Origin of the sequence: Streptomyces sp. AM8-1-1, assembly GCF_032229325.1 — a bacterium.
Lineage (GTDB): Bacteria > Actinomycetota > Actinomycetes > Streptomycetales > Streptomycetaceae > Streptomyces > Streptomyces achmelvichensis.
In genome coordinates this window covers 5188806-5245484 of sequence record NZ_CP135086.1, presented here as the reverse complement: position 1 = coordinate 5245484, position 56679 = coordinate 5188806, and the positions used below count along the sequence as shown (strand labels likewise).

Annotated in this window: 50 protein-coding genes, 3 tRNA genes and 1 pseudogene; 21 read left to right on the top strand and 33 right to left on the bottom strand. The window is 71.8% G+C overall.

Annotation, left to right across the window (positions count from 1 at the left end; translation table 11 throughout):
- Window positions 1-966: 966 nt before the first annotated feature.
- A complete protein-coding gene (locus tag RPQ07_RS23650; protein ID WP_313946178.1) occupies window positions 967-1566 on the bottom strand; it encodes a histidine phosphatase family protein in 600 nt (199 codons plus the stop codon).
- 186 nt (window positions 1567-1752) lie between these two features.
- Here RPQ07_RS23650 and RPQ07_RS23645 point away from each other — a divergent pair, with 186 nt between their 5' ends.
- From RPQ07_RS23645 to RPQ07_RS23615, 7 genes are all read left to right on the top strand, one after another.
- Complete coding sequence (locus RPQ07_RS23645) at window positions 1753-2631, top strand: phosphatase PAP2 family protein (RefSeq protein ID WP_313946177.1); 879 nt, start codon at window positions 1753-1755, stop codon at window positions 2629-2631.
- Window positions 2561-3682, top strand: a complete 1122-nt coding sequence (locus tag RPQ07_RS23640; protein ID WP_313946176.1) for a hypothetical protein — start codon at window positions 2561-2563, stop codon at window positions 3680-3682. Before RPQ07_RS23645 ends, RPQ07_RS23640 begins: the two co-directional genes overlap by 71 nt.
- Entirely contained in the window at window positions 3673-5268 is a 1596-nt protein-coding gene (locus RPQ07_RS23635; protein WP_313946175.1) for a hypothetical protein, read from the top strand. The genes RPQ07_RS23640 and RPQ07_RS23635 overlap by 10 nt, the downstream gene beginning before the upstream one ends.
- Window positions 5265-6596 carry an AAA domain-containing protein gene (locus RPQ07_RS23630; protein WP_313946174.1) on the top strand — a complete coding sequence of 444 codons (1332 nt, stop codon included), beginning with the start codon at window positions 5265-5267 and terminating at the stop codon, window positions 6594-6596. The genes RPQ07_RS23635 and RPQ07_RS23630 overlap by 4 nt, the downstream gene beginning before the upstream one ends.
- A gap of 153 nt (window positions 6597-6749) precedes the next feature.
- A complete protein-coding gene (locus tag RPQ07_RS23625) occupies window positions 6750-7091 on the top strand; it encodes a hypothetical protein (protein ID WP_313946173.1) in 342 nt (113 codons plus the stop codon).
- A 137-nt stretch (window positions 7092-7228) separates the two neighbouring features.
- Window positions 7229-7888 (top strand): bifunctional DNA primase/polymerase, encoded by a 660-nt coding sequence (locus tag RPQ07_RS23620; protein ID WP_313946172.1) that lies wholly within the window; start codon window positions 7229-7231, stop codon window positions 7886-7888.
- A tRNA-Lys gene (locus tag RPQ07_RS23615) sits at window positions 7879-7952 on the top strand. Before RPQ07_RS23620 ends, RPQ07_RS23615 begins: the two co-directional genes overlap by 10 nt.
- 61 nt (window positions 7953-8013) lie before the next feature.
- On the opposite strand, the gene RPQ07_RS23610 is transcribed toward RPQ07_RS23615, so the two are convergent.
- Entirely contained in the window at window positions 8014-9300 is a 1287-nt protein-coding gene (locus RPQ07_RS23610; RefSeq protein ID WP_313946171.1) for a M6 family metalloprotease domain-containing protein, read from the bottom strand.
- 356 nt (window positions 9301-9656) lie between these two features.
- Between RPQ07_RS23610 and RPQ07_RS23605 the strand changes: the two genes are divergently transcribed.
- A complete protein-coding gene (locus tag RPQ07_RS23605) occupies window positions 9657-11471 on the top strand; it encodes a putative bifunctional diguanylate cyclase/phosphodiesterase (RefSeq protein ID WP_313946170.1) in 1815 nt (604 codons plus the stop codon).
- 96 nt (window positions 11472-11567) lie between these two features.
- On the opposite strand, the gene RPQ07_RS23600 is transcribed toward RPQ07_RS23605, so the two are convergent.
- The 4 genes from RPQ07_RS23600 to RPQ07_RS23585 all read right to left on the bottom strand — a co-directional run bounded on the left by RPQ07_RS23600 (window position 11568) and on the right by RPQ07_RS23585 (window position 16490).
- Window positions 11568-13274: a glycosyl hydrolase family 18 protein gene (locus tag RPQ07_RS23600; RefSeq protein WP_313946169.1), complete on the bottom strand. Its 1707-nt coding sequence runs from the start codon at window positions 13272-13274 to the stop codon at window positions 11568-11570.
- Window positions 13275-13479: 205 nt separating this feature from the next.
- Window positions 13480-14571: an LLM class flavin-dependent oxidoreductase gene (locus tag RPQ07_RS23595; protein WP_313946168.1), complete on the bottom strand. Its 1092-nt coding sequence runs from the start codon at window positions 14569-14571 to the stop codon at window positions 13480-13482.
- A 369-nt stretch (window positions 14572-14940) separates the two neighbouring features.
- Window positions 14941-15672, bottom strand: coding sequence for a decarboxylase (locus tag RPQ07_RS23590; protein ID WP_313946167.1), 732 nt, complete (start codon window positions 15670-15672; stop codon window positions 14941-14943).
- On the bottom strand, window positions 15669-16490 hold the full coding sequence (locus tag RPQ07_RS23585) for a decarboxylase (RefSeq protein ID WP_313946166.1): 822 nt from the start codon (window positions 16488-16490) through the stop codon (window positions 15669-15671). Before RPQ07_RS23585 ends, RPQ07_RS23590 begins: the two co-directional genes overlap by 4 nt.
- A 98-nt stretch (window positions 16491-16588) precedes the next feature.
- Between RPQ07_RS23585 and RPQ07_RS23580 the strand changes: the two genes are divergently transcribed.
- Together RPQ07_RS23580 and RPQ07_RS23575 are read left to right on the top strand one after the other, a co-directional pair.
- Complete coding sequence (locus RPQ07_RS23580; RefSeq protein ID WP_313946165.1) at window positions 16589-17539, top strand: D-2-hydroxyacid dehydrogenase; 951 nt, start codon at window positions 16589-16591, stop codon at window positions 17537-17539.
- Window positions 17532-18938, top strand: coding sequence for an amidase (locus RPQ07_RS23575; RefSeq protein WP_313946164.1), 1407 nt, complete (start codon window positions 17532-17534; stop codon window positions 18936-18938). Before RPQ07_RS23580 ends, RPQ07_RS23575 begins: the two co-directional genes overlap by 8 nt.
- A 24-nt stretch (window positions 18939-18962) precedes the next feature.
- Here RPQ07_RS23575 and RPQ07_RS23570 read toward each other — a convergent pair whose 3' ends face one another.
- Window positions 18963-19484, bottom strand: coding sequence for a DUF3830 family protein (locus RPQ07_RS23570; protein ID WP_313946163.1), 522 nt, complete (start codon window positions 19482-19484; stop codon window positions 18963-18965).
- A gap of 100 nt (window positions 19485-19584) precedes the next feature.
- On the opposite strand from RPQ07_RS23570, the gene ehuB reads away from it, so the two are divergent.
- The 6 genes from ehuB to RPQ07_RS23540 all read left to right on the top strand — a co-directional run bounded on the left by ehuB (window position 19585) and on the right by RPQ07_RS23540 (window position 23858).
- Window positions 19585-20508: an ectoine/hydroxyectoine ABC transporter substrate-binding protein EhuB gene (gene ehuB, locus RPQ07_RS23565; RefSeq protein WP_313946162.1), complete on the top strand. Its 924-nt coding sequence runs from the start codon at window positions 19585-19587 to the stop codon at window positions 20506-20508.
- Window positions 20505-21245, top strand: coding sequence for an ectoine/hydroxyectoine ABC transporter permease subunit EhuC (gene ehuC / locus RPQ07_RS23560; protein WP_313946161.1), 741 nt, complete (start codon window positions 20505-20507; stop codon window positions 21243-21245). Before ehuB ends, ehuC begins: the two co-directional genes overlap by 4 nt.
- On the top strand, window positions 21245-21895 hold the full coding sequence (gene ehuD, locus RPQ07_RS23555; RefSeq protein WP_313946160.1) for an ectoine/hydroxyectoine ABC transporter permease subunit EhuD: 651 nt from the start codon (window positions 21245-21247) through the stop codon (window positions 21893-21895). Before ehuC ends, ehuD begins: the two co-directional genes overlap by 1 nt.
- Window positions 21896-21941: 46 nt before the next feature.
- A complete protein-coding gene (gene ehuA, locus RPQ07_RS23550) occupies window positions 21942-22754 on the top strand; it encodes an ectoine/hydroxyectoine ABC transporter ATP-binding protein EhuA (RefSeq protein ID WP_313948999.1) in 813 nt (270 codons plus the stop codon).
- 171 nt (window positions 22755-22925) lie between these two features.
- The gene (locus tag RPQ07_RS23545) at window positions 22926-23684 is read left to right on the top strand and encodes an IclR family transcriptional regulator (RefSeq protein WP_313946159.1); all 759 of its coding nucleotides are present in this window, start codon (window positions 22926-22928) and stop codon (window positions 23682-23684) included.
- Window positions 23685-23784: 100 nt separating this feature from the next.
- Window positions 23785-23858: transfer RNA gene (locus RPQ07_RS23540), tRNA-Lys, on the top strand.
- 89 nt (window positions 23859-23947) lie between these two features.
- Here RPQ07_RS23540 and RPQ07_RS23535 read toward each other — a convergent pair.
- The 7 genes and pseudogenes from RPQ07_RS23535 to RPQ07_RS23505 all read right to left on the bottom strand — a co-directional run bounded on the left by RPQ07_RS23535 (window position 23948) and on the right by RPQ07_RS23505 (window position 34451).
- Entirely contained in the window at window positions 23948-27100 is a 3153-nt protein-coding gene (locus RPQ07_RS23535) for an amidohydrolase family protein (RefSeq protein WP_313948998.1), read from the bottom strand.
- 148 nt (window positions 27101-27248) lie between these two features.
- On the bottom strand, window positions 27249-27923 hold the full coding sequence (locus RPQ07_RS23530; RefSeq protein WP_313946158.1) for a response regulator transcription factor: 675 nt from the start codon (window positions 27921-27923) through the stop codon (window positions 27249-27251).
- Window positions 27881-29233 carry a sensor histidine kinase gene (locus RPQ07_RS23525; protein ID WP_313946157.1) on the bottom strand — a complete coding sequence of 451 codons (1353 nt, stop codon included), beginning with the start codon at window positions 29231-29233 and terminating at the stop codon, window positions 27881-27883. Before RPQ07_RS23525 ends, RPQ07_RS23530 begins: the two co-directional genes overlap by 43 nt.
- 71 nt (window positions 29234-29304) lie before the next feature.
- Window positions 29305-31140 (bottom strand): AMP-binding protein, encoded by a 1836-nt coding sequence (locus tag RPQ07_RS23520; RefSeq protein WP_413777770.1) that lies wholly within the window; start codon window positions 31138-31140, stop codon window positions 29305-29307.
- Between the two features lie 26 nt (window positions 31141-31166).
- The gene (locus RPQ07_RS23515; RefSeq protein WP_313946156.1) at window positions 31167-31754 is read right to left on the bottom strand and encodes a lytic polysaccharide monooxygenase; all 588 of its coding nucleotides are present in this window, start codon (window positions 31752-31754) and stop codon (window positions 31167-31169) included.
- 130 nt (window positions 31755-31884) lie between these two features.
- Window positions 31885-32997: pseudogene (locus RPQ07_RS23510) on the bottom strand (SPFH domain-containing protein); the annotation flags it as partial.
- A 128-nt stretch (window positions 32998-33125) separates the two neighbouring features.
- Window positions 33126-34451 carry a peptidoglycan-binding protein gene (locus tag RPQ07_RS23505; protein WP_313946155.1) on the bottom strand — a complete coding sequence of 442 codons (1326 nt, stop codon included), beginning with the start codon at window positions 34449-34451 and terminating at the stop codon, window positions 33126-33128.
- A 191-nt stretch (window positions 34452-34642) separates the two neighbouring features.
- Here RPQ07_RS23505 and RPQ07_RS23500 point away from each other — a divergent pair.
- A tRNA-Lys gene (locus tag RPQ07_RS23500) sits at window positions 34643-34716 on the top strand.
- Between the two features lie 54 nt (window positions 34717-34770).
- Here RPQ07_RS23500 and RPQ07_RS23495 read toward each other — a convergent pair.
- From RPQ07_RS23495 to RPQ07_RS23435, 13 genes are all read right to left on the bottom strand, one after another.
- Window positions 34771-35469: a class F sortase gene (locus RPQ07_RS23495; protein ID WP_313946154.1), complete on the bottom strand. Its 699-nt coding sequence runs from the start codon at window positions 35467-35469 to the stop codon at window positions 34771-34773.
- A gap of 1 nt (window position 35470) precedes the next feature.
- A complete protein-coding gene (locus RPQ07_RS23490; protein WP_313946153.1) occupies window positions 35471-36049 on the bottom strand; it encodes a hypothetical protein in 579 nt (192 codons plus the stop codon).
- Between the two features lie 128 nt (window positions 36050-36177).
- Window positions 36178-36957, bottom strand: a complete 780-nt coding sequence (locus RPQ07_RS23485; protein ID WP_313946152.1) for an HAD-IIA family hydrolase — start codon at window positions 36955-36957, stop codon at window positions 36178-36180.
- A gap of 79 nt (window positions 36958-37036) precedes the next feature.
- On the bottom strand, window positions 37037-38575 hold the full coding sequence (locus RPQ07_RS23480) for an alkaline phosphatase family protein (protein WP_313946151.1): 1539 nt from the start codon (window positions 38573-38575) through the stop codon (window positions 37037-37039).
- A 132-nt stretch (window positions 38576-38707) separates the two neighbouring features.
- Entirely contained in the window at window positions 38708-39769 is a 1062-nt protein-coding gene (locus RPQ07_RS23475) for a 2-aminoethylphosphonate ABC transporter substrate-binding protein (protein ID WP_313946150.1), read from the bottom strand.
- A gap of 15 nt (window positions 39770-39784) precedes the next feature.
- On the bottom strand, window positions 39785-40582 hold the full coding sequence (locus RPQ07_RS23470) for an ABC transporter permease (protein WP_313946149.1): 798 nt from the start codon (window positions 40580-40582) through the stop codon (window positions 39785-39787).
- Window positions 40569-41450, bottom strand: a complete 882-nt coding sequence (locus RPQ07_RS23465) for a 2-aminoethylphosphonate ABC transporter permease subunit (protein WP_313946148.1) — start codon at window positions 41448-41450, stop codon at window positions 40569-40571. Before RPQ07_RS23465 ends, RPQ07_RS23470 begins: the two co-directional genes overlap by 14 nt.
- Window positions 41434-42507 (bottom strand): ABC transporter ATP-binding protein, encoded by a 1074-nt coding sequence (locus RPQ07_RS23460; RefSeq protein ID WP_313946147.1) that lies wholly within the window; start codon window positions 42505-42507, stop codon window positions 41434-41436. The genes RPQ07_RS23465 and RPQ07_RS23460 overlap by 17 nt, the downstream gene beginning before the upstream one ends.
- Window positions 42504-43181, bottom strand: coding sequence for a phosphonatase-like hydrolase (locus RPQ07_RS23455; RefSeq protein WP_313946146.1), 678 nt, complete (start codon window positions 43179-43181; stop codon window positions 42504-42506). Before RPQ07_RS23455 ends, RPQ07_RS23460 begins: the two co-directional genes overlap by 4 nt.
- A gap of 6 nt (window positions 43182-43187) precedes the next feature.
- A complete protein-coding gene (locus tag RPQ07_RS23450) occupies window positions 43188-44309 on the bottom strand; it encodes a TIGR03364 family FAD-dependent oxidoreductase (protein ID WP_313946145.1) in 1122 nt (373 codons plus the stop codon).
- A gap of 171 nt (window positions 44310-44480) precedes the next feature.
- Entirely contained in the window at window positions 44481-45245 is a 765-nt protein-coding gene (locus tag RPQ07_RS23445) for a GntR family transcriptional regulator (RefSeq protein ID WP_313946144.1), read from the bottom strand.
- 30 nt (window positions 45246-45275) lie between these two features.
- Window positions 45276-46193 (bottom strand): hypothetical protein, encoded by a 918-nt coding sequence (locus tag RPQ07_RS23440; RefSeq protein WP_313946143.1) that lies wholly within the window; start codon window positions 46191-46193, stop codon window positions 45276-45278.
- 111 nt (window positions 46194-46304) lie between these two features.
- The gene (locus RPQ07_RS23435; protein WP_413777769.1) at window positions 46305-47741 is read right to left on the bottom strand and encodes an ROK family protein; all 1437 of its coding nucleotides are present in this window, start codon (window positions 47739-47741) and stop codon (window positions 46305-46307) included.
- 56 nt (window positions 47742-47797) lie between these two features.
- Between RPQ07_RS23435 and RPQ07_RS23430 the strand changes: the two genes are divergently transcribed.
- A complete protein-coding gene (locus tag RPQ07_RS23430) occupies window positions 47798-48883 on the top strand; it encodes a Gfo/Idh/MocA family oxidoreductase (RefSeq protein WP_313946142.1) in 1086 nt (361 codons plus the stop codon).
- The gene (locus tag RPQ07_RS23425; RefSeq protein ID WP_313946141.1) at window positions 48880-49362 is read left to right on the top strand and encodes a heme-degrading domain-containing protein; all 483 of its coding nucleotides are present in this window, start codon (window positions 48880-48882) and stop codon (window positions 49360-49362) included. The genes RPQ07_RS23430 and RPQ07_RS23425 overlap by 4 nt, the downstream gene beginning before the upstream one ends.
- Window positions 49363-49897: 535 nt before the next feature.
- On the opposite strand, the gene RPQ07_RS23420 is transcribed toward RPQ07_RS23425, so the two are convergent.
- From RPQ07_RS23420 to RPQ07_RS23395, 6 genes are all read right to left on the bottom strand, one after another.
- A complete protein-coding gene (locus RPQ07_RS23420) occupies window positions 49898-50755 on the bottom strand; it encodes a fumarylacetoacetate hydrolase family protein (RefSeq protein WP_313946140.1) in 858 nt (285 codons plus the stop codon).
- A gap of 126 nt (window positions 50756-50881) precedes the next feature.
- Window positions 50882-51619 (bottom strand): YidC/Oxa1 family membrane protein insertase, encoded by a 738-nt coding sequence (locus tag RPQ07_RS23415; protein ID WP_313946139.1) that lies wholly within the window; start codon window positions 51617-51619, stop codon window positions 50882-50884.
- 248 nt (window positions 51620-51867) lie between these two features.
- Window positions 51868-52188, bottom strand: coding sequence for a DUF6412 domain-containing protein (locus tag RPQ07_RS23410; protein ID WP_313948995.1), 321 nt, complete (start codon window positions 52186-52188; stop codon window positions 51868-51870).
- A 60-nt stretch (window positions 52189-52248) separates the two neighbouring features.
- Complete coding sequence (locus RPQ07_RS23405) at window positions 52249-53757, bottom strand: sodium:solute symporter family protein (protein WP_313946138.1); 1509 nt, start codon at window positions 53755-53757, stop codon at window positions 52249-52251.
- Entirely contained in the window at window positions 53754-53912 is a 159-nt protein-coding gene (locus tag RPQ07_RS23400; protein WP_313948994.1) for a DUF3311 domain-containing protein, read from the bottom strand. The genes RPQ07_RS23405 and RPQ07_RS23400 overlap by 4 nt, the downstream gene beginning before the upstream one ends.
- A gap of 53 nt (window positions 53913-53965) precedes the next feature.
- Complete coding sequence (locus RPQ07_RS23395) at window positions 53966-54760, bottom strand: class E sortase (RefSeq protein ID WP_313946137.1); 795 nt, start codon at window positions 54758-54760, stop codon at window positions 53966-53968.
- Window positions 54761-54871: 111 nt separating this feature from the next.
- Here RPQ07_RS23395 and RPQ07_RS23390 point away from each other — a divergent pair, with 111 nt between their 5' ends.
- On the top strand, window positions 54872-55885 hold the full coding sequence (locus RPQ07_RS23390; RefSeq protein ID WP_313946136.1) for an SEC-C domain-containing protein: 1014 nt from the start codon (window positions 54872-54874) through the stop codon (window positions 55883-55885).
- 123 nt (window positions 55886-56008) lie between these two features.
- A complete protein-coding gene (locus tag RPQ07_RS23385; protein ID WP_313946135.1) occupies window positions 56009-56437 on the top strand; it encodes a very short patch repair endonuclease in 429 nt (142 codons plus the stop codon).
- Window positions 56438-56679: the final 242 nt, after the last annotated feature.

Below are 56679 nucleotides of genomic sequence, written 5' to 3'. Positions count from 1 at the left end.
GGACGACCCTGCACGCCCCCTGCCGGGGGTCGACGACGAGGCCGGTGGCAGTGCGGGCGCATGCGAACCAGAGCCGGTTCGGGGCAGCGCGATGGGATGCCGCGCGAAGCTGCCGCAGCCAGGGGGCGTGGGGCGCAGCCCCGCTGAATCCCCCTTCACCCGCACCGAACAGGTGCATTCGGCCCGGGTTCTTGTCCGGCGTCGGGTCCGGGGGCCCTCCGGGCTCGACTCCTCGGGGTCGGCGGCCTACAGGTCCCTTGCGTTGGTCACCCAGGTCTTGCCGCCGATCCCCTGCGGGGACGACCCTGCACGCCCCCTCTCGGCGGGTCGAGGACGCGACCGGTGGCAGCGCGGGCGGAAGCGAACTCCAGCCCGTTCGGGCGGCCGCGGTGGGATGCGGCGCGAAACTTCCCCGCCTGAACCCCACCCACACGTGCGGCGCGAAGCTGCCGCAGCCAAGCGGTCCAGCCCCACAAACCCTCTCCAACCGCACCGGACACTGCGGCGCGAAGCTGCCGCGAGCAAGGGCCGTGGGCGCAGCCCGCATGGCCCTTCCCAGTCCCACCGGACAGGCGCGCAAGCCCCGGCGGCGCGAAGCCGCCGCAGCCAGGGGGCGTGGGGCTGCCCAACAGGCCTCCTCCACCCGCACAGGTCAGCTGCGGCGCGAAGCCGCCGCAGCCAGGGGCGAGGGGCGCAGCCCCACGGAACCCCCTCCCCCGCACCGGACTGGTACGCAAGCCCGGGCGGCGCGAAGCCGCCGCAGGCAGGGGCCGTGGGGGCCGCCCCACAAACCCTCTCCACCCGCACCGGACAGGTGCGGCGCGAAGCTGCCGCGGCTAGGGGGCGTGGGGCGCAGCCCTGCATGAACCATCCCACCCGCACCGGACGGGAGCGCAGGCCCCGCCGGCACGAAGCTGCCGCAGCCAAGGGGCGTGGGGCGCAGCCCCGCAGAACCCCGGCCGCGCGTCACGACTCCAGGTGCGCCGTGTCGTTCCAGTGGTCCAGCGCCGGCGCGCCGTACGCCCAGCCCAGGATCGACAGGGACGCCGGGTCCAGGCGGATGCGGGCCCCGAAGGACGGGTCCAGGTCCAGCCAGCGCGCCGCCAGGACGCGCAGGATGTGGCCGTGGGCGAAGACCAGGACGTCCCGGTCCTCCGACTGCGCCCATTCCACGACCTCGTCCGCCCGCGCACCCACCTGCGCCAGCGTCTCCCCGTCGCGGACACCGTCGCGCCAGATGAACCAGTCCGGCTTGCTGATCGCCCTGATCTCCGGCGGGGTCAGGCCCTCGTACGCCCCGTAGTCCCACTCCATCAGCGCGTCCCACTCCGTCGCCCTGACCCCGAAGCCCGCGAGCGTGCACGTCTCCGACGCCCGGGCCAGCGGGCTCGTGCGGACCTCGACGTCCGGCAGGGAGGACCACGGGGAGCGCTGGAGTCGTTCGCCGAGCAGCTTCGCCCCGCGGCGGCCCTCCTCGATCAGCGGGATGTCCGTCCTGCCGGTGTGCTTACCCAGCCGGGACCATTCGGTCTGACCGTGCCGGGCGAGCAGGATGCGCGGTGCCATGAGGCGCTCTCCCTGAAGTTCACATGCGGTGGATTTCCATCATCACCCACCTGAACCCGGGGCAACCTCCAAGACGATCTCGGCGTCCTCCACTAGGTCGGACCCGCCGACAGAGCGTCGCCCCTTACACCGTACGGTTGAACCGTGGTCGTCGGCCACCGGAACTCACGATGGAGAAACGTTCGGATGCCGTACACCGCGCCGCGACCGAGGCCACGCTGGTGGACCGAACTGCTGCTGCTGCTCGTGGTGTACGTCGCGTACTCGGCCGGCCGGCTCCTCGCCCGCGGTGATGTGACCACCGCCGTGGACCACGGCCTCGCGATACTCCGGGCCGAGAAGGCACTCCTGCTGAACGCCGAGCACCCGCTCAACCGGCTGTTCAGCCAGACGCCCGCGATCGGCATACCCGCCGACTTCATGTACGCGTCCCTGCACTACCTGGTGACCCCCGCCGTCCTGGTGTGGCTCTTCCGCCGCCGGCCGCTGCGTTATCGCGCGGCCCGCACCTGGCTGATGCTCTCCACCCTCCTCGGTCTCGTCGGCTTCACACTGACGCCGACCTGCCCGCCGCGGCTGCTGGACGCGAGTCACGGCTTCGTCGACACCATGGCCCAGTACAGCTCGTACGGCTGGTGGGGCGGCGAGGCCAGTGCTCCGCGCGGCATGGGCGGTATGACCAACCAGTACGCCGCGATGCCGAGTCTGCACGTCGGCTGGGCGCTCTGGTGCGGTGTGATGCTGTGGCGGCACGGCCGTACTCCGCTGATGAAGGCGCTCGGCGTCGCCTATCCCCTGCTCACCACGCTGGTGGTGATGGGAACGGCCAACCACTACTTCCTCGACGCGGTCGCCGGCGCCGCGGTGATGGGTCTCGGCGCGCTCGCGACCCGGCCCGCGCTGCGGCTCGCCGACCGCCTGCGGGCCCGCTACGCGCCCGCCCCCTCCGGCCCGAAGTCCCCGATTGTCGGTGCCGGATGCGAGACTTCCGCGGGTGAGCGAATCCCTGGACAGCGGACCTCGTCCGCAGGCGCCGACGACAGCACTCCGGCAGCGGCTCGCTGAGCTGCGCGGTCCCGCCGCCCAGCCACGTCCGCTCGACGCCCGGGCTCTCGCCGCCCTCGCGGCCAACCCCGGTTGCGAGCGGCGCGCCCTGCTGGACGGCGCCGGGGTGGACAAGGCCGCGCTCGCCACCGCGCTGGGATCGCCGGCGACGTTCGGGCAGTCGCAGTTCGCGTTCATGCGGGGCAATGCCTTCGAGGCGAAGGTGAAGTCCGACGGCGGCGCGGAGCTGCTGCGGCTGATGGGTGTCGACAGCGGCGCGGACGTCCGGGTGCCCGATCTGTCGGCGGCGGGCCCCGAGGGCCGGGCCGCGCGGACGGCGCTGGCCCTGCGCGAGGCGACGGCCGAGGCGGCGTGGACGCTGCTCGACCATCCGATGCTGGCGCTGGAGGTCGCGGGCTCCCCCGCCTATCTGGAGCCGGACGCGGTGGTCGTCGCTCCCGACGGCCGGTGGACCGTCGTCGAGATCAAGTCGTTCCCGATGATCGACGCCTCCGCGGACGCGTCCAAGGTGGGCGCGGCCGCCCGCCAGGCCGCGGTGTACGTGCTGGCGCTGGAGCGGGTCGCCGCGCTGACCGGGGGCGCGCAGGTCGCCCACGACATCCTGCTCGTCTGCCCCAAGGACTTCTCCAACCTCCCCACGGCGTCCGTCGTCGATGTGCGCAAGCAGCTGTCGGTCACCCGCCGGCAGCTCACCCGGCTGACCCGCGTCGAGGACATCGCGGCCGCCCTGCCCGAGGGCACCACCTTCGATCCGCAGTGCACGCCGGAGCAGCTCACGGCCGCAGTCGAATCGGTGGACGCGGCGTACGCACCCGAGTGCCTGGCCGCCTGCGAGCTGGCGTTCCACTGCCGTGAGCGGGCCCGGACGGCCGGGGTGGTCGGCGCCCTGGGCCGTGGACTGCGCGGTGAGCTGGGCGGTCTCACGACGATCGGGGACGTGCTGGCGGCGGCCCGCGGCACCGCGGGCGACGCGGATGATCCGGCCGTCGCGGCCCTGCGCCGGGCCGCCGTGCTGCGGGCCGAGGCGCTGGAGGCCGCCGGATGTCGCTGATCGCCACGCTCGCCCGGCTGGAGGCCGTGGAGTCCGGGCGCGCCCAGCCGCTCGCGACCGTGCGGCACCGGCATCTGTCCGAACGCCCGCTGGTCCTCGTGCCGCTGACCACCGCCGGTGAGGCGGGCGCCCCGCTGGGCGCGCTCGTGGGGACGGACCGGGAGGAACCACGGCTGATGGTGGTGGCCCAGCCGCGCGACCGGGAGCTGCGGTTCGCCTTCCTCGCCGAGCTGGCCGATGCGGTGCTGCCTCATCTGGACACGTACGCCGACGACATCGAGCTGGTCGAGCAGAACCAGACCGATCCGGAGACCGGCAGGCGCACCAAGGTCGAGGCCGAACTGTGCGCGGACGCACCGCAGCTGGTCGTGCCGGGACGGGCCGGGATCGACTTCGTCCGGCTGCTGGGCCGGTCGATGCGCTTCCGCCGTACCGCCGAGCAGGACCCCGACACGCCCTACCCCGCCCCGCCCCGGGTCCCGTTGCTCGGGCGGTGGCTCACCCACTACGGCGAGCGGGCCCGCGTACCGGGCTCGTCCCTGCTGCTGGCGGCGACGGATCTGCTGGGCCGGCACTGGGCGACCGGACAGTCGTCCCTGGAGGACCAGCATCTGGGTGCGCTGCTGGCCTGGATCGACGCGGCCGAGGGGCAGTCGGGCGCCGAGGCGGCACTGCGGGCCGAGCTGGCGCGTGACGACCGGGGCCAGCTGCTGTGCCCGCCTGCCGGGCCGGCCACCGATCCGGCGTTCGACAACCGGCTCCTGGCGCCGGCCGTCGAGCGCTACGACAAGGCCCGGCAGGCGCTCGGGGCCGCGGAGGACGGCGCCGCGGCCGACACCCGGCTGGCCGAACTGACCCTCGCCGAGCGGGAGATCCGGCGTCTGGTGCTCAGCCAGTTGCGGCCCACGTGGGACGCGGTCTGGCGGAGCCTGGAGCTGCTGCGGGAGCTGCCCGAGGGGCGGCGGGCCGCGGACCGCTGGACGCGCGACCGCTGGTCGTTCACCGCGCACCGCGACCGGGTACGGGCCGGTGAGCCGCCGCAGCCGCGCCGCGACGACGCCGTGACCGCCGCCCGGAAGCTCGCCTCACGGGAGACGGCCCAGGCGCAGCTGGACGCACAGGAGGCCCTGGACGACCCGCTGGTGATGGCGGGGCGCAGGCTCGCGGGCGAGGCGTTCCTGGGTGAGGTGACCGACGTGGTGATGGCGTGGTCCGAGTCGAAGCGCCCGAGCCCGCGCCCCCTGGTGACGGTGCGCACGGACGACCGGCCGCATCTGGGTGAGCGGGTGAAGGTCTACCGGTCGCTGGACGGCAAGCCGCAGTCGGCGGAGTTCACCGGGTTCGACGGGCCGCCGTCGGACGGGCTGCTGGTGCTGCGGCTGACCGACCGCATGGGCCGCGCCAAGGAACCGGCCGAGGGGACGGTTCCCCGCACGGGCGACCGCATCGCCTGGACCCTGTTCGAGCACGATCAGCGCGGCGGGCCGAAGCTGCCGGACCCGGAGGAGACGCCGTGGACCCACGGCGGCCCGCCGGGCGCGGCCGCCGAGAGCGCCGACCCCGTGACCTCGGAGGACATCCTGTGAGCGCCCCCTTCGACCCGTCCGCCGAGGCGGCCCGGGCCACCGAGGCGATCCTCGCCGACACGCTGCACGGGACGCACCGCGGTGTCGTCGTGGACTCGCCGCCCGGCGCGGGCAAGTCGACGCTCGTGGTGAACGCCGCCCGCGAACTGGCCGCGGCGGGCCGCCCCCTGATGGTGATCGCCCAGACCAACGCGCAGGTCGACGACCTGGTGCTCCGGCTCGCCGCGAAGGACCCGCAGCTGCCGGTGGGCCGGCTGCACAGCAGTGACCCCGACCCGTACGACAAAGCGCTCGACGAGCTGGACAACGTCCGCACCTCGGCGAAGGCGGGCGACCTCGCGGGCCTGGACATCGTGATCTCGACGGCCGCGAAGTGGGCCCATGTCCAGGGCGTCGAGCCCTGGCCGCACGCCATCGTGGACGAGGCGTACCAGATGCGCTCGGACGCCCTGCTCGCCGTCGCCGGCCTCTTCGACCGCGCGCTGTTCGTGGGGGACCCGGGGCAGCTGGACCCGTTCTCCATCGTCGGCGCGGAGCAGTGGGCGGGTCTGTCCTACGACCCGTCCGCGAGCGCCGTCTCGACGCTGCTGGCGCACAATCCGGAGCTGCCGCAGCACCGGCTGCCGGTGTCCTGGCGGCTGCCGGCGTCGGCCGCGCCGCTGGTGTCGGCGGCGTTCTATCCGTACACGCCGTTCCGCAGCGGTACGGGCCCCGGCGAACGGCGGCTGTCCTTCGGGGTCGCGTCGGACGGTTCGGCCCACGACCGGGTGATCGACGAGGCGGCGGAGTCGGGCTGGGGCCTGCTGGAACTGCCCGCCCGCCACACGCCCCGCACCGACCCGGAGGCCGTACGCGCGGTGGCGCAGGTGGTGCGCAGACTGCTGGACCGCGGCGGCGCGGCGAGCACCGGCTCCTCGGAGCCCTCGCCGGTGACGGCCGAGCGCATCGCGGTCGGCACGGCCCACCGGGACCAGGCCGCGGCCGTGCGGGCGGCGCTGGCGGAACTGGGCGTCGCCGATGTCACCGTGGACACGGCGAACCGGCTCCAGGGACGCGAGTTCGACGTCACGGTGGTGCTGCACCCGCTGTCGGGACGGCCGGACGCGACGGCGTTCCATCTGGAGACGGGCCGGCTGTGCGTGCTGGCGTCCCGCCACCGGCACGCGTGCATCGTCGTGTGCCGTGCGGGCGTGGCCGAGCTGCTGGACGAGCACCCCTCGACGGAGCCGGTGCAGCTGGGGGTGACGGTCAAGTTCCCGGACGGCTGGGACGCGATGATGACGACCTGGGACCACCTCGCCGACCACCGCGTGCCCTGGACCCCCTGACCCACCGACCCCCCGCGCGACACCCGCGACATGACCCGCGCCCGGAGGTGATGACGCGCCCCTTTCGCGCTTCGAGTCGCCCTCTTGCGGCGCGCGGGACAATGGATGGCGGTCCGGATCATCCGGCTGTACCCGTGCAAGGAGGAACACCCCATGGCGGAACCCCAGCGGAGCGAGCGACGGCTGCGACCGGCGCCGCTGCTCTTCGAGCCGTCGGAGGCTGCCGCCGACCCCGAGCACTTCTTCGACCTGGAGTCGATCGAGGACCCGAGGGACCTGCTCTCCCGTGCGACCGAGCTGACGCTCGCCTTCCGCGCGGCGACCGACCGGGCCGTGGAGTTCCAGGCGCTCGCGGCCGCGCAGCTCGCCGATCCGCGCCGGTTCGACCGGCTGACGCCCGCGGACATCGCCGAGCGTGCGGAGTGGACCGAGGACTATGCCAAGAAGATGATCGAGTTCGGCCGGGGGCTTCTGCGGGACGGAAGTCCCCAGTAGAACGCCGCTTCGAATCTGCCGGGCAAACATCACATGTGGCATATGCCGAGGCGCAAGATACTCCTCCCCGGGCCACGCTGTCCTCGTTTTGACCAACTGTCGGGAGCCGTTCGGTCACTCCCGGTAGACATTGCTCCATGAGTGCATGGCTGCGAGAAGACTCCCTGCTGAACCCCGGCTCCGCCGAGACCGAGCGCAGGCGCGACATCTTCGCCCTCCTGCGCGACGACGGACGCGACCACGTCGCGCAGGTCACCGCCTCGGGTGCGGCCTGGCTCGCCTCGTCCGGGACGTACCCGCGCTCCATGCTCGCCCTCTGGCGTACGCGGCCGACCGCCCCCGCCGTACTGCCCTGCGGCACGGCCTTCGACGTGGTGAACGTCCCCGCGCTCTTCGGCCGGCAGATGCTCGACCGGCTCTGGGCGGAGGGGCCCGGCTCCGGCCCGGTGGCCATGCACCGCGGCAGGATGCTCATGTTCACCGTCCCGGGCACCGCGCACCGGCTGCCCGCCCTGCTGGACTGGGAGGAGTGGGGCGACTCGGTGCCTCCGCTGCTGTGCCACGGCACCAGTGACGCGGTGACCGTCCCGCCGCTGGCCCAGACCGAACGGAACGGGCCCGGCCCGCGCTGGGTGGTGGCGCCGGACACCCGTCACCCCTGGCTCCCGGGACCCGAGGTACTGCTGTGGGCATGCGTCCGGGCGGCCCGCGCGGCCTCCTCCCCGAGCGTCCGCATATCGATTTTTCCTCGCGCCGATCAGGGTGCTAAGGTCTACGACGTCAGCAGGCGCCGCTAGCTCAGTTGGTTAGAGCAGCTGACTCTTAATCAGCGGGTCCGGGGTTCGAGTCCCTGGCGGCGCACAGACGGAAAAGGCCCCTCGCGCGAGCGGGGGGCCTTTTCGTATGCCGGTGGGGCCCACCTCTATGCGGTGGTGATCCTGACCGTGAACGCACCCCCGGGCGTACGGTCCGCGACCTCCACCCGGGTCCGCCCTCCCGGCGCCCCCGGCATCGTGAACGTCTCGCCGACCCGCAGCGGTGCGTCCGCCAGCTCCGGGTACACCGACTGGTCCCAGCACGCCTCGCTGCTCGGATGGGTGTCGATGACCTCGACGGGACCCCCGCCCGAGGCCGTGTCCGACTGGACTCGGTAGAGCAGCACCCCCTCGGTGCAGGTCGACGCGTCATTGCCGGTGGCGGCGCGTGCCTCGATGGCGAGCGCCGTGCCCGGACCCGTCCGCACGACCGCGAGCCGGGTGCCGAGACCGCCGCCCGGCGCCGGCGCGGCGCCGATCGGCTCCAGAGTGATCAGCTCCTCCCCGGTGACGCACCGGACGGCCCGCTCGTCGAGCCAGCCGAGCTTCCACTTGTGCCAGCCGAACAGGTCGGGCGCCATGCCGAACTGGCTGCCCATCACGTCCCAGTCACCGACATAGGTGTCCCAGTCGCCCTTGCCGTCCACCGGCCGGTGGTAGAGGTCGGGGAGGTCGAAGACGTGCCCGGTCTCGTGGGCCAGCACGTTGCGGTCCGGCGGATGGCGTTCGAAGACGGTGACGACACGCCGGATGTCGACGCCGTCGGCGCTGAGCGGGTGCTCGAAGTTCACGACCTTGGTGGCGTCGGAGTCGACGCCGGGCGCGTCCGGGTCGGCGACCAGATAGACGATGTCGTAGCGGGAGAAGTCCACGGTCGGGTCGGCGGCGTCGATCGCGTCGCGCATATAGGCGCCGCGCTTCTTGGGCTCCCAGTCACGGCTTATCCCGTAGGCGGTGGAGGCTTTCGGCATCACCACCCAGGCGGGCTGCGGGTCGGCGCGGAGCTTGAACCTGCCGTACGAGGCACGGTCGAAGAAGGTGCTGGTGGCGGGGAAGTGGTCGGTGGCGAGCTCGCCCGGATCGTGGTTCGGCACGGAGTCCGGGAACGACAGGAAGACCATGACCGCGTCGAGCCGGGACGCCGGCCGCGGATAGGCGGCGTTCCAGGTGTCGAGGCCGAGGGAGTGGTGGGCGGAGGTGCGGGGCAGCGCGCAGGGGCCCGCCGAGTTCTTCGCCACCGCGGGTCCGGCGACGAGGGAGGTGGCGGCGAGGGCCATGAGGGAGGTGAGGGCCGCGGCGGTGGCGCGCAGCCGTCCGCGTTCCACTCCCCCGGGTGTTCCCGCGGGTGACTGCTGACCCTCCACGTAGACCTCCGGCTGCGGAATGGGAGACACCTCACCCACCTTGTGCGGGTTTCTTGGTGTACGTCCTGTTCCGGTGCCCCACTCGGGTGACCGACCTGACATCGGGCCGACACCGACCCGAGATCCGGCGACACTCCGATGGCTCACGGAACGTCACATTCGGTCAGGCCGGAATCGGCACCCGTGCAGACCCGCGCAGAAACGATCGGCCGGAGACCACGGACGGGCGGCACCCGAGCGGCGGAGCTGGAACGGCCCAGGGGGCAGCCTCTATGATCGGCACACTTTCCCGGACCCTTCCCCCGACCTTCGCCGACGTAGGACCGGCCCCGGCCGGCCACATCAGTACGACCCTGTACGACACAACTGCACTGCGGGAGTGAGCGGTGAGCGGAACCTCCGAAGGAACAGGGCCGACGGGAGTCGCGGTGCCCGGCTGGGCGCGGCCGAAGATCACGGAGCGTCACCAGGTCGGCCGGTCCGCCGCCGAACTGCGCGACTACCGGGCGGCATTCAACGCCGCACACCTCGCGATGGCGGTCGTCGACCAGGACGGACTCGTCGTGACGGCCAACGCGGCGCTCGCGACGCTCTTCGGCTCGGAGCCCGTGGACCTCCTGGAGCGGACGGCCGCCGACCTGGTGGACCTCGCCTCCGACCGGCGCACCTGGCACGCGTACCGCGAGGTGCTGCGCGGCCGGCGCTCCCGCTTCCGGTGCACCCGCAGGCTCAAGCACCCCGACGGACGCGCGCTGTGGGCGGAGGTCACGGTGGCGCCGGTGCCCGACAGCCGCAATGTGCTGCTGTCCGTGGCGGACATCAGCGACCGGCGCGAACTGCACGCGCGGCTGCGCCATCTCCAGATGCATGACGCGGTGACCCGGCTGCCCAACCGGACGCTGTTCTTCGAACGGCTCGCGTCGGCGCTCGAATCGTCGGCGTACGACCAGGGGTCCACCGGCCGGGTCGGCCTCTGCTATCTCGACCTCGACGGTTTCAAGGCGGTCAACGACACGCTCGGGCACCGGGTCGGCGACCGGCTGCTCGCGGCCGTCGCCCGGCGGCTCACCGAGTGCGCGGACGGCGACGGTTACACCCGCAGCGGCGGCCATCTGGTGGCCCGGCTCGGCGGCGACGAGTTCGCGATCCTGGTCGAGGACTCCACGGGTACGGACCAGGTCGCCGATCTCGCCCGGTCCGTACTGGTCGCGCTGCAGCAGCCGTTCGACCTCGACGGGCAGCGGCTCTCGGTCTCCGCGTCGATCGGGGTGGTGGAGCGTACGGTCGCCGGCACGACCGCGACGGGGCTGATGCAGGCCGCCGACACGACGCTCTACTGGGCGAAGGCGGACGGCAAGGCGCGCTGGACGCTCTTCGATCCCGAGCGCAACGCGCACCGGATGACGCGGCAGGCCCTCTCCTCGACGCTGCGGCCGGCGGTGGAGCGCGGGGAGTTCGCGCTGGAGTACCAACCGCTGGTGGGACTGGCGGACGGGATGACGCGTGGCGTCGAGGCGCTGGTGCGCTGGAATCACCCGCAGTTCGGGACACTTGCGCCGAATCGGTTCATCGGAATCGCGGAGGAGGACGGCTCGATCGTCCAGCTCGGGCGGTGGGTGCTGCGCACCGCGTGCCGCCAGGCGCGCCGGTGGCAGCAGGAGCACCCCGGCGTCCCGCCGCTGTTCGTGAGCGTCAATGTCGCCGTACGGCAGGTCTGGGACTCGGACCTGGTGGCGGACGTGGCGGAGATCCTCGCCGAGACGGGGCTCGCGCCGCACCTTCTCCAGCTCGAACTCACCGAGTCCGCGGTGATGGGTTCGGCCGGCCGGCCCCTCCAGGCGCTCCAGGCGCTCAGCGACATGGGCGTGCAGATCGCCATCGACGACTTCGGCACGGGCTATTCGAACCTGGCGTATCTGAGCCGGTTGCCGGTCTCGGCGCTGAAGCTGGACGGATCGTTCGTCCGGGGCTTCCAGGACGAGGCGCACCCGAACCCGGCGGACGAGACGATCGTCGAGGCCCTCGTCCAGCTCGCGCACCGGCTCGGTCTGACGGTCACGGCGGAGTGCGTGGAGACCTCGGGGCAGGCCTCCCGGCTGCGGAGCATCGGCTGCGACACGGGTCAGGGCTGGCTGTACTCACGGGCCGTGGCGCCGGACCGGATCGGGGCGATGATCGGCATCAGCGCGCTGCCCGGGTGAGGACCGGCGCCGCGGGCGCTTGACGACGGGCGCCGCCCCGGACCGCTGAGCGGGGTCCGGGGCGGCGCCGTGGTGGGGGGCGGGGAGCACCTGCGATCAGCAGGCGCCCTGGTCGCGCCAGACGCCCCACTCACCGGTGGTGCCGGGCTCCTCGTTCTGCGTCCACCACTGGGCCTTCCAGGTGCGGCCCTTGTGGGAGACGAGGCCGCCTTTGTTGTAGACCGCGGAGGCGGACCACGGCGTGGCCGTGCAGCCGGGCGCCGGGTCGGACGGCGACGGGGTCGGGTCGCTCGGCGAGGGTGTCGGGTCGGACGGGGACGGGGTGGGGTCGCTCGGGTCCGGGCTCGGCGAGCTGCCGACGGCCGCCACGATGTCGTTGAGCAGCTTCGCTCCGGGGTCCAGGCCGAGCAGGGAGTACATCATCGCGCCGCCCAGACCGCGGTTGTGGGCGTAGTCGGCGCGGGCCTGGATCGCGCGCTTGTCGAGGCCGGTGAAGAACTCGCCGTCCTTGTAGAAGTACGACGCCTTCGCCTCGTCGTCCCAGAACGTCGTCGCCGCGTTGTCGACGATGCCGCCGAGCTCCTTGTAGTGCGCGATGCCCGCCTGCTGGCTCAGCGGACGCGCGGCGCTCGCACCGGTGGCGCTGCCGCCGAGACCGTTTTTGGCCCCGGCCGGAACACCCTTCCAGCCGCGGTAGTAGAACTCGTATCCCAGCGTCAGCTTGTTCGCCGGGAAGCCGCCCGCGATGCCGTACGCGGCGTTGCCGTCGATCCAGGCGTCCACGGCGTTGTCGATCGAGTACTTCTGGGTGCCCGGCGGGATCGGGTCGGTCGGGTCGGACGCCGGCGAGTACAGCGGCGACTGGTGGTAGGCGGGTCCGTCCGCGTCCCAGGCGCCGTGCATGTCGTAGGTCATGATGTTCGCGTAGTCGAGGTACGCGCCGACCTTGTCCGTCTCGATGTACTTGATCTTGTCCTGGCCGGCCGGCATCGCCGCCGTCAGCAGGTACTTCTTGCCGCCGTGCGCGGTGCCGTACTCGTTGAGCTGCTTGCGGAACTCGGCCAGCAGCAGGGTGAAGTTGGTCTTGTCCTCGGGGCCGTAGTGGTTGCCGAGGTGGCCGCCCGCCGAGCCCGGGTACTCCCAGTCGATGTCGATGCCGTCGAAGATGCCGGCCGCCGTGCCGGCTCCGCCGAAGCCGCCCTCGACCGGGATGTCGCCCTGGATGTACTGCTTGATGCAGGACGCCACGAGCTTCTTGCGGCTCGCGTCCGTCTTCGCCGCGTCGTGGAAGAACTTGGAGTACGTCCAGCCGCCCAGCGAGATGTTGATCTTCAGATGGGGGTTCTTCGCCTTCAGCTTCTTGAACTGGTTGAAGACACCCGCGATCGGCTGGTTCCAGGTGTCGGCGACGCCGTCCACGCTGTCGGCCGCGCCGAAGGTCTTCTGGTAGTCCGCGAAGGCGTCGCCCGCACCGTCACCGGCGTTCGGGTTGTTGTCGTCGCCCGCCGCCTTGTTCGCCTCGAAACAGGTCAGATCCGTGGGGTGGATGTTCCCGAACGAGTAGTTGATGATGTCGAGCTTCCCCGCGATGCCCCTGTCCTGGAGGTGCTTGGGGAAGAAGGCGTTGCCGTACACGCTCCACTGGTCGTAGTACGCGATCTTCACCCCGCCCGTGGATGCGGCGGCGAGCTGGGCGTCGTTGCCGGCCGCGCCGGCCGGGCCGGTGGCGGCGAAACCGGCCATGACGCCTGCGGCGAGCGCCGCGGTCGTCAGGGCCGCGAGCAAGGGTCTGGGGGAGCGCACGGACAGCCTCCGGGGTTGTGCCGACGTGAGTGGGAGAAGAGATAGCGATCCGGCCACCGGCGCGTCAATGGTCCTGACCACATTAGGACTAGACCAATTTTGACGAGAAACCGCTTGTCAGGCTGTTGCAACAGGATGCAAAAACCGCCCGCCACCATCGTGACGAGCGGTTTAAGGGTGCGTTAACCGAGCCCTGCGGCCCTGATCAGGAAGGAACCACCGAGGTCGGCAATTCGTAGGCGTCGGCGATCAGTTCGTACGAACGGAGCCGGATGTCACCGCCGTGGGCATTGGCCGTGAGCATCAACTCGTCGGCCCCCGTGCGCTTCTGGAGGTCGTCCAGACCGGTGCGCACCGCGTCCGGCGTGCCGTGGACGATGTTGGTCAGCCAGCTGTCGACGAACTCCCGCTCCATGGGGCTGAACCGATACGCCTCGGCCTCTTCGGGCGTCGGTACGAGCCCCGGGCGGCCGGTGCGCAGCCGCAGCATCGAGAGCGCCCCGGTCAGCACCTGCCGGCGAGCCTCCTTCTCGTCGTCGGCGGCGAGCGCCGCCACCCCGATGAGCGCGTAGGGGGCGTCCAGCACCGCCGAGGGCCGGAAGGACTCGCGGTAGAGGTCGAGCGCCGGGATGGTGTTCTGCGCCGAGAAGTGGTGGGCGAAGGCGAAGGGCAGTCCCAGCACGCCGGCCAGCCGGGCGCTGAAACCGGAGGAGCCGAGGAGCCAGACGGGCGGACGGCCGGTGGGCCCCTGCACCGGGCCCGGGACCGCGTGAATACGGCTGTAGGGGTGCCCGTCGGGGAAGTCGTCGTCCAGGAACCGTGTCAGTTCGGCGAGTTGCTGCGGGAAGTCGTCGGCGCCCTCGCCCAGCCGCTCGGTGCGCCGCAGTGCGGCGGCGGTCGCGCCGTCCGTACCGGGGGCGCGGCCGAGGCCGAGGTCGACACGGCCCGGGGCGAGCGCCTCCAGCGTGCCGAACTGCTCGGCGATGACGAGAGGCGCGTGATTGGGCAGCATCACGCCGCCGGAGCCGAGGCGGATGTGCTCGGTGTGCGCGGCGAGGTGCGCGAGGATCACGGCGGGCGAGGAGGAGGCGACGCCGGGCATGGAGTGGTGTTCGGCCACCCAGTGGCGTCCGTAGCCGCGACTCTCGGCGAGCCGGGCGATCTGCACACTGGTGCGCAGGGCGTCGCTCGCGGTACGGCCCTCGCCGACCGTGACCAGATCCAGTACGGACAGCGGCACCGGCGCAGTACCCCGTGCCGTGCCTCGTATCGGGTCGCCCTGTATCGCGTCGTCCACCGGTTCAGCCCTCCTGCGCGTGAAAAACGTACAACACAGAAGAACAGGAGGGCCTCTCCGCTTTATTCCGGAGCGGGACGGGGCCGGGGCCCCGGCGCAGGTCCGAGCGCCGTCCCATCACCCCCGGCGGGATCCGGTTCGAGACGTCGGGCCCGGGTCGGCATCCCGGACCGGATCGGTTCCGGTGGGGTGCGGTTCCGGGCTGCACGGTTCAGGTCCGGGAACGCCCGGCCGCTCGGACCGGAGCAGCGCCCGGGCCGCGCGGCGGTCAGGGTCCGGACCCGGCCGCTCGGAGCGGAGCCGGGCCCGGCCCCTCGCACGAGGCCCGGGCCCGGGCCGCTCAAACCGTGCCCCGGCCCGGCCCGCCGCTCAGATCCGGATTTGGTCCCGCTTGGCGAACAGCGTGCCCAGCTTCGGCGCCCACGCCCGGCGCTCGGCCAGCCGCAGGCCCTCCCAGACGGTCACCTGGTTCGCCGTGAGGACCGGCTTGCCGAGCGTCTCCTCCAGCTCGGGCAGATACGCCGCCGTGTGCAGGGCCGTGTCCGGCAGCAGCACGATCTCCGCGTCCGGATGGTCTCCCGCACGCGCCAACTCCAGCACCTCGTCCCGGCCCCAGGTGCCGACCTCGGCCGCCGTGATGATGCCGCTCGCCCGGTCCGCGACCACCTCGGTCCCCGCGGCCTTGAGGAACGCCGTGAAGTGGGCGGTGACATCCTCCGGATAGGTCGCCGCGACCGCCACCCGTTCCGCGCCCAGTGCGCGTACCGCGTGGGCGAAGGCGAACGACGTGCTGGACGCCGGGAGGCCCGCGGCCAGCGCGAGCGCCCGTGTCTGCTCGTGGGCGCCGTCCCACCCGTATACGAAGCTTCCGCTCGTGCACGCCCAGACGACCGACTCGGCGCCCGCGAGGCGGAGTTCCTCCACGCCCGCGGCGAGCCGCTCGGGCGACCCCATGTTCAGCAGGGCGTCCACGCGGTGGGCGTCCTCGCCGATGTCGGTGTGCACGACCGGCAGCCTGATGTCGCTGTCGAGCAGCACCTCGAAGCGCGGGTAGTCGTCCTCGGCGGAGTGCCCGGGGTACAGAAGTCCGACCGTGGTCATGTCCAGCCTTCCTGTTCTTCGGGCTGGGCCGGCTGAGCCTGGGGCTGCGGTGCCTGGGGAGGGAGCGGGATCTCGGGCTGGGCCTCCGGCTGCAGCAGCAGCCCTTGGTAGGGCCCGACCGCGTGCACGCCGATCCGGCGCAGCGCCGCCCACATCGTCACCTGGTTCGCGGAGAGCACCGGCATCCTCAGTTCGGCCTCCAGCTGGGGGATCGCGTCGTACGTCGGCAGATTCGTGCAGCTGATGAAGAGCGCGTCGGCCGCGCCCACCACCGCCTGCCGCGCCATGTCCACCACCGACCGGTACGGCACCTTCCAGATGTGCCGGGTCAGTCCGAGAAAAGCGCGGCCCGTGACGGTTGCCCCGGCTTCCGCCAAGTAGTCCTCCAGCGAACGCGTGACCGATTCCGTATAGGGGGTCACCAGGGCGATACGACGGGCGCCCAGCTCCTCGAGTGCTTCGAGCAGGGCGCCGGACGTGGTCAGCGAGGCGACGTCCCCCGCCGAGGTCATCGCCTCGCACATGGCCCGCTCCCCGGCGACCCCGCCGACGAAGCTGCCGGATGTGCAGGCGTAGGCGATGACTTCGGGCTCGGACGCCCCGAGCGCCTGCACGGCCTTGTGCAGGGTCTCGTGCTCACTGACCAGGCGGGCGAGGTCGAGGGAGACCTCCACAGGGACGTAGGGAGTACGCGTCAGCCGCAGTGAGACGTCGTCGGGGACCCAACGCCACAGCTCGCGATCCAGCGCGAAATCGAACGGAGCGACGATGCCGACACCGCGTTGCGGTTGCGGCCCGCCGAGAAAGGAGACATCCATCGCACGGCCCCCTTTGACGTGTTGTTGACGACGTTAGGTTCGGCTGCGAGCGTGGGTCAATCCGTACATGTCAGACGTTACGAAACGGCTTCCGCTTGATGTCCGAACCCACTCTTCTCGTCCTGCAGGCGGACCCCCCGCCCCGTCTCGGCAAGCTGACCGGGCGGGTCCGCGTCAGTTATGCCGACGAACAGTCGCTCGCCGCCCAACTCCCTCACGCCGACGTACTGTTGGCCTGGGACTTCACCTCCGACGCGGTGCGGCTCGCGTGGCCGGGCGACGGCCCGCGGCCACGCTGGGTGCACACCCCGAGCGCCGGTGTGGACCGGCTGCTCTGCCCCGAACTGGCCGAATCCGACACGGTGGTCACCAACGCCCGGGGCGTCTTCGAGGAACCCATCGCGGAGTACGTCGCGGGCCTGGTGCTCGCCATGGCGAAGGACCTCCCCGGGACCCTCGAACTCCAGCGGCAGCGCCGATGGCGCCATCGCGAAGGACTGCGCGTCGCCGGCACCCGGGCCACGGTCGTCGGCGCCGGACCCATCGGCCGGGCGGTGGCCGCGACCCTGGAGGCCCTGGGCATCACCGTGGCGGTCGTCGGCCGGACCGCGCGGGGCGCCATCCACGGCACAGAGGATCTCGATCCGCTGCTGGCGCGCGCCGACTGGGTGGTGTGCGCCGCCCCGCTGACCGACGCGACACGCGGGATGTTCGACCGGCGGCGCTTCGCCCTGATGCAGCCGTCGGCCCGGTTCATCAACGTGGGGCGCGGCCCATTGGTCGTCGAGGACGATCTCGTCGCGGCGCTGAACGACCGGGTGATCACGGGCGCCGCCCTCGATGTCTTCATCTCGGAGCCGCTGGAGCCCGACAGCGCGCTGTGGGACGTCCCCGGGCTGATCGTGTCCCCGCACATGAGCGGCGACACGGTGGGCTGGCGCGACCGGCTCGGCGAGCAGTTCGTCGATCTGTACGACCTCTGGGAGGCCGGAAAGCCGTTCCCGAACGTGGTGGACAAGAAACGTGGGTACGTCCCCATGCATGACTGATCCGCTGACTGACCACACCGCACGCCAACTGCTGGCCGGCTACGAGAAAGGGGACTTCACGCCCGTCGAGGCGACCCGAGCGGCGCTGGAGAGGATCGAGGCGGTGCAGCCGCTGGTCAACGCCTTCGTCCGGGTCGACGCCGAGGCAGCGCTCGCCCAGGCCGAGGCCTCGGCCGAACGCTGGCGGCGGAAGGAGCCGCAAGGGCTGCTCGACGGCGTGCCGGTCACCGTGAAGGACCTGCTGCTCCAGCGCGGCGGGCCGACCCTGCGCGGCTCGCACACCGTCCGCGCCGAGGGCGCCTGGGACGAGGACGCACCGTCGGTGGCCCGGATGCGCGAACACGGCGCGGTCTTCCTCGCTAAGACCACCACGCCCGAGTTCGGCTGGAAGGGCGTCACGGACTCCCCGCGGCACGGTGTCACCGGCAACCCCTACGACCCGTCGCGGACGGCGGGCGGCTCCAGCGGCGGCAGCGGGGCCGCGGTGGCGCTGGGCGCGGGCGCCCTCTCGCTGGGCACGGACGGCGGCGGTTCGGTCCGTATCCCCGCCTCCTTCTGCGGGATCTTCGGCCTCAAGCCGACGTACGGCCGGGTGCCGCTGTATCCCTCCAGCCCGTTCGGAACCCTGGCGCACGTCGGCCCGATGACCCGCGACGCGGCGGACGCGGCACTGCTGCTCGATGTGATCAGCGGCCCGGACTGGCGGGACTGGTCACAACTGGCGCCCGCGGGCAGCGCACAGGACGCGCTCGCGGACGGCATCCACGGGCTGCGGATCGCCTACTCGCCGTCCTTCGGCGGGCAGGTGGCGGTCCGTCCGGCGATCGCCTCCGCGGTACGCGGGGCGGTGCAGGCGCTGGCCGGGCGCGGCGCGTACATCGAGGAGGCCGACCCCGACATCAGCGACCCGGTGGAGGCCTTCCACACCCTGTGGTTCAGCGGTGCGGCGCGGCTGCTCCAGGCGCTGGGGTCCCCGCAGCCGCAGTCGCTGGACCCCGGGCTGCGCGAGATCACCGCGATCGGCGCGCGGCACAGCGCGCTGGAGTATCTGGCGGCCGTGGACACCCGGATGGATCTGGGCCGGCGCATGGGGCGCTTCCACAGCACGTACGACCTGCTGGTGACGCCGACGCTGCCGATCACCGCCTTCGAGGCGGGGGCGGAGGTGCCGGCGGGCTCGGGGCACCGTCGCTGGACGGGCTGGACGCCGTTCACCTATCCCTTCAACCTGACGCAGCAGCCCGCCGCGACCGTGCCGTGCGGCGTGGACGAGGACGGGCTGCCGATCGGCGTCCAGCTGGTCGGGGCGCGGCACGCGGACGCGCTGGTGCTGCGGGCCGCGCACGCGCTCTACGAGTCGGGAGTGGCGTCGATCCCCGCGCCCCGTCCGCGGATCTGAGCCGCGGACTCGCCCGGACAGGGCCTAGGCGCGCCGGAAGCTGAGGGTCTCCCCCAGCGCACCGGCCCGCCACAGGTCCTGACAGGCCTCGGCCATCCGGTCGAGGCCGTCGACCACGGTGCCCCAGACGATGCCGGGGACCCATCCGGTGTCGCCGTTGAGCAGCAGGTTGTTGCGTTCGTAGAACAGCGCGAGGTCGACGACGGTGGCGCGGCCCGCGTGCGCCGCCTTGTCCCCGTAGCCGTACGAGTTCGTACCCAATTGCACATCGGAGAAGGTGAAGTAGCAGAGATCTCCCGGAATGGGAGTGACGGTCGGATTCTCCAGCGGCGGCTCCTGCGGCGCGAACGCGGGCAGCAGGGCGTAGATCTCGTTGCGCGCGTACTTGGCGTGGTAGACGTCGCCGCCCAGCGGCAGCGCGTCCCACACGGCGGCGCAGGTGATCGGGGCCTTGTCGGTCAAGAGCCGTGCCGTGCAGCTGATTCCGCGCTTGTCGAGCGAGACCTCGACGAAGCGGTCGGCCGGGCCGGTGCTGTGGTCAGCCATGCAATCTCCTCGGGTGGGTGGTGCTCCTCCACTCATGCCCGCCGATCCCGGGCGCAAATTCATCCGCATACCCGAATGCGAACGGGGTAGCCGCGCCCCCATGGCTCCACCACAGGGGATATCCAGACACAGCACAGGCCAAGGAATCCGGCGTCGTTCACTGCTCGCCGGGGCCGTGGCCCTGGGTGCCGTGGGCGCCGTCGGTGCGACGAGCGCATGCAGCAGGGTGGCCACCGCCGACGCCGGTGACGGGGGGCATCTGCTGGAGCAACTGCGCGCGAAGAAGACCGTGCGGCTGGGGCTCGCGGGCGAGCAGCCGTACAGCTACATCGGCAAGGACGGCAAGATGACGGGTTCCGCCCCCGCCATCGCCGAACGGATCTTCAAGGAGCTGGGTGTCGAGAACGTCCAGCCCTTCCCCACCGAGTTCGGTTCCCTGATCACCGGCCTCAACTCCCTCCAGTTCGACGTCGTCGCCGCCGGGATGTACATCAACCCCGAGCGCTGCGAACAGGTCATCTTCGCCGACCCCGAGTACCAGATGCTCGACGCGTTCATCGTGCGCAAGGGCAACCCGAAGAACCTGCACAGCTACAAGGACATCGCCGAGGCCGGCGCCAAGATGGCCACGGGCGTCGGCTACGCGGAGATCGACTATGCCAAGGAGGCCGGGGTCAAGAACCTGACGACCCTGCCCGACCAGCTCGCGGGCCTGCTCGCGGTGGAACAGGGCCGGGTCGACGTCTTCGTGGGCACCGCCGTCACCGTGCGCAATGTCGTGAAGGAGACCCGGAGCGGCAAGGTCGAGGCGACGGCCGAGGTCACGCCGTACGTCAAGGGCAAGCCGGTCATCGACGTCGGCGGCTTCGCGTTCCGCAGCCCCGAGACCACCCTCCGGGACGCCTTCAACCGTGAGCTGCACAAGCTCAAGAAGAGCGGCGAACTGCTGGAGATCATGCGGCCCTTCGGCTTCACGAAGGACCAGATGACCACCATCACCGCCAAGGAGAAGTGCAAGCCATGAGCGAAATATCCGCGGGTTTGTGGGAACTCCTCCTCAAAGGCGTGTGGATCACCGTCCAGCTGACCGTCCTCAGCGCGGCGCTGGCCGCGGTCGTCGCCTTCGTCGTCGGCCTCGCACGCGCACACCGGCTGTGGATCGTGCGGTTCGTCGCCGGCGCCTACTTCGAGATCTTCCGCGGCACCTCGGCGCTGATCCTGATGTTCTGGATCTTCTTCGTCCTGCCGCTCGGCTTCGGCTGGCAGCTCGTCCCCCTGTGGGCGGCCGTCCTCTCCCTCGGCCTCACCTACGGCGCCTACGGCTCCGAAGTCGTGCGGGGCGCGGTGAACGCGGTCTCCCCCGCCCAGCGCGAGGCGGGCATCGCCCTCAGCTTCACCCCGGCCCAGCAATTGCGGAAGATCATCCTTCCGCAGGCCTGGCCGGAGATGATCCCGCCCTTCAACAACCTGCTCATCGAGCTGCTGAAGGGCACCGCGCTCGTCTCGATCATGGGCGTGGCGGACATCGCGTTCGGCGCCTCGCTGGTGCGCAACGCCACGGGCCAGAGCGCGCCCGTCTACACGATCATCCTGGTGATGTACTTCGTCCTCGCCTTCGTCCTGACCCGGGGCATGCGCGTGCTGGAACGCCAGGCCAAGGCCGGAGTCGGGCAGGCTCCCCCATCGCGCTCAGGGATGTCGCGCAAGCTCGCCATTCCCCGTCAGAGCCGGGTCTCGGCGAGCGCCGGGGGTGAGCGCTGATGCAGTGGGACTGGTCCGCAGTCGACGAGTTCATGCCGCGCTTCTGGGACGGCCTGCTGGTCACCCTCCAGGCGCTGGTGCTGGGCGCGCTGGTCGCCTTCGCACTCGGCCTCGTCTGGGCGCTGGCCCAGCGCTCACGCCTGGCCGTGGTGCGCTGGCCGGTGACCGCCGTCACCGAGTTCGTCCGCAACACCCCGCTGCTGGTGCAGCTCTTCTTCCTCTACTACGTCCTGCCGGAGTGGGGCATCACGCTCTCGGCCATGGTCACCGGCGTCGTCGGGCTCGGCCTGCACTACTCGACGTACACGGCCGAGGTCTACCGCGCCGGCATCGACGGCGTTCCGCAGGGTCAGTGGGAGGCGGCCACCGCGCTGAGCCTGCCGCGCACCCGCACCTGGGGTGCGGTGATCCTGCCGCAGGCGATCCGCCGGGTCGCCCCGGCGCTCGGCAACTACGTCATCGCGATGCTCAAGGACACACCGATGATCTTCGTCATCGGTGTGATGGACATGCTCGGTGAGGCACGGCAGTTCGCGTCCGAGACCTTCCTGACGGTCGAGGCGTTCACGGTCGTCGGCATCGCCTTCATCCTCATCTCCTATCCGGCATCCCTTCTCATGCGAGCACTGGAGCGACGCCTTGTCCGCTGACAGCAACCCCCCGAACACCGCGAAGGAAGCGGCGGCCGACACCCCTGTGGCCGGTACCGCGGCCACCGCCGCCCCGGCCGGAACCGCACCGTCGACCGGCGAGCTGATCCGCTTCGACGGGGTCACCAAGCGCTTCGGCGCCAACACCGTCCTGGACTCGCTGGACTTCACCGTCGACCCGGGCAAGCACGTGACCCTGATCGGGCCGTCCGGGTCCGGCAAGACGACGATCCTGCGGCTGCTGATGACGCTGACCAGGCCGGACGAGGGCACGATCAGGGTCGACGGGCAGTATCTGTGCCACGAGGAGAAGAACGGCAGACTCGTCCCGGCCGGCGAGAAGCACGTGCGCGAAGTGCGGAAGAACATCGGCATGGTGTTCCAGCAGTTCAACCTCTTCCCCAACATGAAGGTCCTGCGGAACATCACCGAGGCCCCGGTCCATGTGCTGGGCATGTCCCAGGACGAGGCGGACGAGCGGGCCCGCGGGCTGCTCGACCTGGTCGGGCTCGGCGACCGCTGCGACGCCTACCCCAGCCAGCTGTCCGGCGGACAGCAGCAGCGTGTGGCCATCGCCCGCGCGCTGGCGATGCGCCCCAAGGTGCTGCTGCTCGACGAGGTCACCTCGGCGCTCGACCCCGAGCTCGTCGCGGGAGTCCTCGACGTCCTGCGGGACATCGCGCACACCACCGACATCACGATGCTGTGCGTGACCCACGAGATGAATTTCGCCCGGGACATCTCGGACTGCGTGCTGATGTTCGACGAGGGCAAGGTCATCGAATCCGGCCACCCGGACAAGATCTTCACCGAGCCGGAGAACGAGCGGACAAGGGACTTCCTGAGCGCTGTTCTCTGAGACTCCGGGGTCCGCGAACCACGATCTTGACAACGGCATATGCCAGACGGATGCGCCCCTGGGCAGAGCCCCGGGGCGCTCCATCATTCTCGCCAACAGCCGTCCCTCCAGCGGCTCTTGACCGCTATCGTGGTAGAGAAGCTTGCGGTGACGACCTGCTAGGGGGAGACCGTGGCGCTGAAGCCGGAGCCGACCGCGCCGTTCCATTCGGTGCAGTACGTCCTGCGTGTCCTGGAGACGATCTCGAAGCACGGCGGTGGTGTCACCGACGTCCAGATCGCCCGGGAGACAGGGCTGCCCACCGGCCATCTGGCTCCCATGCTGGCCATGCTCCGCCGCGAGGGTTATGTGGAGCAGGTCGCGGACGGCGCCTATGTCATAGGCGACTCCCTGGTCCTTCTCGGTTCGGGCGTCACACGCCAGGAGGCGCTGGAGGCCAAGCTCCAGGAGACGCTGACCGAGCTGCGCGACTCCGTGGGAGCGGCGGTCTACATCAGCCGGTACATCGACGGCGAGGTCAAGATCACGCAGTACGCCGACGGTCCGCGCGCCCCCAAGGTCAACGAGTGGGTGGACTTCCGCTCGGCGGCGCACGCGAGCGCCGTCGGCAAATGCCTGCTGACCCAGCTCGACCAGAACGGCCGCCGGGACCATCTCTCCCGCCACCGGATCACCCGGCTGACGTCGAGGACGATCACCAGCGAGAAGCTGCTCTTCTCCAAGCTGGACAGCCAGCCGCCGACGGTCCCGATCCTGGATCTCCAGGAGTACGCGGTGGGCACGGTCTGCGCGGCCGTCCCGCTGACGGCGGGCTCGGCGGTCGGCTGTCTGGCCCTGTCCATGCCCATCGAGCACGCCCACCGGCTGCGCTCGGCCGCGGACACGCTGAACCGCAGGGCGGCGCCGGTGGTGCTGTCGCTCGCGATATGAGAGCTGTCCCGCTGCGGGCCCTGCCGCCACCCGATCCCGCCCCTCTCGCGGGGCGGTCCGGAGCACGTCCGGGGACCGGGTATTATTTCCGCGTCAGCAGGCGCCGCTAGCTCAGTTGGTTAGAGCAGCTGACTCTTAATCAGCGGGTCCGGGGTTCGAGTCCCTGGCGGCGCACATCTGATCATCTGGGGCTTCTCGGCCGACCGAGAAGCCCCAGATGTGTTTCTGCCTGCTGGTGCCATACCTCTGCCCGAGGCCCGGCGTCAGCCGCAGCAGCCCTCGCGGTGCATCACCTCGCTCACCGCCGCCCACAGCGGATGGCCGATGTCCGCCCGCTCCGCCGGCCGGGCGTAGACCTCCTCCAGCGCACCGCGCTCGTGGCTGCGCCCCGCGATGAGGACGCGGGCGGTGTTCATCAAGGTGTCGAAGTCCGTGAACGGGTCTCCGTCGACGACCGTCAGATCCGCCAGCCGGCCCGGCTCGACCGTGCCGAGATCCCGCTGCGCCCCGAAGACCTTCGCCGCGTTCGCCGTCGCCGTCAGCAGGGCCTCGGCGGGGGTGAAGCCGTGGGCGACCATGGCCCGCAGACCGAGGTGGAGGTGCAGGCCGACGGGGGTGAGCGGGGTGTCCGTGCCGAGAGCGACCAGACCGCCCGCCGCGATCACCTTGCGGCAGGTGGCGAATTCACGGCGCAGGGAGAGCCGTTCTGCGTCGGTGACGGGCATGGCGGCCCGCTCGCGCAGGGCGAGCACGTCCCACGGCGGCATCATCGCGGTGACCCGGGGGTCGTCCAGCAGGCCCGGATGGTCCGAGAGGACGGTGATCGCGGTGAAGGGGGTCTCGATCAGATGGAAGCCGTTGGCGTAGTTCTCGACGGTGTCCTGGTGGGTGAATCCCTCGGCGGTCGCGCCGTGGCCGTACTCCGCGCGTTCGGTCGCCACCAGGTGCGAGGTGAGGTCCTGGCCCGTCTGGAAGCCCTGGGAGCACAGGTGGGAGCCGGACCGTACCCCCAGCAGCTCGTGGCCGAAGCGGGCCGCCTCCGACATCAGCCAGGCAGGTGCGCGGACGTAGGTCTTGACGAAGTCCCAGTCCAGGGCCGCCCCGCGGGCCAGTGAGCGCTGGAGCCCTTCGGGCGTGCGGTGAGCGCGGCCCATGCTGTACGCGACCCGGGAGCCGTCGAGCAGTTCACCAGTGGTCAGCAGTCTCGGCCCGGCGAGGCGGCCCGCGGTGATGTCCTCGCGGAGCCTGGCCTGTTCGTAGGAGAAGCCCGCGAGGGACACGGTGGTGGTGATGCCGTAGGCGAGGGACACGGCGGTCTGACGGGCGCCGTAGGTGTACTGCCACGGATGGGTGTGGGTGTCCCACAGTCCCGGCAGGACGGTCTGGCCCGAGGCGTCGATCTTGCGCGCTGCGCGGCGGGAGGGGCGATGTGCCTCGACACCGGCGACTCGGCCGTCCCGGATCAGGATGTCCACGTCCTCGCGGGGCGCGGAGCCCGTGCCGTCCCAGAGCCGGCCGGCGCGGACGACGGTCTCGACCGGGGCCGGCCTGCGGTAGGAGAGCGGGACGGGGACGGTACGGGGACGGCCGCCCGGCTCCAGCAGCCGCAGCCGCCCGTTCGACAGATACAGCAGAGTGCGCGAGTCCCCGGACCAGCTCGGGTGGTCGGCCGCCTCGTCGGTGATCCGGCGCGGGGCACCGTCCGGTGTACCGTCGGCGCGCACCGGCAGCAGCCACAGCGCGGACTCGCTGACGCAGGCGAGGTGACGGCCGTCCGGCGACCAGACGGGTCCGCTCGCATAGCGGTCGGAGAGCGAGACGTGCGGCGCGAGCGGGTGGAGGGCCGAGCTGCCGGTGGTGGTGTCGACGACGCGGATGAGGTTGTAGCCCTCGCGGAAGCGGCGGTTGAGGCGGTTGAGGTCGCAGTAGGCGAGGTGGCGGCCGTCGGGCGCCCAGCTGGGCGGGCCGGGCAGTCCGCCGCCGCCCATCGGCGCGGCCAGCGTCCTCTCGGTGCCCGCGGCCAGGTCGCGGACGAGGAGATTGCCCGCGACGTCGAGGCAGGCGAGGCGTCGGCCGTCCGGGGAGAGGGCGGGGTGGACCCGGCCGCCGGCCGCCAGCACGGTGTCCGCGCCGGTCGCGAGGTCGTGGCGGCGGACCGTGTTCAGACCGCCGTCGCGGTCGTCGACGTACACCAGCGAGGTGCCGTCGGGTGCCCACGCCGGGCCCTGGAGGTAGGTCGCCGGGTCGGCCTGCACCACCTTGCGGGGCCGGGAGCCGGCCGACGTCCCCTGGATCCACAGGGCGTTGAGCGAGACGAAGGCGACGGAACGGCCGTCCGGGGAGAGCGCGGGCAGATGGATGCCGCGTACGGGACGGGCGCCGCGTGGCTCGAAGTCGTACGCCTTGACCCGGTACTCGGGGCGGTCGACGGGGAGGGTGGCGCTGAAGCCGATGTGCTCGGCGGGGGCGTCGCGGTGCGGCCGGACGACGGTGAACCGGCCGCCGACCGTGAGCAGCAGCCGTTCGTCGTCCAGCCAGCGCGCCGGGACGCCCGCGATCTCGCCGTCCACGGCGGCCGGTCTGCCGTCCACCACGAGGACCATCCGCTCGTACCGCGTGGCGGAGCCGATCGCTCGCAGCCAGGCGCGACGGCCGGCCGGGGAGATGGCGGGGGTGAGCAGGTTGCCCGGTTCGGTCTCGGTGTGCTCGATCGTCACCTGGCCGCCGGCGGCGGGGACGGCCGCGAGGGTGCGCGCCCTGAGGACACCGGATTCGAGGCGGGCGCGGACGAAGACGACGCGGGTGCCGTCCGGCGACCAGACGGGGTCGTAGTCCTCCCAGGGCACATCGGGGTTGTCCTGGCCGGGCAGACCGGTGAGCCGGGTCAGCCGTCCCGTGCGGACCTCGACGGTCCAGATCCGGTACGGGCTGCCGGTGACCGGGTCGCCGCCGCGTTCGGAGGAGAACACGATCCGGGTGCCGTCCGGCGACCAGGCGGGGCCGCGGTCGTCCCACGGTCCGTCGGTGAGCTGCCGCAGTCCCGACCCGTCGGCTGCCATCGTCCAGATGTGGAACTGGCCGCCCTGGTAGCAGGCCATGGCGACCCGCCGGCCGTCCGGGGAGCAAACGGGACGGCCCGGCTCCAGTCCGGGCCGGGTGAGGGCGGTCGCCGGGGACCCGTCGGCCGGGACGGACCAGAGGATGTTCTGCACCTCGGCGACGAAGCGTCCGCCGGACGCGGGGGCGGCGGCGCCGTTGGTGGCGGCCGTGAAGTGCAGCCCGGTCGCCGGGGCCGCCGTCGCCGTGCCGGCCGCCGGTGCGACGGGTGCCGCGGCGGCGGTGTCGAGGGCACCCGCGGTCCCGGCCGCTCCCGCCGCCAGGACGGCTGCGGTCTGGAGGAACTGACGGCGGTGCATGGGCGGTACGGACGCATCGGCTGGCACGGGCGGCACGGCGGGCTCCCAGGTCTCGGAGGTCTGGGACCTTCCCCGGGGCATCACCGGCCACTCCGGTATTACGCCAATGCGCCCTGAAACAGACGGGGCGCACGGGGTCGTACGGGGCTCATGAGCTCAGGAAGGCGAGGACGGCGAGCACCCGGCGGTGGGTGTCCTCGGCCGGCGGCAGGTCGAGTTTGGCGAGAATGTTGCCGATGTGCTTGCCGACCGCCGCCTCGGTGACGACCAGCGCGCGGGCGATCGCCGCGTTCGACCTGCCCTCCGCCACCAGCGCGAGCACCTCGCGCTCGCGCGGTGTGAGCGCGGCCAGCGGATCCCGGCGGCGGCGGAGCAACTGCCGTACGACCTCGGGGTCGACGACCGTGCCGCCCTCGGCGACACGGGTGAGCGCGTCCAGGAACTCCTCGATCCGGCCGACCCGGTCCTTGAGGAGATAGCCGATGCCGGTGCCGTCGCCGCTGTCGAGCAGGTCGGCCGCGTAGGTGCGCTGGACGTACTGGCTGAGCACCAGCACGGGCAGCGCGGGGTTCCGTTCGCGCAGCGCGACGGCGGCGCGCAGTCCTTCGTCCTGGAAACCGGGCGGCATCCGGACGTCGGTGACCACGATGTCCGGCGTGTGCTCGGCGACGGCGGTGCGCAGCGCGTCCGCGTCGCCCACCGCTGCGACGGTGTCGTGGCCGAAGCGGGCGAGCAGGCCGGTCAGCCCTTCGCGCAGCAGGACGCTGTCCTCGGCCAGAACTACCCGGAGCGGTCGGCCGGTTCGCGCAGGCTCGGGTCGCACGGGGTCGGTTCGCCCGGGCTCGGGTCGCACGGGGTCGGTTCGCCCGGGCTCGGGTCGCACGGAGTCGGATCGCACGGGATCTCCACACGCAGGAGGGTCGGGCCGCCCGGTGGGCTGGTGATCGTCAGTGTGCCATCCAGGACGGCGATGCGGTCGGCGAGCCCGGTGAGTCCGCTGCCGCCCGCGGGCCGGGCGCCGCCGCGTCCGTCGTCACGGACCTCGACGGTGAGCCGCCCGCGGGCGTGCTCCGCCGTGACCCGGGCGCTGCGGGCGCCGCTGTGCTTGTCGATGTTGGCGAGCGCTTCGCAGACGGCGAAGTACGCGGCGGTCTCGACGGAGCGGTCCAGGCGGGGCAGTTCGGCACAGGTGTCCACGGGGACGGCGGACCGGTCGGCCGCGTCGGCGAGCGCGGGACCGAGGCCGTAGTCGGTGAGCACCGGCGGATGGATCCCGCGGATCAGCTCCCGCAGTTCGGTGAGAACCTGTCCGGCCTCGTCGTGCGCGCGGGCCAGCCGGTCGGCGAGCGGGCCGGGCGGAGCGTCCATCCTGGCGAGCCCGAGCGTCATGGTCAGGGCGACGAGCCGCTGTTGGGCGCCGTCGTGCACATCGCGTTCGATACGCCGTCGTTCGGCCTCGAAGGCGTCGACGAGCCGGGCACGGGACCGGGTCACCTCCAGCAGACGGCTCGTCATCTCACCCTCGCGAGGGGCGAGCATCGCACGGGTGAGGGCCGCGCGGCCGCCTGCGAAGGCGCCGAGGGGGTAGAGCAGGACGGCCAGGAGGACGAGTCCTGCCACCGCGGCCGCGAAGGCCTGCGGATAGCCGGTGACCAGCACGGTCTTGACGACCCGTGCCTCGTGTCCGTCGGCGGCGAGCTGGAGCGGCGCGGCCACGGCGGCGACGGGCAGCCCGACGGCGACGAGCACGGCGAGCAGGTCGAGCGGCCAGAGCACGAGCGCGTGCAGCAGCCCGTACGCGAGCTCGCGCCAGGTCGCCTGCTCGGTGAGCCGCACCCGCAGCCAGGCCCCGATCCCGGGTTCGTCCGGGGTGCGATGAGGGCTGACGGCCACCGCGGGATCGACGATCCGTATCCGCCGCCGCTCGACGGCGGCGAGCCCCAGCCCGCCGAGTACGAGCAGCGGCAGCCCGACGAGCACGAAGGACAACACCCCGGCGACGCAGAGCAGTACGAGAGCGGGCACCCCGGTGAGCACGCTGCTCGCCAGATACGCGGCAGCGCGCCACGGCCATCGGCTCACCAGGTAGTCACGCCTGGTCAGGGCCTGGAGGAGCTGCTCGGCTGGAGGCATGCGGCAACGGTAGGCCGCGGGATCCGGGCGAAGCCATCGGGCCAGGGGGTGCGACGGTGGTGGGGCAGGCACTACCGCGACGGGCGGGGGCTGTCCGGGGTGGTGCGGGTGCTGGTGCCGGACCTCCGGCCGCATCGGACCCCCGCCTTCGGTCCAACTCGCCTGCGGCGCCTGCCCGGAGGAGAAGCGCCCGCGTGCGAGCCCACCCGGCCCCGGCACCTGCGTCCACCACGTCTCACCTTCCCAGCAGATCCCCGCGCCCCCTGCTCCGCGTAACGCCGCTCCAGGCCCGCCACGTCCTCCGACGTCAGCAGCCGGTGCAGGTCTTCGCCGTCCGGGAGCCACCACACAGGGCCCTCGCAGCGAAAGCCCTCCCGCCGCAGCGCGACCCGGTGCACCTTGTTCGTCGCCGTCACCGGGAGCCTCGGCAGCACGCGTACGAATCGGGGGGTCATCTTCGTCCCCAGGTCCGGCTGGGCCGCCAGGAAGTCCGCGAAGGCCGCCGGGTCGAAGGGCCGGTCCTCCGGCAGGGCGAGCGCCGCCATGACCTGGTCGCCGGAGACCGGGTCGGGGACCGCGTAGACCGCCGCCCCTGTCGCCGCCGGCCAGCGCGCCAGGATGTTCTCGATCATCGAGGCGGCCAGGTTCTCGCTGTCCACCCGCAGCCGGTCGTCGGTGCGGCCGGCGAAGTAGAGGTAGCCCTGCGCGTCGCGGAAGAACAGGTCGCCCGTCCAGTACCAGCCGCCTCGGCGCCGTGCCGCGTCCGCCTCCGGATGGCGCCAGTAGCCCTCGAAGGGGTTCGGGCCCCGGTTGACCAACTCCCCTATCGCTGCGTCCCCGTTGAGCAGCCGTCCGTCCGGACTCAGCACGGCGGCCGGGCGCTCGTCGCCGGTCGCGGGGTCGACCACGGCCAGGTCGTCGCCCGCGGCCGCCCGTCCGATGGCGCCCGCCGGGGTGCCGGGGGTGCGCTGGATCGCGGCCCCGCCCTCGGAGGAGCCGTAGCCCTCGACCAGCCGCACGCCGAACCGCTCCTGGAACCGGGCCGCGTCCACCGGTCCCGCTTCGGTCCCGAAGCCCAGCCGCAGCCGGTGGGAGCGGTCGTCGTCGTGTGCGGGCGTGGCCAGGATGTACTGCACGGCCCGCCCCACATAGGTGAAGTAGGTCGCGTCGAACTCCCTTACATCGGTGAGGAATCCGGACGCCGAGAAACGGTCGCGCAGCGCCACCGCCGCGCCGCCGGCCAGCGCGGGTGCCCAGTCGGCGATCACCGCGTTGCCATGGAACATCGGCATGCAGATGTAGTGGACATCGTCCTCGCGTACGCCGAAGTGCGCCACCAGCGAGGCGCCGGCCGCCGCCAGCCTGCCCTGCGAGCAGATCGCCGCCTTGGGCGCGCCCGTCGACCCGGACGTGAAGGAGAGGAGCATTCTGCTGCGCGGCCCGACCGGCCCGACGACGGCGTCGCCGGGCTTCGCGGCGGCGTACGGGGCGAGGAGGTCGCCGTACGCGTGGGTGTCGGTCACCAGCACCCGTATCCCCGGCAGGCTCAGCCCGTCGAGGAGGGGAAGGTGGGCGCGTTCGGTGACCAGCACCCGGCAGTCGGTGTGCAGGATGTCGCGGGCGAGTTCCGCCCCGCGGCGCGTCGGGTTGATGCCCGCCACGGCGGCCCCGGCCAAGGCCGCCGCACTGAGCCACAGGGGAAACTCCGGGGTGTTGTCGAGCAGTACCCCGAGGTGCGGCTCCGCCCCGCGTGGCAACAGATCCACGAGGAGCGCAGCGCGTGCGGCAGCGCCGGCGGCCACCTGATGGTGGCTGAGGACCCGGCTCCGGTCCCTCAGCCCCACCCGGTGATCACCCCACTGGCGCTGGACGAGCTCCGCGACGGTGCTCGTGCCGGTGATTCCCATGGCGCCGCACGGTAACTGACAACCTGTCAGAACTGAACGTCCGAGCAGGCATAGAAGGCATTCGCCGTGTCGTGGACGGTCCACACCGCGAGGATCAGGTGCTTGCCCGAGCGCGACGGCAGATTGCCGCTGTGCGACAGGGTCTCCGGCGGCTGGTTGCCGCCGTAGGGAACGGTCAGGAACGGCTGCGACTCAAGCGCCGACCTGGTCAGCGGCTGGCTGGGATTCCAGCCGCTCTTGGTGATGTAGTACTTGAAATCGGTGGTGCGGTGCCGGGCGGTGAAGCGCCAGCTGAACGTGTAGTTCTGACCCGACGAGACCCTCGTGGCGGGCCACGCCCCACCGCGCGGGTCGTCGAGCTGCGCGAACTGGCCGTTGCCGCCCGCACATATCTTTCCGTCGGCGGGACCGGCGCCGGGGAAGCCCTTGGGCCCCTCGACGCTCTGCGGTTCCCACTGGATGTTGCCGCAGTTCTGCACCGTGCCGTTGGCACAGAGCTTCTGGCGGCTGATGGGTGATTCGGTGTAGCCGTGGCTGCTCGCGCTGCCGGTGGCGAGTACGGTCGCGCCCGTCACCAGCAGACCGACAGCGGCCGCAGTAATCCTCTTGCGCATGCTTCGCTCCAGGGAACGTGGGGGAGTTCAACGAGCCGTGCTGCACGCGTGCGGTTGTGCGGTAGTGCATGTTCCGGTCTAGACCAACACCCAATGTATTGACCAGAGTTCACCATGTCCAGACCAATAGCTAACCTTCCCTTGACCCGGAACGGCCCGTGTAGAAGGCAACGGTGAGGTCCTTGACCAGAGCCTTGCGCTCGTAGTCGTCCAGCTCCACGAGGCCGCGCGAGGTCAGCCGGTTCACCGTGTCGTCCACCGCGTCCACCACCGACGTGAGCACACTGTCCCGGTGCCTGGCGTCGATCGCCGCGATCTGCCGTCGCTGCATCGCCTCCGCCACCTCGGGGGCGTACTCGATCCCCACCGGCTGGGCCGAGAAGACCTCGATCCCGACCGGAGCACACTCGGCCAGCAGCATGCGCGTCAGCGCGGCCCCCACGGCCTCCGCGTTGCGCAGCGTCGGAGCGTCCTCGTGGAACGCGTCCGCGGGGAGCTGCGAGAGCACCCGCGCCATCGCCGACTCCACCTGCTCGCTCAGATACTCCTCGTGGTCCTCCACACCGAGCGCCGCCCGCGCGGTGTCCTTGATCTGCCACACCACCAGCACGACGACGCGCAGCGCGGTGCCGTCCGCGTCGACCGCCGGCATCGGCTCGCTGCGCCAGTGCCGCAGCCTGACGTCCACCCGCCGGCGCAGCAGCAGCGGGCTCATCCACACCAGCCCCGTGCGCCGCACACTCCCCCGGTACTCGCCGAACAGCGTCAGCACCCAGGCATGGCCCACCTGTCCGCGGCCGAGACCGCCGAGCGCGAAGAGCGCGAGCAGCACCCCGAGAGTGACCAGGCACCACAGGCCGAGACCGAGACCGTGGTACGGCTGCGCGGTCACCCGGACCATCCGGGTCACCATCGCCGGCACCACCCCGGCGCCCCACAGCACCGTTCCGATCCCGGCGAGCGCGCACGCCCCGGCCACCAACCCCGTCCAGCCCGGCAGCACGGGTCCGGCTCGCTCGGCCAGTTCCGGGTCGACGGGCGGCGGGGGCCGCAGGGGCGCGGGGGCGGGCCGAGGCGCCGATGTCCTGCGGCCGATCCTCGGCTGCTCCCCGGTGCCCTGCCGGCGTCCGACCACGGCGGGCCGCAGCGCGATCGACGCGGAGTCGTCGTCGCGGAACAGCAGGTGCACCGGGATCTCGGTGGTGGCCTCCTGGGCGATGACCGGGGTGTGCCGCGGCCCGTCGAACGGGGCGCCGCCGTCGGTCTCCGGGGTCGTGGTGTTCATGACTGCCGCCTCCGCTGGTCGATCCGTCCTGCTGTCACGCCGGTCCTCGCCGCGCCGGGGCCCGGGTCCTGCCGTCACCTCGGTCCTCAGCGCGCCGCGGCGAAGAGCTTGCTCCAGGTGTGCGGCCCCGGGTAGCCGTCGGCCTCGGCGCCGCGCCAGCCGAGCGAACGCTGGAAGGCCTCGACGTTGCGCCGGTCCGCCTCGGTCCAGCGCGGACCGGGCCCGGTCGTGTAGTGCTTGCCGAAGCCGCGCTTCACCAGCTGCTTGCCGAGCTGGGTGACGTACGCGCTGGACTGTCCCGGCCGGAAGTGGCCGCGGCCGGGGAAGGGCGCGGTCACGGACCCCGGTCCGGCCGTCCCCGCGGCCGGGATGTTCCTGCCCTGTGCGCCGGCGAGCAGCCGCCAGGTGTGCGCGCCCGGCAGTCCGTCCGCCTCCGCGCCCCGCCAGCCCTGGGCCAGCTGGAACGCCTGGGTGGCCCTGCGGTCGGCCTCACTCCAGCGCGGCCCGGGGCCCTCGGTGTAGAACCGCTTGCCGCCCCTGGCCACCAGCATCCTGCCGAGGTCGGTGACGTACTTGTTGTTCTTCCCTGGCCCGAAGAGGGCCGCCCCCGGGAACGTCTCCGCCGCCGAGGGTCCGGGTGTGGTGGTGATGCCGCTCAGGCCGTTGTAGCGGTAGGGGATGTACTTGTCGGAGTTGGTCCAGTACCCCATGGGCGTGGCCTGCTTGCGCGTGCTCGGCTTGGTCTGCTCGTACGCGACGTAGGAGGTGTGCGTGTAGTCGGTCCAGCCGCCGAAGAGCGTGACGTGCGAGCCCTTGGTCGGATTGGCCGGGTTGTGGAAGAGCAGAATGTCGCCGGGCTGGAGCTCCTCGCGGGTGATGCGGGTGCCGAACTGGTGGAGGCTGCCGGTCCACTCGTTGCCGACGAGGTTCCACGCCATCGAGACATAGCCCGAGCAGTCCTGCCGGTAGCCGTCGGACCAGTACGCCTCCATGCTGTACGGGACCTTGGCGGCGAGCCATTTCTTGGCGCGGTTGATGATCTCGGCCCGGGTGGTCTTCCGGAGTTCGGGGGTGGTCGCCGGCTTGCCGGACGGGCCGGCGAGCGGCCTGCCGTGCAGCGGGCCCCTGCCGCCCTGCTCGCTGTCCGGATCGTCCGCGGGCGCCATCGCCGTATCGAGCCCGAGACCGGAGATCCCCGGGTGGGCCCGGCCGGCCGCGGGCGCCGACGCGTGCGCGGCCCCCGCGCCGCCACCGCCCAGCACCACTCCGGCGGCGGTGACGAGGACGAGCGCCTTCCGGCATCCGTGGGCCGCCGGGTGCTCACCGGCGGCGAGCGCTCGGCGCTGCTGTGCGCAGCCCGGGCAGTCGCAGTCCGGGGCGGGCTCGTACTCCTCGAACACCGGCACCGTCATACGTGGCCCCTCCGCACTACTAGTGAAGATCTTTCGGGACCGGCGCACGGGGTGCACCCCTGTCCCAACTGTCCTGACTAGTCGCATTTTGACGGACCAAAGGTAAAAAACGACCATCCGACAGGCCGGGAGCGATCAGATAATGGTCGGAGGCACTCGTCGTCATCCGGTAAAGTTCTCCAGGTCAGCAGGCGCCGCTAGCTCAGTTGGTTAGAGCAGCTGACTCTTAATCAGCGGGTCCGGGGTTCGAGTCCCTGGCGGCGCACGCACAGCGAGGCCCCTCACCATCGGTGAGGGGCCTTCGCTCTGTCCGGGCGCGTCAGGGCTCGTCGACCGCCTGTGCCGCGGCCGAGCCCGTCGTCATCCCGGTCAGATAGGCCGAGACGACCACATTCGCCGTGTACGCCTTCGTCGCCGGGTCGAACGTCCCGCCGCAGGTGATCAGCCGCAGCTCGGCCCGCCCGTCCTGGCGAGCGCCGTACACCTCCTGCGCGTCGAACCGCTCCCGGCCGAAGACCCGGACGTCGTCGATGGTGAAGACCGCGACCGACCCGTCCACCCTGGTCACCCGCACCTTCTCACCGGGCTTCGCCGCGCTCAGACCGTAGAAGACGGCCGGCTTGGTCTCGGTGTCCACATGGCCGACCAGCAGGGAAGGGCCCGCGGCGCCGGGCTGGGCACCGCCGTCGAACCAGCCGACGGTCTGCGGCATGGCATAGGGCGGCGGGTCCACGGCACCGGTGGCGTCCAGGCCGCGGGGCACGACGGCGGCGCTGACCCCTATCGAGGGGATGTCCACGCGATGGGGCCTGGCCGGCTCCACAGGGTCGTGCGCGGGAGGCAGCGGCACACCGAGGGGGCGCCCCACGGCCGCGACATCGCCGGTGGTGGGGGCTGAGCTCCCGCCGGGGCCGCCGGAGACCTCACGGCCCCAGAGCCACAGTCCGAGCAGCAGCACGGCCCAGGCCACGCCGGTGAGCATGCGACCGGAACCTGCCGGCCGTTCGCCGGTCCCCATGTCACTCAGCACCCGACCGGCGTCGCCGCGAGCCACGGAAAGCCACCGCGACGGCCGCCGCACCCGCGAGCACCAGACCGGTCACGGCGTGCCCGGTGCCCGGGCCCGCGCCGTCCCGCACCTCGACGTGCTCCTGGTCGGCGGCCAGGGCCGCCGTACCGCCGCCGCCGGCCCGTACGGGCGCGTCCGGGGTCGGCTCCGCCGACGGGGACGCCTTCGCGCGGCGCTCGACGACCTTCAGCACACCCACGTCCGGGTGCTTGCGGCCGTCGCACGTCACACCGATCGTGTAGGTGCCGACTTTCACGGAGGACTTCACCCGCGTCTCCACGAACAGCCGGGAGCGCTGCCCGTCCTGCCAGGCGAGCTCGGCGGCGGAGACGAAGGCCACCGACGTCGCGGCACCCGCGGTGGTCTTGCAGCCCTTGACCAGGACCTCCACCTCGTCGCCCGGTACGGCGTCGGCCGGGGACACCGTGACGTCCACGGCATCGTCCGCGCGGGCCTCGGGGGCGAAGGGTGCAAGCACCAGGACGGCGGCCACACCAGCGGCACGGAGAGCAATCGAACTTGAACGCATTGTGAACCTCCTGACACCGAAAGATTCACGCGTCTGGCGCGTTTTCGCATCCGCTGGAGCGATCTTGCCCGACCCTTACACCCCTGACCTGCACAAATACGCTGGGTGAGGGTGACGCGGGGCGGGCGTCACACCCGGTCGACGAGGTCCGCGATCGAGTCGACGACCGTGGAGGCCCGGAACGGATAGCGGTCGATGTGATCCGGCGTCGTCACCCCGGTGAGCACCAGGAACGTCTCCATCCCCGCCTCCAAGCCCGCGAGCACGTCGGTGTCCATCCGGTCACCGATCATCGCGCTGGTCTCGGAGTGGGCGCCGATGGCGTTCAGGCCGGTGCGCATCATCAGCGGGTTCGGCTTGCCCGCGAAGTAGGGATCGCGGCCGGTCGCCTTGGTGATCAGGGCCGCGACGGACCCGGTGGCGGGCAGCGGGCCCTCGGCGGAGGGACCGGTCTCGTCCGGGTTGGTGCAGATGAACCGCGCCCCGGCGTTGATCAGCCGGATGGCCTTGGTGAGGGCCTCGAAGCTGTACGTCCGGGTCTCCCCCAGGACGACGTAGTCCGGCTCCTGGTCGGTGAGGATGTAGCCGATGTCGTGCAGCGCGGTGGTGAGACCCGCCTCGCCGATGACGTAAGCCGTGCCGCCGGGCCGCTGGTCGTCCAGGAACTGGGCGGTCGCGAGGGCCGAGGTCCAGATGTTCTCCACCGGCACGTCCAGGCCCATGCGGCCGAGCCGCGCGTGCAGGTCGCGCGCCGTGTAGATGGAGTTGTTCGTCAGGACCAGGAACGGCTTCCCGGTCTCCCGCAGCTTCTTGATGAAGGCGTCCGCGCCGGGGATCGGCACACCCTCGTGGATCAGGACACCGTCCATGTCGGTGAGCCAGGACTCGATCGGCTTGCGCTCTGCCATGTGACGGGACTCCTGCCGTACGCAGTGTGCTGGTGGCGCCGGGGACACGCCGCTGTGCCCCCCGGCGCCACCAGCCTAATCAGGATGCGGTGACCTTGACCCCGTCGATCACCCAGTACCAGTTGTTCGCCCCCGTGCAGCGGAAGCGGAAACTGACGCTGGAGGCCCCCGCGGGAACGCTCACGCTCAGCGACTGCGGCTTCGACACCACGTCCGCCGTGTAGCTCTTGACGCGGGCCGGCGTGCCGCCGTTGAAGGAGGCGAGGACCTCGGCGCCCTGACCGCCCTCGTGCCGGTAGAGGGTGGTGAAGTCCAGCCGTACGGTCGTCCTCCCCGACACCCCGTACGCCGGGGTCACCAGCGTCGAGTCGTACGGCCCCGAGTTCGCCTTGTCGGCCCACTCGTCGGAGTCGGCGACGGCGAAGACACCACGCGAGCGGACATTGAGCTCGCGCCACTGGTCGCGCTGCGACCGGGACCAGAACTCGTCCGTGGCGAAGGCCCAGCCGCGCCACTCCGTCATACCGCCGGTGCCCATCGCGCTGTTGATGACGGACCAGCCGCTCGGCGCGGTGTGCGTGAAGCCGAGGACGCCCGCCGGGATGCCGGTCTCGTCCACGCGGCCGGTCAGGGACGGCAGCAGGGTGTCGAAGGGGTCCGTGGAGCGCTGCTGGACCGGCTTGCCGTCCAGGCCCCAGGACGGGTCCGGCACGATGCCGAGCTGGTGGAAGACGGTGGCGGCGACATCGACGAGCCGGGTGTCGGCGGGCCGGGCGCCGGCCGCGATGCCGGGTCCCTGCGCGAGGACGAAGGTCCGCCGCTCCTCGATGGAGCTGCCGCCGTGGCCGCCGGCGTCGGCGTGACCGTGGTCGGTGGAGACGATGACCGTCCAGCGCTCGGTGGCGTAGGACGGGCGGGCCTTGATCGCGGCGAGGAAGCGGCCGAGGTAGCCGTCCTGGACGGCGATGGCGTCGAGGTAGCGCTGCCCGGTGCCGGAGCTGTGTGCGACGGCGTCGGTGTTGCCGAGGTAGACGAAGAGCACGTCCGGGTTCTGGGACCGCAGGACCGACTCGGTCTCGTTCGCGACGGTCGCGTCATGGCCCGGGTAGCCGTCGCGGTCCCCGTCGAGCACGAGCTTGCCGTCGGCGCCCGGGGTGACGGTGCCCTGGTCGTCGAGCGCCTTCCAGTCGACGGCCGCGTAGGTGGACAGCTCGGGGCGCACCTGCGCCATCCGTGCCAGGAACCCGGGGTAGGCGCCGTAGTTCTTGCCGGCGAAGGAGTTGTCCTTGACGCCGTGCTTGTCGGGCCAGACGCCGGTGGCGATCGTCGACCAGCCGGGGCCGGAGGAGGTGGCCGCCATCGGCGGCGCGTACAGCAGCGAGAGCCCGTACGTCCCGTTCGCCATCAGGGACTTCAGATGCGGGGCGTTGGCGGCGTCGATCCGGTCGTGGCGCAGACCGTCCATGCCGATGACGAGCACCTTGTCCTTGCTGGTGCCGTTCGGGAGGGTGGGGGCCGCGTAGGCGGCGGGTGCTGCGAGGGTGCCGGTGGCGGCGACCGCGGCGGTCGCGGCTCCTGCGGCGAGTACCGAGCGGCGGGACATGCCGTTGATCGGCATCTGATCCTCCGTCAAGGGTGGGTTCGAGGGTGAAGTGGGCAGAGCGACGCCCCTGATTCCTCAGGGGCGTCGGTCCGTACCCGTTATCGTTCCGCGACAGATCTGCGCGGACCAGATGGCCCGGGTGAACTCTCAGCTGCCGGTCGCGGACTTCCAGGCATCGATGTACGACGGGAGGTTCTTGTCGATGTCCTTCCAGTCCGGTTCGAAGATCTCCACGCCCTCCATCACCTTGGCGAGCGCGATGGCGTTGTCGTCGGTCGGCTTGATGTCGGAGCGGGCGGGGAAGCCGCCGCCGATCGCGCTGACCTGGCGCTGCGCCGTCTCGCTGAGCATGAAGTCGAGCAGCTTGCGGCCGTTCGCGGTGTGCGGGGCGTCCTGCACGAGCCCGGCCGCGTACGGCAGCGCGAAGGTGGTCGGCCGGCCGCCGCTCTTCGCCGGGAACCAGATGCCGAGGTTCGGCATGGAGGCGGACTGGGCGTGGTTCATCTGCACATCGCCGTTGGCGACGAGGATCTCGCCCTTGTCGACCTTGGGCGCCAGCTTGGAGGTGGACGACGACGGTCCCACGTTGTTGGCCTGGAGCTTCTTCAGATACTCCATCGCCGGCTCCTTGCCGCCGAAGTCGTGCATCGCCTTGATGACGACCGCGGTGCCGTCGCCCGCGACACCGGGCGTGGAGTACTGGAGCTTGTTCTTGAACCTGCCGTCCAGCAGCGCCTCCCAGGTCCCCGGGGCCTTCGGCAGCTGCTCGGTGTTGTGGATGAACCCGAAGTAGTTGTTGACGACCGAGGTCCAGGTGCCGTCGGCGGACTTGTCCGCGCCGTTCACCTTGTCCACGCCCCGCGGCTGGTACGTCTGGAGCAGTCCCTTGGAGCCTGCCTGCTGGATGAACGGCGGGAGGGTGACGAGGACATCGGCCTGGGTGTTGGACTTCTCGCGGACGGCGCGCTGCACCATCTCGCCGGAGCCGCCCTCCACGTACTCGACCTTGATCCCGGTCTGCTTCTCGAAGTCCTTGAAGATGCGGTCGTACCAGCCGTCGCCGTTCTCGCCCTTGAGGCCGTCGGCGCTGTAGACGGTGACGACCTTCTCGTCGGCTGCGGCGGAGGTGCCGCCGCAGGCGGTGAGGGAGGCGGCGAGGGCGAGGCTGCCGACGACGGCGGCGATCGGCCTGAGGGGGTGCGTAAGCATGGCGTGGTGCGCTCCTTAGCGGAATGAGGCCTTGGTACGGATGCGGGAGAGGGCGAGCAGGACGAGCAGCGTGGTCGCCATGAGGACGACCGCGACGGCCGAGCCGGTGAAGAGGGACCCGCGGTCGGTGGCGGTGAAGATGAGCACCGGGAGCGGCATCCAGTCCGGCGGGTAGAGCATCATCGTGGCGCTCAACTCGCCCATGGACAGGGCGAAGCAGAGCCCCGCGGCCGCGTTCAGCGACGGCAGCAGGAGCGGCAGTCTCACGCGGAGCAGGACGTACAGGGGCCGGGCGCCGAGACTGGCCGCGGCCTGCTCGTACATGGGGTCGAGACGGGTGACGGCGGCGGCGACCGACTGGTAGGCGAACGCGGTGACCAGGACGGTGTGCGCGAGGATCACGATCCAGCGGGTGCCGTTGAGCAGCATCGGGGGCCGGGAGAAGGCGACCAGGACCGCGAGGCCGACGACGACCGAGGGGACGGCGACCGGCAGCACGAACAGCGCGTCGAGCAGCCTGCGTCCACGCTTCTTCAGACCGGCGGCGGCGAGTGCGGCCCAGCTGCCGACGGTCAGCGCGAGCAGGCTCGCGGTCACCGCGGTGACCAGACTGGTGGTCAGGGCCCGCAACGACTCCCCGCGCACCGCCGACGTGTAGTGGGCGGCGGTCGGCCCGGAGGGGAAGGCGCCGGACCAGTTCGTGGAGAACGACGCGATGACGATGACGAGCAGCGGCAGCGCGAACAGCGGCACGAACAGGAGAAGGAAGAGGGCCCAGCAGGCCCACGTGCCCTTGCGGCTATGCACCAACACGACGGCTGACCATTCGGTAGAGGCTGTAGAGGCCGACGGAGATCGCGATGTTGACCACGGCGACCACGCAGGCGGCGGGGTAGTCGGACTCGAGGATCGCCTTGCCGTAGACGAGCATCGGCAGCGTGGTGACGTCCTTGGCCCCGGTGAACAGGACGATCCCGAACTCGTTCAGGCACATGACGAGCACGAGGCTGCCGCCGGCGCCGAGCGCGGGCAGCGCCTCGGGCAGGATCACCTGCCGGACGATGCGGGCCGGCTTCGCCCCGAGCGAGGAGGCGACCTCCAGCTGCGCGGTGTCGATCTGCGAGAACGCGGCGAGCAGCGGACGCATCACGAACGGCGTGAAGTACGTGATCTCCGCGAGGAGTACGCCCCACGGAGTGGTGAGGAACCGGAACGGTCCGCTGCCCGCCCCGGTGACGTCCGTCCACACCCCGTTGGCCATCCCGACCGTGCCGTAGACGAACAGCAGCGCGAGCGTGATCAGGAAGGACGGGAAGGAGAGGAAGACGTCGATGAACTTGGCGACGGCCTTCCCGCCGGGGAACGGGACGAAGGCGATGATCAGCGCGAGGGCGAACCCGAGGACGAGACAGCCGGCGGTGGCGCCGACGGCGAGCCACACCGTCGTGGAGAGCGCTTCGCGGAAGGCGTCGGAGCCGAAGACCCGTCCGTAGGCGCCCGGTTCGAGCGACTCCTGCACCACGAGCGCGAGGGGGTAGAGGAAGACGAGAGCGAGGACCGCGACGGGCGGCAGGCTCCACAGGGCCGCGGCGGGCACCCTGCGCACCGGGGCCGTACGGGCGGGCGCCGGGGCCGGGGCCGGGCGCTCCGCCACCATCACGGACTCAGCCGGACCGGTCATGGCCGACCCCCGCTCCCAGCAGCACCGCATCCTCCGGCGCGAAGTGGACGGTCACGTCCTCACCCAGCAGCGGGACCGCCCGCAGCTCGCGGACATCGGCCGTGACCCGGTGTCCGTCGACCTCGACGTACAGCCGGTGGGTCGCGCCCCGCCACTGCACTTCGGCGACGCGTCCGCGCAGGGCGTTGGGCCCCTCGCCCAGGCCGACGAGATGCGGGCGTACGCACAGGGTGGCGCCCGCGCCGGGCGCGGCTTCCCCGACGGCCACGTCGAGTGCGGCGCCCTGGAAGGAGACCCCCCGGTCCGCCACGGTCACCGGCAGCAGATTCGCGTTGCCGACGAACGAGGCCGTGAACTCGGTCGTCGGCCGCCGGTAGAGGTCCTGCGGGGTGCCGCAGTCCTGGAGCCGCGCCTTGTCCAGCACCGCGATGCGGTCCGCCAGCGTCAGCGCCTCCACCTGGTCGTGGGTGACGTACAGGATCGAGACATCGGGCAACTCGCGGTGCAGCCGGGCCAGTTCGGCCAGCATCCCGGACCTGAGCTGCGCGTCCAGCGCGGACAGCGGTTCGTCCAGGAGCAGCACCCCGGGACGGATCGCGAGCGCCCGGGCGATCGCCACACGCTGCTGCTGCCCGCCGGAGAGCTCCCGCGGATGGCGCTGCGCGTACGCCGCCATCCCCGTCATCTCCAGCGCCTCGGCGACCCGCCCGGCGATCTCGCGCCGCGGTGTCTTCCGGGCCCTGAGACCGAAGGCCACGTTGTCGGCGACCTTCATGTGCGGGAAGAGCGCGTACTGCTGGACCACCATCCCGATCCCGCGCCGGTGCGGCGGCAGGCCCGTGACATCGCGGTCGCCGATGAGGATCCGCCCCGAGGACGGCTGCACGAAGCCCGCGACCGCGCGCAGGGCGGTGGTCTTGCCGGAGCCCGAGGGGCCGAGCAGGGCCATGACCTCGCCGGGTTCGACGGTGAGGTCGAACGAGTCCAGAACCGTGTTCCTACCGCTGCCCGAGCCGTAGACGACCGAGACGTTCTCGAAACGGATGCCGCTGCTCATCGGTCGTCCACCCCGGCGAGCAGATCCGGCAACTCGGCCACGGACGCGAGCACATGGGTCGCTCCGTGGTCCAGCAGCTGCGTCCTGTCGTGCGCTCCCGTGAGCACACCCGCGACGACGCCCGCCCCGGACCGCACTCCGCTGAGCATGTCGTACGACGTGTCGCCCGCGACCGCTATCTCGCTGACGCCGTCCACCGCACCCGTCCGCAGGAAGGCGGCGAGCACCATGTCCGGGTAGGGGCGTCCGCGGCCGCCCGCGTCGGCCGGGCAGAGCGTGAGCTCCACCAGGTCCTGCCAGCCGAGCGCGGCGAGGATCGCGTCCTGGGTCGTGCGGGCGAAACCGGTGGTCAGCACCACGGTGCGACCCTGGGACCGCAGCTTCTCGACGGCTTCGGCCGCGCCGGGGACCGGGGCGATCCGTCCGGCGCCCACCAGTTCTCCGTAGGCCTCCTCGAAGGCGCGGTTGGCCTGCTGTGCGCACTCCTCGCTGCCGAAGAGGTGCCGGAACACGGAGATCTTCGACTCGCCCATGGTGGCGCGGACATGGCCGATCATCGCTTCGGGCGCCTCACCGAGGCGTTCGGCGGCCGCGGCGAAGGCCTGCTCGACCAGTCCGCCGTCGGCGACCGTCGTACCGGCCATGTCCAGGACGACGAGGTTCGTTCGGGTCATCAGTAATCACCAGCCCAGTTCGTTCGCGGTCTTCTCGGCGATCGCCGGCGAGCAGGTCATGCCACGCCCGCCGGGACCGGTCACCAGCCACACGCCGTCACGCACCTGCTCCCGGTGGACGACACGACTCGTGTCGGTGCACTGCGCGTACACCCCGGCCCACCGGCGGCGGACCTTCGGCAGCGGCCGGCCGAGGAACGACTCGACCACGCCGGTGAGGTGTTCGTAGGGGTCGTCGAGGGTGTCGAAGGCGAAGGGGTGCTCGTACTCGTGGGTGTCACCGATGGTCAGCCCGCCGTCGCGGCGCTGCACCATCAGGAGCTGCATCCTGTGCTCGGCGGCCGTCGGGGCCTGCGCCTGACCGGCGTTCAGCGCGTCCAGCGCCTCACTCGCGTAGGCGGGGTAGTAGCGGAAGCTGTCGGCGTCGGCGACGGAGGTGGTCAGCGGCTCGCCGAGTGGGTCGGTCTGCATCATCTGGAGCCGGACGCGGCGGACGGGGAGGGCGGGGGCGAGTTCGCGGACGAGCCCGGAGAGTGCGGCGCCCGGGCACAGCACGACGGCGTCACCGGTGTGCACATCGCCGTGGTCGTCGCGGACGGATGCCTCACCCACCACGTCACGGACCTCGCGCCCGCCGAGGTAGGTGTACCGGCCCGACTCCAGCAGGGCCTTCTTCAGGGCCAGTTGGGCGGGCCGCGGCTCCACCGCCGCGTCCCGCTCGCACCACAGGGCGGCGATGAACCGGCCCCGCAGCGCGGGGTTGATGTCGCGCGCCTCGGCGGTGGTGACGAGCTTGTAGCCGCGGGCCGCGGCGTCGGGGCGGGCGACCGCCGCTTCGGCGACGGCCAGTTCCCGCTCGTTGCGCACGGGGGTGAGCGAACCGATGGCCCGGAAGCCGAGCTCCGGCACGCGCCGCCCGATGGACTGCCACAACTCACGGGCGCGCAGGGCGGTTTCGAGCTCCTCCCCGCCCGCGCGACCGCTCACCCAGATCTGTCCGAAGTTGCGCAGACTCGCGCCCCGGGCCTCCTGCTCCCGCTCGATCTGTACGACCTCGTGGCCGCGTTCCACTGCGTGCCAGGCGTGCATGGTTCCCACCACGCCGGCTCCTACGACGATGACTCTCACGGCCGCAACGCTGCTCGCGGCCGGTGTCCCGTTCGGGGACGACCGGCAACGGGACGGTGAACGGGCCGTCAAACTTGGACTAGACCCGTTACCATTCCGTGATAATGCGAGGGGTCCGGTACGGGTCGCGTGCGGGTCGCCCGCCGGCCGTCGGGCAGGTGTCGCGGCCGGTCAGCCGCCGTTGCCGAGATGGGTGGTGAAGCTGAAGCGGTCGCCCCGGTACAGCGTCCGTACGCGCTCCAGCGGACTGCCGTCCGGGTCGCGCGACAGACGGTGGAGCAGCAGCATCGGCAGCGCCGGCGGCGTACCGATCAGCAACGCCTCGCGCGGTGTGGCCAGCACCGTCTCGATCCGCTCGTCCGCGTCGCCGAAGGCGATGGACAGCCGCTCCCGCAGATAGGCGTAGAAGGAGGAGTCGGGGTCGAAGTCGGCGTCCAGGCGCGGCACCCGGGCGACGGTGACGTACGTGCTCTCCAGCCCGACGCGCTCGTCGTCGGCGAGCAGCACCCGCTCCATGTGCCACACCGGCTCGCCGACGCTCGCGCCGATCTCCGCCGCCAGCGCCGCCGAGCAGGGAAAGCGGTCCAGGCCGATGAGATTACGGCCGGGCCTGCGGCCCTGCCTGCGCACACCTTCGGTGTAGCTCGCGAGCGAGAGCGGCTGCTCCAGTTTGGGGCCGGCGACGACGGTGCCGCGGCCCTGACGGCGCAGCCGTCCCTCCAGCAGGAGTTCGCGCAGCGCTTGGCGCACGGTCTCGCGCGACACCGCGAACCGCAGCGCGAGATCACGTTCGGTCGGCAGCGGGTCGCCCTCGGCCGACTCGTCGACGAGCGCGGAGACACGAGCCTTGACCGCGTAGTACTTGGGGATGCGTCCGTGCTCCGGAATGCCGGAGCGGACAGGGGCGCCGGGCGCCTGGTCGTTCGGGTAGTCCACCGCCCGATGCTCGCAGACGCATATGAACGATCAGCGGCGGCCCGTCCGCAGCTTCCTGGAGGCCAGCACCACGACGGCACTTCCCAGCAGGATCGTGCCGAGGGCCATGCCGAGACGGGCCAGCGCCCCGGTGCCCGTGGTGGCGAGCTCGTCGCGGGTGACCGAGAGGCCGGAACCGTCGTCGTCCATGACGGCGAAGCGGTAGTCGGCCGACTCGCCGACCCAGTCGCCGTCGTCGCCGCGCCGCTGGACGACGGCGGCATTGACGGTGACCTGGTTCGGCGGGGTGTCGGCGGTCAGCGCGAACCGGACGCGGACGGTGACGGTCGCGCGGGCGGGCACCGCGAAACCGGCGAACGCGCCGTCGTCGAGCACGCCCACGACCTCGTCCTGGGCGGTGGTCTCCAGGGACGCGGGCCGCCAGCGCGAGGCGTCCTCGTCGTAGAACTCGAGCGTGACCCTGGGCGGGGTCAGCCCGCGGTCCCGCGCGGCGAAGACGATCACCGGGTGGATGTTGCGGCAGGGTTCCGCGGTGGTGTTGGCGAGGTCGACGGACCACTGCTCGAAGCCGCCGCCGGGGTGGTGCACTGGCGGGCCGCCGTGGATACGGGAGTCGATCGGGAAGCTCTTGGCGGCCACCGCGCCGCAGGTGGGCTCATCCCCGGGGGCGCGGACGGCGGTGACGCCGACGGCGGCCTTGTCCGCTGTGGCGTTGCTTGATGTGGCCTTGTCCGCTGTGGCATTGCTTGATGTGGCCTTGTTCGCGGTGATGTTGCTGGGGGTGGCCTGGTTGGCGGCGGCATTGCCCGGGGCGGCCTGGTTGGCGGCGGTCTCGGAGACAGCGGCCCGCACGGCCGGGTCGGCGGTGGCGGCCGCCGGGGCCGCGAGGGCGGCGGGGACGACGGTGGCCGCGGCGGCGCCGGCGGCGAGGACATTGCGCAGTCGCATGGCTGACCTTTGCTGTTCGGCCGGTGCGGGCAGGGGACGTGGGCGCGACCCTGCCACGCGGGCGCCCGGTGACCCGGGAGGCACGTCCCCGAACGGCCGAACTCCGCCCTATCAGCGTATTTTCTGCCCGGTACGCGAGGGCGGGAGCGGTGGCGAGAAAGCGGCCTCGGCCCGCCCGAACACCGGGGCGAGCACGAGCTGTGCCGCGCCCTGCGCGACCGTGTGCGGACCACCGTTCGCGAGCTCCACCGGCACGGGCGCCTGCTCGCCCACTCCGCGGACGAAGGTGCCTGCCGCGCCCTCGACGACCCGGCCTCCGAGCAGGACGCGGTCGATGTCCAGCAGCTCCACGAGGTTGGCGGCGCCGACGCCGAGGATCCGCGCCGCTCCCGCGAGGTCCCCGTCGGCGACGGCCTCCAGACAGAGCGCCTCGATACACCCCCGCCGGCCGCACCCGCACGACGGCCCGTCGAGTTGCACGACCTGATGCCCGAACTCCCCGGCCCCGGTCCGCGCCCCGCGGTAGAGCCCGCCGCCGAGCACGAGACCCGCCCCGAGCCCGGTCCCCAGATGCAGATACGCGAACGAGTCCCCGCTCCCCTGCAGCGCGAGCCCGAGGGCTGCGGCATTGGTCTGGAGGGCGAGGCCGAGAGCGGCGGCGTTGGTGTCCTTGTCGAGCGCGACGGGCAGCCCGAGCCGCTCGGCGAGAGCGTCCCGCAGGGGAAAACCGTCCCACTGCGGGAACCCGGTGACGCGATGGGGGATGCCGGAGGTGTGATCGAGCGGTCCGGGCATGGCGACGCCGACACCGAGGACACGGTGGGAGGTGTGGGTGTCGGGACCGGATTCGGCGGGCTGCGGGGCAGGTTGGGCCGGCCAGGGAGCCGGTCCGGGTCCGGCGACCGATCCGGCAGGTCCGGGGGCCGGCGTGGCGGGCAGTTGGGCGGGCACGCAACCCGGGTGCCTTGCGGACACCTGCCCCGCGGACGACCGCCCGGTGGAGAGCGGCCCGGACAGCGGCCCGGCGGACAGGGCCCCGCCCGGGTCGGAGGCGGTCAGCAGGGACTCCACCTCGACGGCCACCGCCTCCACCACCGCTTCCGCGCCGGCCCCCAGATCCAGCGGCACCACGCGCCGGCCGACGAGGACGCCCGCCAGGTCCAGCAGCACCACGGTCAGCTCGTCACGGTCCAGGTGCAGCCCCACGGCGTGCGCCGCCGGAGGGACCAGACGCAGGACCGTACGCGGCTTCCCGCCGGTGGAGGCGCGGTAGCCCGCCTCCGCCACCAGCCCGCTCCCCCGCAGCCGCGCCGTGATCTTGCTGACCGCCTGAGGGGTGAGCCCGGTGCCCTCCGCCAGTTCGAGACGGCTGATCCCGCCCTCGCCCGCCACACGCAACAGCTCCAGCACACGCGCCGCGTTCGCGCTGCGCAGTCCCGACAGGCCGGGAAGTTCGGGCAGCTCGGCCCCCGACGGCCCCCCGCTGCCGAGGCCGCGTCCGTTCCCCTGCCCGGTCCCGTGTCCGTAACCGCTCCCGTTGGTGTTCACGCCACCTATTCTCCCCCTCGCTTGCACTTTGGCAACACCGTTGCTTAAGTGGGACCATGACTGGCACCGGCACTCCCCTCCGCGTCGGACTCGTCGGCTACGGCCTGGCGGGCTCCGTCTTCCACGCCCCGCTGATCGCGGCCACCGAGGGCCTCGTCCTCGACACGATCGTCACGTCGAACCCGGAGCGGCAGGAGCAGGCCCGCGCCGAGTTCCCGGATGTGCGCTTCGTGGCCACGCCCGACGAGCTGTGGGCCCACGCCGGCGAACTCGACCTCGTCGTGATCGCCTCCCCGAACAAGACCCACGTCCCCGTCGCCACCGCCGCCCTCGAAGCGGGTCTCTCGGTGGTCGTGGACAAGCCGATCGCCGGCACCGCCGCTGAGGCGCGTGAGCTCGCCGCGCTCGCTGAGGCCCGCGGTCTGCTGCTCTCCGTCTTCCAGAACCGCCGCTGGGACAACGACTTCCTCACCCTCCGCAAGCTGATCGCGGACGGCTCGCTCGGTGAGGTCCAGCGCTTCGAGTCCCGCTTCGAGCGGTGGCGCCCACAGCTCAAGGGCGGCTGGCGCGAGTCGGGCGACCCGCAGGAGATCGGCGGTCTGCTGTACGACCTCGGCAGCCACCTCGTCGACCAGGCCCTGACGCTGTTCGGCCCCGTCACCCGCGTGTACGCGGAGTCCGACCTGCGCCGGCCCGGCGCAAAGGCCGACGACGACACCTTCTTCGCGCTCACCCACGCGAACGGCGTCCGCTCGCACCTCTACGCCAGCGCCACCACCGCCCAGCTCGGCCCGCGCTTCCGGGTCCTCGGCTCGGCCGCCGGATATGTGAAGTACGGCCTGGACCCGCAGGAAGCCGACCTCCGCGACGGCAAGCGCCCGGACACCCACAAGCCGTGGGGCGTGGAGGACGAGTCGCAGTGGGGCCGGCTCGGCGGCGGAGAGTCACCGCTCACGGGCGGCGGCGACCCGGTGGAGACGCTCCCGGGCGACTACCCTGCGTACTATGCGGCCGTTGCCGACGCCCTGCGCAACGGCACTCCCCCGCCGGTCACCGCCGAGCAGGCGGCCGCCGCGCTCGAGGTCCTGGAGGCCGCGCGCCGCTCCGCCCGTGAGGGCGTCACCGTGGAGGTGTCCGTATGACAACGCCCCCCACCATCCATGAGCTGGTCGACCAGGAACGCCGTCTGACCCTGCGCCGGTTCAACCACGCCGACGCGTGGGCCCTCGGCAGCATGCTGGTCGAGATGGCGCACCTGCGGGAGGCCCCGGTGGCCATCGACATCCGCCGCGGCGCGCAGCAGCTGTTCCACTGCGCGCTGCCGGGTTCGAGCGCGGACAACGACGCCTGGATCGACCGCAAGCGGCGGGTCGTCGAGCGCTACGGCGAGAGCTCGTTCCTGGTCGGCACGCGGCACCGGGAGAAGGGCACGACGTTCGAGGAGTCGTCCCGCCTGGACCCGGACACGTACGCGGCGCACGGCGGATCGTTCCCGATCACGGTCGAGGGCGCGGGAGTGATCGGCACGGTCACGGTCTCGGGCCTCCCCCAGGCAGAGGACCACGCGATGGTGGTGGACGCCCTCTCCCGCTTCCTGGCCTCCACCCCACCGGGCACCTGACCGGGCCACGCCCAGCCCGTCCGGCAATTGCAGGTCAACGGCCGCAGGCCAAGGGCGCCCAGCCACATCCAGCCCGTCCGGCGCTTGAGGACAACGGCCGCAGGCCATGCACACCCCCGGGCAGGCAGCTCGAATCGACCGCCAAATCCGGGGCCAGCCGGCTCCTCAGGAACCGGCCACAAGCAAAGGGCGCCCAGCCAAAACCAGCCTGTCCGGCGCTTGAGGACAACGGCCGCAGGCCGTGCCACCCCACGAGCCGAACCATCCGAACCAGTCCAACCAAAACCAGCCCGTCCGGCGCTTGAGGACACGGCCGCAGGCCGTACCTGCCCACGGACGGGGGCCCGGACCTCCGGCCCCAGCACACTGCCCCGGCGCCGGAACCCGAAGCCCGCACCCCGGGCCCGGGGGCCAGCCCCGCACCCCCGGCCCGAAGCCGACATCGCCCCCCGACCCGGGGTCGGCCCCCCCGAAGCCCACCCCCAGGCCCCGGGGGGCCGACCCCGCACCCCCAACCCCCGCGCCGCCAGGCGCGCTACGCGTCCTTGAGGTCCTGCCGCTGCCTCCCCAGCCCCTCGACCTCCAGCTCCACCACGTCCCCCGCCCGCAGATACGGCTTCGGTTCCGGCTGCCCCATCGCCACCCCCGCCGGCGTACCCGTGTTGATCACGTCTCCCGGGTACAGCGTCATGAACTGGCTGACGTACCGCACCACCTCGGCCACCGGGAAGATCTGGTCGGCCGTCGAGCCGTTCTGCTTCAGCTCGCCGTTCACCCACAGCCGCAGGCTCAGTGCCTGCGGGTCCGGTACCTCGTCCGCCGTCACCAGCCAGGGGCCCAGCGGGTTGAACGTCTCGCAGTTCTTGCCCTTGTCCCACGTACCACCGCGCTCGATCTGGAACTCGCGCTCGGACACGTCGTGCGAGATCGCGTATCCGGCGACGTACGACAGCGGGTCCTCGTCGTCCTCCAGATAGCGCGCCGTACGCCCGATGACGACCGCGAGCTCGACCTCCCAGTCGGTCTTGCGGCTGCGGCGCGGCACGAGCACCGTGTCGTTCGGCCCGACGACCGTGTCCGCCGCCTTGAAGAAGACGACGGGCTCCGCGGGGGCCTCCGCCCCCGTCTCGGCCGCGTGGTCGTGGTAGTTCAGCCCGATGCACACGACCTTGCCGATCCGGGCGAGCGGCGGGCCGGTGCGCAGCCCGTCGGCGGCGAGCGCGGGCAGCTCGCCGGCCTGGGCCGCGGCCCGGATCCGGGCCAGGGCGGAGGCGTCGGCGAGCAGCTCTCCGTCGATGTCCGTGACGAGGCCGGACAGGTCGCGCAGGGTCCCGTCCACGTCGAGCAGGGCCGGGCGCTCGGCGCCCGAGGTGCCGACACGCAGCAGCTTCATGGTCTGTCTCCCCTGGTTCGGTGCGAGCCCGGACGATGGGTAGCGGCCATCGGAGGGGTTCGGAGGATTGGCTGATCCTCCAAGACATCGGATCACTCCGCAAGACCCCGTTCACAACCTGGACTGTTACGCGGCGGTAGCCAGCGCGCCGGCCGTCGGCATGTCCCGGTAGAGGACCGTCCGCTCGACCGCGGTCCAGGCCGTGCTGGTGACGACGTACAGCGCGGCGGCGAGCGGCACCACAGCTACGGTGATCAGCGTCGCGAAGGACATCAGCGGCATGATCTTCATCATCGCGCCCATACCCGGGGCGTCCCCCTGCGGCAGCGGCGAGGCCGCCATCTGACGCTTCGTACGCCGGAAGTTGAAGATCGCGACGCCTGTGACGACCGCGAAGAGCACGAGGTACACGAGGCCCGCACCTCCGAACACCCCGCCGTGTGCGAGGGCATCCGCCCAGCGGTCGCCGAGGGGGGCGTCGAAGAGGGTGTGGCCGAGCAGACGGTTGGGCTCCCCGCCGATCCGGCTGCTGGAGAACAGGTGGTACATCAGGAAGAACGCCGGCAGCTGCAACAGGCTCGGCAGGCACCCGGAGAGCGGCGAGACCTTCTCCTTGGTGTGCAGCTCCAGCATCGCCTTCTGCAGGCGCTCGGGGTTCTTGCCGTGCTTCTTGCGCAGTTCGGCGATCTGCGGCGAGAGCCGGGCCTTGGCCTTCTGCCCCCGCGCGGCGGCACGTGAGAGGGGGTGGACGGTGAGCCGTACGAGTGCGGTGAACAGGACGATCGCGGCGGCTGTCGCCGATGCGTGGAAGAGCGGCTGGAGCAGGTCGGCGAGCTGCTCGACCAGGTTGGCGAATACGGACATGGGTGAGCCCTCCGTGGGTCTCGTCGTGCCGGGATGCGGTCATGGCGGCATGACGACCCGCGAGGGGGCGCGGAGGCTGCGGAAGTGCCGGGCCGGCGCGAGCGGTCCATCGCTCGAGCGATCCGGCGCGCACGATCCGTTCGCACGCCAGTCGCACGCAGGCGGTCCGGCGCGCGATCCGTCGCACGCAAACAGCCCGGAAGCGAGTGATCCGGCGGCGAGCGGGCCTGCGGCGAGCGGTTGCGCCCCTACGCGGTCGTCAGGACGAGACGCCCGGGAGCCCTGGGCCTGGTGCGGCCCCGTGCATCCGGATCCCGCTGCGGCAGGAACGCGGTGCGCCGCCGCCGGTCACGCAGAGCGGTACGCACCCGGGTGACGGGCACGGCCGGCACGCAGCGCGCGCTGATGAGGGCACAGACGACCAGTGCCGAACCGGCCGAGGCCGTGGCGGTCGCGGCGAGCGCGACGGCGGCGGAGAGGCTGCTGCCGTCGGCGATCAGGATCTCGAAGAGCAGGAACAGCGCGAACGCGGAGGGGTGCACCCATCGCGACAGCCGGCGGCCGTCCATGTGCTCCCACCTCACTTCCTCGCTCTGCTGCCCGAACACCTTCGGGACACCTTCCAGCCGTTATACAGGATGCGCCTCGCGGGAGGGATCGGCCGCAGGGAGGGGATCCTCGGCGAGCACCTCCCCGTCGGGCCGTGGATCACGGTCGGCCGGGCGCGCGTACGTCCCTGCCAGCGCGACCGCCAGATTCGCGGCGAGGGCGACGATGCCCGCGTTCATGCCCCACACCGGATCGCGCCCGGTGAAGACGAGCACGCACACGATCGTCACCCCCACGGCGAGACCGGCCAGCGCACCCGCGAACGTGAGCCGCCGCCACACCAGCCCGAGCAGCAGCATGGGCAGGAGCTGCGCCATCCCCTCGTACGAGATGAGGGACAGCCGTACGAGCGTGTTGGGGGCGATGTACGTCAGCAGCAGGGCGATCGCGCCGGCCGCCACGACGACGATCTGGGCCGCACCCTTCTGCCGCTCGCGCAGCGCGGGCACCAGGGAGAGGACGCTGCGTCCCCACATGGTGCCGATGACGAGCATGAAGACCGCCATCGGCACGATGGACGACAGCGCCGCCGCCACCCCGACGATCCCGACCGCCCAGGCCGGCAGCGAGTCCACGACGAGTTCGAAGAGGGCCAGGTTGGACTCCGCGCCGACGAGTCCCGGCACGACGAAGAGGGCCGCCATGCCGAGGAGCATGGGCACGAAGAGCAGGACGTTGTAGGCGGGCAGCCACATCGCGTTGCGGCGCAGGGCGTCGGCGTTGCGCGCGCCGAGGTAGCCGGCGACGGTGGTCGGGAAGATCACGACGGTCAGGGAGTTGAGCAGGGTTGTGGTGGCGAACCACAGCTCCCCGAAACCGCCGCCCCCGTGCCCGGGCAGCATCAGCCACTCGCTCTTCTCCGCGACGAGCCGCCCGAGGAACTCCTCGTAGCCTCCGAAGTAGTGCTGGGGCACATAGATCGCGAGGAAGCCCAGGGTCGCGATGACGAGCACGTCCTTGAGGACGGACACCCAGGCGCTGCCACGCAGCCCGCTCACCACGACGAAGCCGGTGGTGACGGCGAAGGCCAGGAAGTAGGCCCAGTTGAGGCTGATGGCACCGTAGGAGATGGTCGAGACGACGACACCCATGCCGGTGATCTGGAGCTGGATGTAGGGGAGCAGGAAGACGGTGGCGAGGAAGGCGACCAGGGCACCGAGCCAGGGCCGGTCGTAGCGGTGGGCGACCATATCGGTGATCCCCACCAGACCGTGCTTGCGGGCATAGGCCCACAACATGGGCCCGACGACGTAACCGACGGCGTAGCCGCAGGACATGTACGCCACCACATACAGCACGGGTGAGCCGTAGTTGTAGCCCCAGCCCGCGGCCCCCAGATAGCTGAAACTCGTATAGCCCTCGCCGGCCATCAGCACCCAGATGAAGACGGCCCCGAGGCTGCGCCCGCCGACGGACCACTCGGCGAGCCCGCCGCTCCCACCGCCCCGCCCGCGTACGGCGAGGAGCCCGAGAGCGACGGTGCCGATCATGAAGAGGCCGAAGATCGAGGTGGCGACGGCGGCGTTCACCTGCGGTCCCCCCGCCGGGCGAGCCAGACGGCGAGCGGAGTGAGCAGCGTCGCCCCGAGCAGCCAGACGAAGAGGAACGGCAACCCGAGCACGACGGGCCGCACACGGTTGACCAGCGGCAGCGCACCGACGAACAGGACGTACGGCACGAGCAGCCACAGCAGTTGAGGACGACGCTTGAGCACGTCAGGACCCTAGTCGTGACGCGCTAACGCGGCCGCATCGACGTGAGCTTCCCCCAGACGATCAACCGGTACCGGGAGCTGTACTCCGGGGTGCAGGTGGTGAGGGTCAGGTAGTAACCGGGCGCGCTGTACCCGGCGGACGGCGTGACGAGACTGCGGGGAACGGGCCGGATGACGCCGGTGTCCCGGGGGCTCGTCCGGGTGAGGGCCCGGTCGACGGCGTACACGTACACCGCGCTCCGCGTCTCGACCCGTATCTCGTCCCCCTTGCGCAGCCGGTCGATGTGCCGGAAGGGCTCGCCGTGGGTGTTGCGATGCCCGGCGACGGCGAAGTTGCCACCGCCTCCGGGGTGTGCGGTGCCGGGATAGTGCCCGATGTACCCCTTGTCCAGGACGCCCTGTTTGCTGATTCCTTGGGCGACGGGGGCCACGACACCGAGGCGCGGGATGCGCAGGACGGCGTACGCCTGGTCCCAGCGGGGCGCGGGCGGGCGTACGGACTCCCGTTCGCGAGGCCCGGGGTCGCGTCCCCCGCCCTCGGCGACCGGCGGATCCTCGCCACCCGGCGGCTCCCCGGACGGCGCGACCTCCGGGGCCTGACCGACGGAGGCGTCCCACTCACGCTCCAGGGCGTGAACGCGGCGCTCGGCCCCCTCGCGAGCCTGCCGGTTGGTCCACCACAACTGGTGCACCACCAGCAGAAGCACCACGACGCCGAGTGTGACGGTGATCTCGGCAACGACCCACAGCGCACCCGCGAACCGGGCTCGCCTCCGCGAGCCGCGCCCCTGGACCACGACCGGTATCCGCTCCCGCACGGGCGCAGGTTAGGCGCTGATCGCCGAAGTCACCAGAGTGGTACACAGCACGTCCGCCATCACGCGAACGTGCCCCCCGCCGAACCCCCGTACGGCAGTACCGTGTCCCCCATGCGCCCCGACACGCCTGCCGATCACAACGCCGAAGCCGAGCGCCTGCTGCGTACCGCGACGCAGTACCCCGAGGACAACGAGTCGCTGCTGCTCCAGGCCGCGGCCCACCTCGAACTGGCCGGCGACCGCGAAAGCGCCTCCAGCCTCTACGACCGCCTCCTCGCCGACGGCCCCGAGCGCCCCCTGCTCGTCAAGGCTCTCCAGGCGGCGAACCTGTGGGAGTACGGCCACGAGGCCGAGGCCCGCGCCCTGATCACCGGCATCCGCACGGCGGCCCCCGCGGACCCGGCCCCGTGGGAGATCATCGCCGAGACGCTGGAGTCCCACGACGAGCTCGAGGCGTCCCACGACTGCTTCACCACAGCGATCACGCTGCTCCTCACCCCCGGCGACGACGACGTCCCCTACGACACCCAGTCCCTGCTGACCGGCCGCCACCGCGTGCGCCGCATGCTGGGCCGCGCCCACGACAACTGGGACGCGCTCGCGGACAAGGTCCACACGGCCCACGCGTCGATCTCCCTGGACGAACTCCACGACCCGAACCGCCTGTGGGCCCTGGGCTCGAACAACCCGGCCGAACTCCAGGCCGAAATCGCCCGCCTCCGCTCGGAACTGGGCTCCTACCGCTCGGCCCTGTCCCGCCCCTTCCCGGTGGCGGTGCTCCACTGGCCGGAGGGCGAACTGTCGGAACTCCTGACGGCGTACCCCGAACTCGAATCCGAGTACCCGACCCACACGGCCCACCTGACGGACATCGAGGCCTCGCTCCGCGATCTGTCCTCCACGGGCACGGCCAACCTGGGCATCGTGACGGCGACGGTCCCGTCCTACGAGGCGTTCGCGGCCTCGGAACAGTCCTCCCCGTCGAACGCGGACCTGCTCCCGCAGTACGCGACGACGCTGGCGGCGAGGGGCAAGGCGATGGCGTGGCCGCCGGCGAAGGGGGCGGACTGCTGGTGCGGGTCGGGGAGGGCGTACAGGGGGTGTCACGGGGCGCTGGAGTTCTGAGCGTGGGTCGACAGTCAGGCTTTCGCCCGCAGGCTTCTCGTACCATCGAATGGGCGGACGTTCAGGGCGTCCAAGTCGGCTCGTTCCGTCCCAGCCTTGGTACACGAGGTGAGTAGGAAGGCCATGACCGCAGCAAAGCCGTCCTCACCGACCGTGTCCGCACGCATGAGCCGCCAGACCAGCCGGAACACCACACCGGAGATGGCGGTACGCAAGATCCTGCATGCGGCTGGACTTCGGTACCGCCTCCACGTCGGCGTTCCTGGCATGCCACGCCGGACGATCGACATCGCATTCCCGGGCGCCAAGGTCGCGGTCTTCCTGGACGGCTGCTTCTGGCACGGCTGCCCCGAGCACGCCACACAGCCAAAGGCCAACGCAGCATGGTGGCGGGAGAAGCTCGACAGAAACATGGCCCGCGATCTGGAGACGAACAGGCAACTACAGACGGCGGGTTGGCGAGTCCTTCGGTTCTGGGAGCACGAAGATCCCAGCGCTGTGGCCGCGATCATCGCCATGGCCAAGCAATCACAGTCACCCCCACCCGCTTGAGCAGCAGAGAGCACGGGCCCCAACCAGCCCGAACAGCATCATCCCGACAGGAGTCGTGGCCGATGGACGAGGGCTCAGCGGTCAGCACCAAGCACCAAGCACCAAGCACCAAGCACCTACACGATCATCGAGCAGCTCCTCCGGCGGCATGACGTGGAACCACGCGTATCGCGAGCCTTCGACAGCCCCTGACCTCGGGACCCGAGAACACACTCCCCTGGCGCACCGGCCCGCGAGCCGAG

What these genes read in the sequence shown, in the direction of transcription:
- ehuD (WP_313946160.1), top strand. Translation starts at nt 21,245, where the DNA reads ATGCAGTGGGACTGGTCCGCAGTCGACGAGTTCATGCCGCGCTTCTGG.
- RPQ07_RS23625 (WP_313946173.1), top strand. Translation starts at nt 6,750, where the DNA reads ATGGCGGAACCCCAGCGGAGCGAGCGACGGCTGCGACCGGCGCCGCTG.
- RPQ07_RS23420 (WP_313946140.1), bottom strand. Translation starts at nt 50,755, where the DNA reads ATGAAGCTGCTGCGTGTCGGCACCTCGGGCGCCGAGCGCCCGGCCCTG.
- RPQ07_RS23635 (WP_313946175.1), top strand. Translation starts at nt 3,673, where the DNA reads ATGTCGCTGATCGCCACGCTCGCCCGGCTGGAGGCCGTGGAGTCCGGG.
- RPQ07_RS23410 (WP_313948995.1), bottom strand. Translation starts at nt 52,188, where the DNA reads ATGGACGGCCGCCGGCTGTCGCGATGGGTGCACCCCTCCGCGTTCGCG.
- RPQ07_RS23440 (WP_313946143.1), bottom strand. Translation starts at nt 46,193, where the DNA reads ATGCGACTGCGCAATGTCCTCGCCGCCGGCGCCGCCGCGGCCACCGTC.
- RPQ07_RS23575 (WP_313946164.1), top strand. Translation starts at nt 17,532, where the DNA reads ATGACTGATCCGCTGACTGACCACACCGCACGCCAACTGCTGGCCGGC.
- RPQ07_RS23480 (WP_313946151.1), bottom strand. Translation starts at nt 38,575, where the DNA reads ATGCCGATCAACGGCATGTCCCGCCGCTCGGTACTCGCCGCAGGAGCC.
- RPQ07_RS23620 (WP_313946172.1), top strand. Translation starts at nt 7,229, where the DNA reads ATGAGTGCATGGCTGCGAGAAGACTCCCTGCTGAACCCCGGCTCCGCC.
- RPQ07_RS23495 (WP_313946154.1), bottom strand. Translation starts at nt 35,469, where the DNA reads ATGGGGACCGGCGAACGGCCGGCAGGTTCCGGTCGCATGCTCACCGGC.
- RPQ07_RS23570 (WP_313946163.1), bottom strand. Translation starts at nt 19,484, where the DNA reads ATGGCTGACCACAGCACCGGCCCGGCCGACCGCTTCGTCGAGGTCTCG.
- RPQ07_RS23580 (WP_313946165.1), top strand. Translation starts at nt 16,589, where the DNA reads ATGTCCGAACCCACTCTTCTCGTCCTGCAGGCGGACCCCCCGCCCCGT.
- RPQ07_RS23385 (WP_313946135.1), top strand. Translation starts at nt 56,009, where the DNA reads ATGACCGCAGCAAAGCCGTCCTCACCGACCGTGTCCGCACGCATGAGC.
- RPQ07_RS23455 (WP_313946146.1), bottom strand. Translation starts at nt 43,181, where the DNA reads ATGACCCGAACGAACCTCGTCGTCCTGGACATGGCCGGTACGACGGTC.
- RPQ07_RS23475 (WP_313946150.1), bottom strand. Translation starts at nt 39,769, where the DNA reads ATGCTTACGCACCCCCTCAGGCCGATCGCCGCCGTCGTCGGCAGCCTC.
- RPQ07_RS23425 (WP_313946141.1), top strand. Translation starts at nt 48,880, where the DNA reads ATGACAACGCCCCCCACCATCCATGAGCTGGTCGACCAGGAACGCCGT.
- RPQ07_RS23520 (WP_413777770.1), bottom strand. Translation starts at nt 31,140, where the DNA reads ATGGGAATCACCGGCACGAGCACCGTCGCGGAGCTCGTCCAGCGCCAG.
- RPQ07_RS23515 (WP_313946156.1), bottom strand. Translation starts at nt 31,754, where the DNA reads ATGCGCAAGAGGATTACTGCGGCCGCTGTCGGTCTGCTGGTGACGGGC.
- RPQ07_RS23415 (WP_313946139.1), bottom strand. Translation starts at nt 51,619, where the DNA reads ATGTCCGTATTCGCCAACCTGGTCGAGCAGCTCGCCGACCTGCTCCAG.
- RPQ07_RS23505 (WP_313946155.1), bottom strand. Translation starts at nt 34,451, where the DNA reads ATGACGGTGCCGGTGTTCGAGGAGTACGAGCCCGCCCCGGACTGCGAC.
- RPQ07_RS23490 (WP_313946153.1), bottom strand. Translation starts at nt 36,049, where the DNA reads ATGCGTTCAAGTTCGATTGCTCTCCGTGCCGCTGGTGTGGCCGCCGTC.
- RPQ07_RS23430 (WP_313946142.1), top strand. Translation starts at nt 47,798, where the DNA reads ATGACTGGCACCGGCACTCCCCTCCGCGTCGGACTCGTCGGCTACGGC.
- RPQ07_RS23650 (WP_313946178.1), bottom strand. Translation starts at nt 1,566, where the DNA reads ATGGCACCGCGCATCCTGCTCGCCCGGCACGGTCAGACCGAATGGTCC.
- ehuC (WP_313946161.1), top strand. Translation starts at nt 20,505, where the DNA reads ATGAGCGAAATATCCGCGGGTTTGTGGGAACTCCTCCTCAAAGGCGTG.
- RPQ07_RS23535 (WP_313948998.1), bottom strand. Translation starts at nt 27,100, where the DNA reads ATGCACCGCCGTCAGTTCCTCCAGACCGCAGCCGTCCTGGCGGCGGGA.
- RPQ07_RS23465 (WP_313946148.1), bottom strand. Translation starts at nt 41,450, where the DNA reads ATGACCGGTCCGGCTGAGTCCGTGATGGTGGCGGAGCGCCCGGCCCCG.
- ehuB (WP_313946162.1), top strand. Translation starts at nt 19,585, where the DNA reads ATGGCTCCACCACAGGGGATATCCAGACACAGCACAGGCCAAGGAATC.
- RPQ07_RS23585 (WP_313946166.1), bottom strand. Translation starts at nt 16,490, where the DNA reads ATGGATGTCTCCTTTCTCGGCGGGCCGCAACCGCAACGCGGTGTCGGC.
- RPQ07_RS23485 (WP_313946152.1), bottom strand. Translation starts at nt 36,957, where the DNA reads ATGGCAGAGCGCAAGCCGATCGAGTCCTGGCTCACCGACATGGACGGT.
- RPQ07_RS23390 (WP_313946136.1), top strand. Translation starts at nt 54,872, where the DNA reads ATGCGCCCCGACACGCCTGCCGATCACAACGCCGAAGCCGAGCGCCTG.
- RPQ07_RS23590 (WP_313946167.1), bottom strand. Translation starts at nt 15,672, where the DNA reads ATGACCACGGTCGGACTTCTGTACCCCGGGCACTCCGCCGAGGACGAC.
- RPQ07_RS23525 (WP_313946157.1), bottom strand. Translation starts at nt 29,233, where the DNA reads ATGCCTCCAGCCGAGCAGCTCCTCCAGGCCCTGACCAGGCGTGACTAC.
- RPQ07_RS23645 (WP_313946177.1), top strand. Translation starts at nt 1,753, where the DNA reads ATGCCGTACACCGCGCCGCGACCGAGGCCACGCTGGTGGACCGAACTG.
- RPQ07_RS23460 (WP_313946147.1), bottom strand. Translation starts at nt 42,507, where the DNA reads ATGAGCAGCGGCATCCGTTTCGAGAACGTCTCGGTCGTCTACGGCTCG.